Here is a 56036-nt window from a genome sequence, read left to right as displayed (position 1 = left end):
GCGCAGCGCGGACTGCAGCGCGTCCAGGCTGCGGCCCTCCAGGGCTTCGCCCCGGCCGAGTTCGTAGTAGGTCGCCGCGATCGCGTCGCCCTGGCCGCGCGGGTCGGCGATGTGGTCGACGAAGAGGGTGAGGGCCTGCACGACGCCGGCCCTGAGGTGCGCGCGGTACGCGCCGTCGGCCGGCCGCGCGTACTCCGGGACCTGACCGCGCACCTCCGCCTCCACCTCGTCGGCGACGGATTCGAGTCGGGCGCGCAGCAGTCTGGCCAGGTCGGCCGGCACCGGGGAGGCTCCGAAGTCCTCCGGCACGCCGTGCGGGGTGGGGGAAGCCACGGCGGACACTCCTTTCACCCGGAAGCGGCTCACCCGCGGGCCGTTGCCCGTGGGGCGAGGGGGCAGTCCCGTGTTGGACGGACGTCCCCTGCGCTCCGTTCCGTGCCCCGGCGCCGCCGGCGTCACTCCGGCACCCCCAGCGCACGGGCGAGCATCGGCCATGACGCGGTGAACTCCCGCTTCCAGTAGGTCCAGCTGTGTCCTCCTCCCGCGTAGTAGTGGGTGGTGACCGGGATGCCGAGCAGCGCGAGCGTGTCGGTGAAGCCGTGGGCGGAGGGCCACAGGGCGCTCTCCAGCGCCTCGGGCAGCCAGTCGCCGCTGCCGCCCGCCACCCCGCTGCCGCTGGAGACGTACAGGCTGGTGCCGCGCAGCCCCGCGGCCCGGGCGCGCGGGTTGAAGTCGCGCCAGGTGAGGAGGTTCAGCAGGGGGTTGCCCCACAGGGCGAGGGGCAGCAGGTTCTCGCGGGCGACGATGGCGTCCACGATCGGCGGGACGCCCGGCGCGGTGGTGTCGAGGATGCCGCTGTAGGAGGCCGCCGCGGCGAACCGGCCGGGGTGGCGCGCCGCGTGCGCCATCGCACCGTAGCCGCCGGTGGAGACCCCGGCGACGGCCCGCACGCCGGAGGCCCGGTAGTCCCGGGCGAGCAGCGCCGGCACCTCCTCGACCTGGAAGGTCTCGTAGTCGGGACCGCTGCGCCAGTCGGTGGGAATGCCGGTGGGGCCGGCGTCCGGGATCGCCACGATCAGCTCCCGTCCTCGGGTGAAGGACTCGATGTCCGTCTCGCGGGTCCAGGAGGTGTAGTCGTCGTGGGCGCCGTGCAGCAGATACAGGACGGGATAGGTGCGGTCGGGCCGGGCGTCGAAGTCGGACGGGAGGATCAGCCGCAGCGGCGCGCTGCGGCCGAGGGCCGGGGACGCCACGGACACGTCCAGGGTGCGCGGTCCGATCCGGGTCGCCGCCCGGGCCGTCACGCTCCCGGCGGCGCCGAACAGCGCGGTCAGGCCGACGGCCGTCGCGGCTCTGGTGACGGCTCGTCGGGACACTGCGGTGGGGGGCTGGGACATGGCGGCTCCTCGTCGTCCGGTTCAGCGGGTCTCGGCGAGCGCCCGCCGCAGATGGGCGGCGAGCTCGTCGACGTGCGGGGGGTCGAGCAGCGACAGATGGTGGCCCCCGACCGGTACGACCGTCAGCCGCGGGCACACCTCGTCCCAGCCCAGGGCCTCGTCGTCGCGCTCGTAGGCGGGGTCGCGCACGGTGTGCGGGGCGGGCTCGGCGGCCCGGTACAGCACCACCCGCCCCTCGTAGGGCCCCGGACGGTGGGCCTCGCCGGTTCTGAGGTCCAGGTAGGAGGAGCGCTGGTGCTCCAAGGCGGCGGCCGGCACGTCCGCGGCCTCGCGCAGGGCGCGCAGCACGGCGTCGATGCGCTCGCCGTCGTCGTCCGTGGCGACGAGCTCGTCGTAGGGCAGCTCCAGCCGGACCCCGTGGACGTCGGCGACGTGCCGGGCGAAGCCGGTCAGGTGGGCGCGGATCCGGTCGGCCCGGGTCACGCCGGGCAGGGGCAGAGGGCGTACCGAGTCCAGGAGCGCCACCAGCTCCACGTCCCGGCCGGCGGCGGTCAGCTGCCGTGCGGTCTCCTGGGCGAGGAAGCCGCCGAAGGACCAACCGGCCAGCAGACACGGTCCGTCGGGGTGGACCGCGGTGATCGTCTCGGCGTACCGGCGCGCCCTCTCCGGCACCGTGCGGGCCTGCTCGACGCGCTCCAGCCCGTACACCGGCCGGTCGTCCCCGAGCCGGTCGACGAGTGCCCGGTAGACGTCGGTCGTGCCGCCGGCGGCGTGCAGGAGGAAGAGCGGGGCCCGCGCGCCGCCGGCCCGCAGGGTGCGCAGCGGGGAGTCCCTCTCCTCGGCGGGCAGCGCCCGCCGGATGTGCTCGGCGGCCTGCTCGACCGTGCCGGCGCCGAGCAGGGCGCGCAGCGGCAGTTCGATCCCGAACTCGGCTTCGAGGGCGGTGCGGACGCGGACGGCCATGAGGGAGTCGAGCCCCAGGTCGGCCAGGGCGGCGGTGGGCGCTACGCGGGCCGCCGGGTGGCCGGTGACCGCGGCGATGTGATGGCGCAGGCGGCCGGTGGGGGAGGCGTCCTCGGGGGCGGTCGTCGCCACGGCCGGGACGGGCGTCGTCGCCGGGCGGCCGTCGGTCCACCAGTGCCGTCGGCGCCGCCAGCGCGGCGCGGGCAGGTCGATGACGCGGCCCCGCGGCAGCGGCAGCCGTCCGCCGGCCGCGTACAGCGCCCCCACCCGGGTCAGGAACGCGGCGAAGTCGTCGGCGTCGCGGCGCAGTGTGCCCAGGACGAGCGCGCCGGGCGCCGCGCCGGCGATCGCCCCGGTCAGCACCGGGTGGGGCGAGATCTCGACGAAGGCGGTGTGGCCGTCGGCCGCGGCGGCCGCCACGGCCCGGTCCAGGCGCACGGGCCGCCGCAGGTTCGCCGCCCAGTGCGCGGCGTCGAACCGCCCCTCGCCGCGCGGGTCGTCCAGGACGGTGGAGTACACCGGGACGCGCGCCCGCCCGCCCCGGACGTCGGCCAGCGCCGCGGTCAGCTCCGGGAGCAGCGGATCGACCTGGGGGGAGTGCCCGGCGCCGGCGACCCGCAGGGCGCGAGCGGCCCGCCCCCGCTCCCGCAGCGTCCGCACCAGCCGGGCGACCGCCTCCTCCTCGCCGGTGACGACCTGCTGGCCGGGCGCGGAGTGCACGGCGACCTGCACGCCGGGGAACTGCGCCGCCAGGGCGCCGAGTTCGTCGTCGTCGAGGTCGACGACGGCCATGGCCCCGCCGCGCAGCCCGCCGAGCAGCCGGGAACGCACGGCGACCACCCGGGCCGCGTCCGACGCCTCCAGCGCGCCCGCGCACACCGCGGCGGCGACTTCGCCCACCGAGTGCCCGATCACGGCGGCGGGCTCCACGCCCTGGGCGCGCCACAGCTCCGTGAGCGCCAACTGCGTCCCGAACAGCACGGGTTGGGCGACCTCCACGCGGTCCAGATCGGCGCCCGAGGCGAGCAGGTCGTACAGGGACAGACCGCAGTGCGGGGCCAGCGCGACGTCGAGCTTCTCCACGGCCGCGGCGAAGACGGGTTCCTCGGCCAGCAGCCGGCGCCCCATCCCGGCCCACTGGCTGCCGTGCCCGGAGAACACCCACACGGGCCCGCGCCCGACCAGCCGGCGCTCGTCGGCGACGACCCGGGGGTCGGGCCGGTCCTGAGCCAACGCGTCGAGCGCGTCGACGAGTTCCTCCCGGTCGCGGGCGGTGACGGCGACCCGCACCGGGCCGCGGCCGGTCCGCCCGGCGAGGGTGCGCGCCACGTCGGCCGGGTGCGCCGCGCTCCCCTCGGGCGTGCGCAGCCACTCGGCCAGCCGGGCCGCGGTGTCCCGGACGCGGGCGGCGTCGAGGTCGGAGAGGAGATGGAGGCGGGCGGCCGGTTCCTCGGCGGGCGGCGGCGGCAGAACGGCCGGTCGCCGTTCCTCCAGCACCGCGTGGGCGTTGGTGCCGCCGAACCCGAACCCGGACACCCCGGCGGTGGCCGTCCCCCCGTAGCGGGGCCACGGCTCCGGCTCGGTCACCACCCGCAGCCGCCCGTCGTCCAGGGCGCTGCCCCGCGCGCAGTGCAGGGACGGCGGGACGAGGTCGTGGTGCAGCGCGAGCACCGTCTTCACCAGCCCGGCGATGCCCGCGGCGGACTCCAGATGACCGAGGTTGCCCTTGACGGAGCCGAGCAGCAGCGGCTGGTCGGCGTCCCGGCCCGCGCCGAGCACCGCGCCGAGCGCGCCCGCCTCGATCGGGTCGCCCAGCGGGGTGCCGGTGCCGTGCGCCTCGACGTGGTCGATGTGCGCCGGATCCAGCCCGGCACGCGCGTACGCGGTGGCCAGCAGGGCCCGCTGGGCGGCCGGGTTGGGCGCGAGGAGACCGCCCGAGCGGCCGTCGGAGTTGACGGCGGTGGCGCGGATGACGGCGAGGACCCGGTCGCCGTCGCGTTCGGCGTCGGACAGCCGCTTCAGCAGCACGGCCGCACAGCCCTCGCCGCGGCCGATGCCGTCGGCCGCCGCGGAGAACGGCTTGCACCGTCCGTCCGGCGCGAGGGCGCCGGCCCGCCGGAAGGCGACGGTGACGGCGGGGGAGAGCAGCACGTTGACCCCGGCGGCGATCGCCGCGTCGACCTCGCCGGTGCGCAGACTGACGCAGGCCTGGTGCACGGCGACCAGCGACGACGAGCAGGCGGTGTCGACGGCCGTGCTCGGCCCCCGCAGGTCCAGCACGTACGCCACCCGTCCCGCCGTCACGCTCAGCGCCCCGCCGGCTGGCGCCCAGGGGTCCACCGCGGCCGGGTCGGCGCCGGTCAGCGAGCCGTACTCCGGGGCCGAGACGCCCACGAACACGCCGGTCGCCGTGCCGGCGAGGGACGCGGCCGGGACGGACGCGTGGTCGAGGGTCTCGTGGACGACCTCCAGCAGGATCCGCTGCTGCGGGTCCATCACCGCGGCCTCGCGCGGGGTGACGTGGAAGAAGTCCGCGTCGAACCCGGCGATGTCGTCGAGATAACCGCCGTACCGCGGCGCCTCGGCGGGCGGGAACGCGGTGAAGTCGCGCCACCGGTCCTCCGGCACCCGCCGGATCGCGTCCACGCCCCCGTTCAGCAGCCGCCAGTAGTCCGCCGGCCCGTGCACGCCCCCCGGCAGCCGGCAGCCGACCCCGATGACCGCGACGGGCTCGCCGGACGGCCCTCGCTCCGGCGCGGCCGACGCCGCGGCCGGGAGGGCGGCCGGGAGGGCGGCCGGGGAAGCGCTCCCCCCGGCCGCCGCCCCGCACAGGTGCGCCACCAGGGCGTCGCAGGTGGGGGCCTCCCACAGCAGCGTCGCCGGCAGCTCGCGCCCCGTGGCCCGGGAGAGCTCCCCGGCCAGCACCACCGCGTCCCGGGAGGACATGCCGAGGTCCGCCAGCGGCCGGTCCATCGCGACGTCAGCGGCGGGCGTGCCCTGCCAGGAGGCCGCCCGGCCGGCGATCAGCCGGCGCAGCGTCCCCGCGTCGACGGCCGTCATCCGGCCGTCCCCGTCGGATAGGCGCCCGCCAGGTACCGCTCCCGGGCCAGCGTCCGCGACACCTTTCCGCTGGACGTGCGGGGCACGGCGCCCGGCGGCACGAGGACGACGTCGGCGAGCCGCAGCCCGTGCCGGGCGGACACGGCCGCCCGCACCGCGCGCACCAGGGCCGGCACGTCGATCTCGGCGAGGCCCGTGGTGCGCGCGTGCTCCGCCACGACGGCCGCCCGCTCGCCCTCGGGGCCGGGCACGGCGAACGCGGCGAGCCGATCGCGCCGCACGGCGGGATGCGCCTCCTGGACCGTGGCCTCCACGTCCTGCGGATAGTGATTGCGGCCGTCGACGACGATGAGGTCCTTCAGCCGCCCGGTGACGACCAACTGCCCGTCCACCACCGTCCCCAGGTCCCCGGTGCGCAGCCAGCCGCCCGATCCCCGCGCGCCGCCCGCCGGGCCGGTGAGCGTCGCGTCGAAGACGCGGCGGGTCGGACGGCTCTGCTGGTGGTAGCCGCGTCCGACGTTGGGGCCGCGCACCCAGATCTCGCCCACCTCCCCTCCGGGCAGGGCCGTGCGGGACGCCGGGTCGGCGATGCGGACCTGCTGCCCGACCGGGGAGCCGCAGCCGGCCAGCAGCACGGCGTCGGGATCGTCGGGCCGCGCGGGCAGGGCCTTCCCGGCGGCCAGGGCGTCGCGGTCGAACGCGAACCGGCGCAGCGGCTCCCGGGGCCGGGCGGCGCTGACGAAGACGGTGGCCTCGGCGAGCCCGTACGACGGGCAGTGCGTGCGGGGAGCGAGCCCCTGGGCGGCGAAGGCGGCGTGGAAGGCGTCGGCCGTGCCGGGGCGGACCGGCTCACTGCCGTTGATCAGGGCGGCGACCGCGTCCAGCCGCAGCTCCGCCTTCTGGGCGTCGGTGACGGCCGAGGCGCAGTAGTCGTAGGCGAAGTTGGGCGCGGCGCTCACCGCGCCAGGATGGGCGGCGAGCAGCCGCAGCCAGCGTGCGGGCTCGTGCAGGAACGCGGCCGGGTCCATGAGCACCGACAGCAGTCCCCGCACGACCGGGGCGGCGACGCTCAGCACGAGTCCCATGTCGTGGTACAGCGGCAGCCAGCCCACGCAGGTCGCCGGGCCCTCGTCGGGGACGTAGACGGTCAGCGCCTGGTGGGCGTTGGCGACGACGTTGGCGTGGGTGATCTCCACGCCCGCCGGGGTCCGGGTCGAGCCCGAGGTGTACTGCAGGTAGGCGACGGCGGCTGCGTCCGGCGTGACCGGTCGCCGGTCGTCGGCGGCCTCGTCGGGCACCAGGTCGGCGGCGACGACCGTCACCGCGTCGTCCGCGCACAGCCGCCGCACCTCGTCGAGGGCGTCGCTCGTCGTGACGACGACCGCCGGCCGGGCGTCGGCGAGCACGGCCGAGAGCCGGTCGTCGTGCCCGGGCAGACCCGGCGGATACAGCGGCACGGCGACCGTGCCGGCGGCGAGCGCGGCGAGGAACGCGGTGACGTACTGCGTGCCCTGCGGGCACAGCAGCGCGACGCGCGCCCCGGGTCCGGCCTCCTCGGCGAGCCGGGCCGCCAGGGCCCGCACCCGAAGGTCCAGGCGGCGCCAGGTCAGGGTGCGGTGGACGCCCCGCGGGTGCGCGGCGGGGTGGTCGACGAAGGTGAACGCCCGGCGCTCGGGGACGGTCTCGGCCCAGTGCCGCACGTACTCCGGCAGGCTCCGGCAGACGGGCGTGAGCGGGGGGCGGGGGGTGTCCGTCACGGACGGCTCCTCACACGGTCAGAGCGGGATGTTGCCGTGCCGGCGCTCCGGCATCGGGGCGCGCTTGCCGCGCAGCGCGCGCAGGGCGCGACAGACGTGGGCGCGGGTGTCGCGGGGGGCGATGACGGCGTCGACGTATCCGCGCTCGGCGGCGAGATACGGGGTGCCGTGGGTGCTCTCGTACGCGGCGATCAGGCGGGCGCGCAGCGCGTCGGGGTCGTCGGCGGCGGCGAGTTCGCGCCGGTGCAGGACGCCGACGGCGCCCTCGGCGCCCATGACCGCGATCCGGGCCGTGGGCCAGGCGAGGTTGACGTCGGCGCCCAGGTGCTTGGAGCCCATCACCGCGTACCCGCCGCCGTACGCCTTGCGCACCACCACGGTGACCTTGGGGACGGTCGCCTCGGCGTAGGCGTACAGCAGTTTGGCGCCGCGCCGGATGATCCCGCCCTGCTCCTGGCGGACGCCGGAGAGGTAGCCGGGAACGTCGGCGAAGGTCAGCAGCGGGATGCCGAACGCGTCGCAGAACCGCACGAAGCGCGCGGCCTTCTCGGAGGCGTCGATGTCGAGGACCCCGGCCGCGTGCAGCGGCTGGTTGGCGACGACGCCGACCGGAGCGCCCTCGACGAGGGCCAGCGCGCAGACGATGTTGGGCGCGAACAGCTCCTGGATCTCCAAAAGTTCGCCGTCGTCGACGACCGCCCGCAGGACGTCGCGCATGTCGTAGGCCTGCGCGAGCCGGTCCGGCACGATCTCGTCCAGCCGCGCGCCGGGGTCCGCGGCGCCCGCGGCGGCCGGCGCGTACCGCGGGGGCGGCTCCAGGTTGTTGGCGGGCAGGTACGACAGCAGGTCGCGGACGGTGTCGAGGGCGTCCATCTCGTCGGCGGCGAGGAAGTGGGCGTTGCCGTTCACGGTGTTGCTGGCGCGGGCGCCGCCCAGCTCCTCGGCGCTGGTGCGTTCGCCGGTCACCGTCTCGATGACGTCGGGTCCGGTGACGAACATGTGCGAGGCGCCGTCCACCATCACGGTGAAGTCGGTGATGGCCGGCGAGTACGCGGCCCCGCCGGCGCACGGCCCCAGCACGACCGAGATCTGTGGGATCACCCCGGACGCCTGGACGTTGCGGCGCACCAGCTCGGCGTAGAGGGCGAGCGAGGCGACGCCCTCCTGGATGCGGGCGCCTCCGCCGTCGTTGAGCCCGACGACCGGGCAGCCGGTCTTGAGGGCGAGGTCCATCAGGGCGATCGTCTTCTCTCCGAACGCCTCGCCCATGCTGCCGCCGAACACCGTGGAGTCCTGGGCGAACACGCAGACCGGACGTCCGTCGACCGTGCCGTAGCCGGTGACCACGCCGTCGCCGTACGGCCCGCGGGCGCCGTCCCCGGCGGGCCGGCCCCGGACGAACAGGCCGGTCTCGGTGAACGAGCCCACGTCCAGCAGCAGGTTGATCCGCTCGCGTGCGCCGTGCTCGCCGCGTCTGCGCGGTCCGCCCGGAGCCACCGCCCGGGTCCGTCGGCTCTCCAGGCCGGCGAGACGTTCGGCGGTGCCGTCGGGCACGCGCGTCGCGGTCTCCCGCCCCCGGGATGTCGTCGCCTCTGGCGTCACAGCCACCTCCGAAAGTGGCTTCGAATATGGCAGCGGCCGGCGGGAGGGCCGAGAGGATCGCCGCTTCGTGTGCGCGAGATGAGTCTCCCGGGAACCGGGTTCGTCCCTGGGTGACAAGAGCCGTCGACGTCCCGGGAAGGGGGGCGGGCGACGGGGCGGGTGAGGGAGCGGACGAGGTGGTGGGCGAAGGGCGCGCGGTGCCCACCTTGTGCGCTTGCCGAGGTCGGCGTGTGCGCTCTGCGCGCGGTCGGCGAGGTGAACTACGGCGACGGCGACGTCGTCGACGGCCTCATCCGGACCGACGTCTGCGCCGAGCCCGGCGACAGCGGCGGCTCCCTCTTCTCGGGCGGCAGCGCCGTCGGCCTGGACTCGGGCGGCAGCGGTGCCGGCACCTCGGGCGAGGAGACCTTCTTCCAACCGGTGACGGAGACGCTGCCGGCGACGGAGACGCTGCCGGCGACGGGGACGCGGATCGGCTGACAGGCCGGCCGGACACGCCCGGGGCGGGCCCTCACACGGGCCTGCCGCCGCGTGTCACGGCGTGCTCCGCGCGCGGCGCGTCCGCAGGGCGGACATCAGCAGGGTGACGACGACGCCCGCGACCGCCCACGCGGACAGCACCAGCAGGGACGCGGTCATGGCGTTTCCCTCGAAATAGGCGATCGAGCGCGCCGCCCAGGTCCCCGCGCCGGGCGGCAGCGCCGGGCCGATCGCCCTCCAGAACGGCGGGAGCAGCGGGGGCGGCAGGGCGCCGCCCGCGCTCGGGTTGCCCAGGATCACCACGAGCAGGATGACCAGTCCGACGCCGGCGAGCCCGAAGACCCCCTGGAAGGCCAGCGTGGCCGCGCCGACCGCGAAGACGATCAGCGCGCCGAGCCCCCAGTAGGCGGCGAAACCGCCCGGCAGGGCGTCCAGGACCGGTCCGACGATCAGGGCGCCGCCGAGCCCGCCGACGATCCCGACGACGGCCATGGCGAGCAGCCGGATCACCGCGCGCCGCGGGGTCGAGCGGCCGGCGCCCGAGCTGATCACCATGATCGAGGCGCAGAGGTAGCCGCCCACGCACCAGCCGACGGTCAGATAGAAGGACGACAGCCCGTTGGCGTCCTCCTTGTCGGCCGGGATCACGTCCACGGTCCGCAGGGTGCGCCCCTGGGACTTCTCCAGGGTGGTGGTGAGCGTCACCAGGGTGGCGGCCAGCACCTTCCCGCCGCCGGTGGCCACCAGGAGGGTGTCGGCGCCTCGGGCCGGGCCGATGACCAGGGCGCCGTCGATCTTCCGGTCGAGGAGCTGTTTCCGGGCCGTCGCCGCGTCGGCCACCGCGCGCGCGTCCAGGGGGTCGCCGGGCAGCTTCTCCAGCCGGGCCACCGTCTGCCGGGCGGCGGCTCCGGGGGCGACGACCCCGAAGGGCACGTCGCGGGGCCTGGGGTCGTGCAGCGCTCCGACGTAGGAGGCGATGAAGAGCAGATGCAGAGCGACCACGCCGACGACCAGCAGCGTGGCCCGCGGGGTCACGGCGTCCTTCACCTCGTCGAGGAAGGAGCCGCGGGAAGGGCCGCCGGAGGGGCCGCCCGGGGCGTCGGCGCCGGTGCTCTGTGTCATGCCCCCACGGTCCGGGGCGCGGGATGTTTCCGCAGGTGGGGGGCGTCCGAACGGCTGTCGTACACACGTTCGGGATTTGGTCTATGGTGGGGGTGGGAGAGTAGTGAACTGATGTTCGATTCATCGATTCGGGAGGTGCGGATGCCGGGGTTCACGCATCTGCACACCGTCTCCGGGTTCTCACTGCGGTACGGGGCCTCGCACCCGGAGCGGCTGGCCGAGCGCGCCGCGGAGCGGGGCATGGACGCCCTCGCCCTCACCGACCGCGACACCTTGGCGGGCACGGTCCGCTTCGCCAAGGCGTGCGCGAAGGCGGGCGTGCGCCCCCTGTTCGGGGTGGACCTGGCGGTGCAGGCGCCCGAGCGCCCGCAGGGCGACGCGTCCGTGCGGCGGGACCGCCGCCGCACCCCCGTGCGCGGCGGCGCCTTCGTCGACGAGTCCACGCCCCGCGTCACCTTCCTCGCCCGTGACGGCGCCCGGGGCTGGGCCGACCTGTGCCGGCTGGTCACGGCGGCGCACGCGCACCCGGGCCGGGACGGCACGGGTCTGCCGTCGCTGCCCTGGGCCGACAACCACGGCGACGGCCTGACCGTTCTGCTCGGCCCCGCCTCCGACGTCGGCCGGGCGCTCGCCGCGGGCCGTCCGGACCGGGCCGCGCGGCTCCTCGCCCCCTGGCGCGAGGCGTACGGCGACGCCCTGCGCCTGGAGGCCGTCTGGCACGGACGCACCGGCACCGGACCCGGCTCCCTGCGGCTGGCCGCCCGTACCCTCGGCTTCGCCGCCGAACAGCGGATCCGGCCCGTGCTCAGCAACGCCGTCCGGTACGCCGACCCCGGCCAGGGCCCGGTCGCGGACGTCCTGGACGCGGCCCGCCGACTGGTCCCCGTCGACCCCGCCAAGGAGCTGGACTCGGGCGAGGCCTGGCTCAAGGACGCGGGGGCCATGCTCGGGTCGGCGCAGCGGATCGTGGAGGCGGCGGGCTTCCGGCGGGACGTCGCCCACCGGCTGCTGGAGCAGACCCGCGCCGCGGCCGCCGAGTGCCTGGTGGACCCCGAGGACGACCTGGGCATGGGCGCCGTCCACTTCCCCGAGCCGCATCTCGTCGGCGCGGACCGCCGCACCGCCCAGCGGACGCTGGCCTCGCGGGCGGCGGCGGGGATGGTGCTGCGCGGTTACGACCGGTCCGCCGAGGCCCGCTCGTACTGGGAGCGGATGCACGACGAGCTCGACATCATCGCCCACCACGGGTTCGCCTCCTACTTCCTGACGGTCGCTCAGGTCGTGGACGACGTGCGGACGATGGGCATCCGGGTGGCCGCGCGCGGCTCGGGAGCGGGCTCCCTCGTCAACCACCTCCTCGGCATCGCCCACGCCGACCCCCTGGAGCACGGGCTGCTGATGGAGCGCTTCCTGTCGAGGGAGCGGGTCGTGCTGCCCGACATCGACGTCGACGTGGAGTCCGCGCGTCGACTGGAGGTCTACCGCGCGATCATCGGCCGCTTCGGGGCCGAGCGGGTGGCGACGGTCGCGATGCCGGAGACGTACCGCGTCCGTCACGCGATCCGGGACGTCGGCGCGGCCCTGTCCATGGACCCGGCCGAGATCGACCGCGTCGCCAAGTCCTTCCCGCACATCCGGGCCCGGGACGCCCGCGCGGCCCTGGAGGAGCTGCCCGAACTGCGGGCGCTGGCGGGGGAGAAGGAGAGGTACGGGCGGCTGTGGGAGCTGGTGGAGGCCCTCGACGCCCTTCCGCGCGGAGTCGCCATGCACCCGTGCGGGGTGCTCCTGTCCGACGCCTCCCTGCTCTCCCGCACGCCGGTCATGCCGACCAGCGGCGAGGGGTTCCCGATGGCCCAGTTCGACAAGGACGACGTCGAGGACCTCGGGCTGCTCAAGCTGGACGTGCTGGGCGTGCGGATGCAGTCGGCGATGGCGCACGCGGTGGCGGAGGTGGAGCGGGCGACGGGGGAGCGGATCGACCTGGACGCGGTCGAGGAGGGCGACCCGGCGACGTACCGGCTCATCCGGTCCACCGAGACGCTGGGGTGCTTCCAGATCGAGTCGCCGGGCCAGCGGGACCTGGTGGGACGGTTGCAGCCGGCCACCTTCCACGACCTGGTCGTCGACATCTCCCTCTTCCGGCCCGGGCCGGTCGCCGCCGACATGGTGCGGCCGTTCATCGAGGCCCGGCACGGGCGGGCGCCGGTCCGGTTTCCGCACCCGGATCTGGAGGAGCCGCTGCGGGACACCTACGGAGTCGTCGTCTTCCACGAGCAGATCATCGACATCGTCGCGATCATGACCGGCTGCGGGCGGGGCGAGGCGGACCGGGTGCGGCGAGGGCTGTCCGATCCGGAGTCGCAGGGGCGGATCAAGGTGTGGTTCGCGCAGCACGCGGCGGCGCGGGGGTACGACGCAGAAACGATTCAGCGGACCTGGGAGACCGTCGAGGCCTTCGGCTCCTACGGCTTCTGCAAGGCGCACGCGGTCGCCTTCGCCGTCCCGACGTACCAGTCGGCGTGGCTGAAGGCGCACCATCCGGCCGCCTTCTACGCCGGGCTGCTCACCCATGACCCCGGGATGTACCCCAAGCGGCTGCTGCTGGCGGACGCGCGACGGCGCGGGGTGCCGATCCTGCCGCTGGACGTGAACCGGTCGGGCGTCGCCCATCGTATCGAACTGGTGTCTGAATCGACGGATTCCCCGGGGTCTTGGGGACTGCGGCTCGCCCTCTCCGACGTGCACGGCATCAGCGAGGCCGAGGCCGCACGGATCGAGGACGGACAGCCGTACGCCTCGCTGCTGGACTTCTGGGAGCGGGCGCGCCCGAGCCGGCCGCTGGCCGGGCGGCTCGCCCAGGTCGGCGCGCTGGACGCCTTCGGCGCCAACCGCCGTGACCTGCAACTGCACCTGACCGAGCTGCACCGGGGCGCGCGCGGGGCCGGCGGCGGGCAACTCCCCCTGGCGGGCGGGCGGAAGACCGCCCCGGCCGGACTGCCCGACCTGACCTCCGCCGAGCGGCTCAGCGCCGAGCTGGGCGTGCTGTCCATGGACGCCTCACGCCATCTGATGGACGACCACGGCGACTTCCTCGCCGAGCTGGGCGTGGTCTCGGCCCGGCGGCTGCGGGAGGCGCGGCACGGGGAGACCGTGCTGGTCGCGGGTGCCAAGGCGGCCACCCAGACGCCGCCGATCCGGTCCGGCAAACGGGTCGTCTTCAGCACGCTGGACGACGGCACCGGCCTGGTCGACCTGGCCTTCTTCGAGGACTCCCACGACGCCTGCGCCCACACCGTCTTCCACTCCTGGCTGCTGCTGGTGCGCGGGGTGGTGCAGCGGCGCGGCCCGCGCAGCCTCAGCGTGGTGGGATCGGCCGCCTGGAATCTCGCCGACCTGCTGGAGGTGCGCCGGGACGAGGGGCTGGAAGGGGTCGCGGCACGGCTGGCCGCTCCCGGCGGCGCCCCTGACGCGGGCCCCGCCGACGACGGCGACGGCCCGGCGCGCAGCCGGCTCGCCGGTTCCGACGGGCTGCCCGCGCCGGCGGGCTCGGCCGCCCAGGACGCGATGGAACGACGTCGCCTGCGCCTGCCCACGGGGTACGAGATGCACCCCTGGGCCGATCTGCGCCCCGCGGGCGAAGGGCCCGCGGTGGGAAGGAAGTTGTGGCACCAGAGTCCGGGGAGTGCGGGATGACCATCCTCTGCGTACGTTTCCAGCTCCCTCCGGCGCGCGAGGCCGCCCTGCCGGCGCTGCTCGGGTTGCTGGAGGAGTTCACACCGGTCGTCGAGGCGCTGCCGCCGGACGGGGCGCTGGCCGATCTGCGGGGCGCCGAACGGTACTTCGGGCGCAGCGCGGTGGAGCTGGCGTCGGTGATCCGGGTGCGGGCGCTCGCGCTGCACGGCGTCGACTGCGTGATCGGCGCCGGCCCGGGCCCGCTGACGGCGCGCATGGCGCTGCGGGCCGCCCGGCCCGGGGTGACCCGCGCGGTCCCCGAGGGCGAGGTGCACGAGTTCCTCGGCGGGCAGCCCGTCGCCGCGCTGCCCGGCGTCGGCGCGGCGACCGCCCGCACCCTGTGCGAGTACGGCCTCGACACCCTCGGGCGGGTCGCCGCCGCGCCGCTGTCCACGCTGCAGCGCCTGATCGGCGCGAAGGCGGGCCGGGAGCTGCACGAGAAGGCGAACGGCGTCGACCGCGGCCGGGTGGTGCCCAACGGCGTGTCACGGTCGCTGGCCGCCGAGCGCCCCTTCGAGATCGACGAGCTGGACTCCGACCGGCACCGCCGCGCCCTGCTCTCGGCCACCGAGGAGCTGGGCGTCCGGCTGCGCGCCGTGGGGAAGGTCTGCCGCACCCTGACCCTCACCGTGCGCTACGCCGACCGTTCCTCGACCACCCGCAGCCGCACCCTGAAGGAGCCGACCGCGCACTCGGCGGCCCTGACCAGGGCGGCGTACGGGCTGTACGAGGCGCTCGGTCTGCAGCGCGCCCGGGTCCGCGCGGTCGTCCTGCGCGCCGAGGCCCTCGGCCCCGCCGAACAGGCCTCCTACCAGCTCACCTTCGATCCCGTCGACGAGAAGGTCCGCCGTGTCGAGGAGGTCGCCGACCGAGTGCGGGCGAAGTTCGGCCCGGGAGCGGTGAAGCCGGGAACGCTGGCGGCGTGAGGGGCGGCGGGATCAGTTGGCCCACGGGGGAGTGATCCGGGTGCCGTCGGCCAGTTCCGCCTCCAGCCCGATGGACGTGGTGACCCAGGAGAGAGCGGTGTGATCGGTCGGGTTCTCGACGGCCAGGGTCGCCCCCGGGTTGACGATCACCGTGTCGCCCGCCCGGATCCGCTCGGCGCGGCCGTCGAGGGTGAGGATCAGCTCGCCGACGAGCAGATGGAAGATCTCCTCCCGGTTGACGGTGTGCGCGGGCGCCCTGGTGCCGGCGGGGATCTCGCCCCGCCAGGCGCACAGTTCCTTGCTGCCGGTGAGGGGAGTGGCGTACGAGACGAAGCGGGCGCCGTGGATCTCGTGGGTGACGGCCTCCGAGGAGCGGACGACGGGCATGGATGCCTCCTGAGGTGCGAAGTGGTCAAGCAGCTTGACTAATCTTCTCTATGGTCAAGCTGCTTGACCATGTTGTCAAGGATGTTTCAATGCAGCCGTGCAGAACTCCGAAGCTCTCGCCCTGTCCGCCGCCCTGCTCGCCACCGCCGGTGAACTCACCCGGCGCATCGATGACGGCGTCGTCGCCCGCGGCTTCGAGGGGCGGCCCTCCTATGGCTTCGCCTTCACGCGGCTCGCCCGGGGCGGCGCGACGGTCACGGAGCTGGGCGTCCATCTCGGGGTCACCAAGCAGGCGGCGAGCCAGCTCGTCGACGAGCTCGTGCGCAAGGGGTACGTCGAGCGCCTGCCGCACCCCGGGGACGCGCGCGCCCGGCTGATCGTGCTCACCGAGCGCGGCTGGGAGTGCACCCGGGCGGCGGAGGAGGCGGCCGCCGAGGCGGTACGGGCCTGGGCCGATGTACTCGGCGAGGATCAACTGGGCGCTCTGTGCGCCCAATTGACACGTATCGCCCCCAGCGGCCCCATTCGCCCCGTCTGGTGATCGCATATCAGTGGCCGCGGCCGCCCGTGGCTATCACTGGAAGTTTTTACTGACGCGTAACTTCACACTTCACCTACTCGCCCGTAACTTGACGAGTGAACAGCATCCTCGTGATCCGGATCACAGGCGTAAGGCCATCGCACCTCCCGTGAGCCGCAAGGAGATCACCCGATGCTGCCCTGGAAACGCCTGCTCAGACCGTTCGCCGCCCTGCTGCTGGCCGCCGCGGCCGCCACCGTCCCCGCCGCCACCGCCGCCCACGCCGACTCCGCCGCCACCGAGACCGCCGTCGAGACCGCCGCCGACACCACCGTCGAGACCGCCGCCGTCACCGCCTCGGCGAGCGGCTGGAACGACTACCGCTGCAAACCCTCCGCCGCCCACCCGCGCCCCGTCGTCCTCGTGCACGGCACGCTCGGCAACTCGGTCGACAACTGGCTGGCCCTCGCCCCCTACCTCACGGTCCGCGGATACTGCGTCTTCTCCGTCGACTACGGCCAGCTGCCCGGCGTCCCGCTCTTCCACGGCCTCGGCCCCATCGACGCGTCGGCCGGGCAGCTCTCCGCCTTCGTCGACAAGGTGCTCGCCGCGACCGGCGCGGCCGAGGTCGACCTCGTCGGCCACTCCCAGGGCGGCATGATGCCGCGCTACTACCTGAAGTTCCTCGGCGGCGCGGCCAAGGTCGACGCGCTCGTCGGCATCGCCCCCGACAACCACGGCGCAACCCTCAGCGGACTCACCAACCTGCTCCCGTACTTCCCGGGCGCCGAGGACCTGATCACGGCCGCCACCCCCGGCCTCGCCGACCAGATGCCCGGATCGGAGTTCCTCGCCAAGCTCAACGCCGGCGGCGACACCGTCCCCGGCGTCCGCTACACGGTCATCGCCACCAAGTACGACGAGGTGGCGACGCCCTGGCGCAGCCAGTACCTCAGCGGCTCCGGAGTGCGCAACGTCCTGCTGCAGGACCTGTGCCCGCTGGACCTCTCCGAGCACGTGGCGATCGCGCTGTTCGACCGGATCGCCTTCCATGAGGTGGCCAACGCCCTCGACCCGGCCCACGCCACCTCCACCACCTGCGCGTCCGCGCTGAGCTGACCGCGGCCCGCTCTGCAGGATCGTTCCGCCGGGGCCTGTCCGACCTGAGCCGCCGGTCAGGCCCCGGAGTCGTGCGGCCGCCTCAGCGGCCGTGCCGGCCGCCGCCCGCCGCCCGTCTGCGCCCCGACGCGAACACTTGGTGAGGTGGACCGTGAAGGCGCCTTGTGCGGGGCGGTCACCCGGCAAGGAAACCGTGGAAACCCCTGCTGGAGGCGTTCGGTGGCGATCTTTAGGGTGGCCTTAAGGAAGTGCTGAGGCAGGGATCAGGTAGGTAGCGTTCACCGCATGACGAGCGAGGAGATCCGGCCCGCCACGGCGGCCGACGTCCCGGCCGTGAAGGCCGTGACGGACGCGGCGTACACGCACTACATCGAGCGCATCGGACTGGTGCCGCGGCCCATGGAGGCGGACCACGCGGCGAACGTGGCCGCGGGGAAGGTGTTCGTGACCGGCGACCCGGGCGGCGGCGCGGCCGTGGTCGGCCTCGTGGTCGTCGAGGCGTTCGCGGACCACCTGTTCCTCGACAGCGTCGCCGTCCACCCCGACGCCCACGGCAGGGGCGTCGGGCGGCGGCTGCTGCACTTCGTGGACGCACACGCGCGTGCCCTGGGCCTGTCCGAAGTCAGGCTCTTCACGCACGTCATGATGTGGGAGAACCAGAGGATCTATCCGCGGTACGGCTACGAGCTCGTGGAGCGGCGGGCGGACGGGCCGTACGAACGCCTCCACTACCGCAAGCGGCTGGGCTGAGCACGGCGGCGCCCGCGTGCACCGCGCTCGCGGCCGTCAGCCGTCGGGCCACCAGGTGCGGGCGATGTCCTTGCGCACCTCGGGGCGTCCGGCGGGCCGTTCGTCGGCCTCTTCGCGGATCCGGCGGGAGTCCGTCTTCTTCAGGGGCTTCTGCACGGTCGTACGGCGCATGGCTGCCTCCTTCAGGATCTCCCGAGTTCCGCGATCTCACGGAGGTAGACCCTTTCGGGGAGACTTCCTCATCGTCCCCCGGTCTGTCAGTGGCGGGTGTCACGATTCGAGTGTCAGTGGCAGGTGCCACTCTGGGGCACATGAGCGAAAAGAGTGACACAACGACTTCGCAGGGTGTCGACTGGGACGCCGCAGCGGCCGCCTTCGACGAGGAACCCGACCACGGTCTGCGCGACCCCGACGTGCGCGCCGCCTGGGCCGAGCGGCTGCGGACCTGGCTGCCGGAACGCCGCTGCGACCTGCTCGACCTCGGCTGCGGCACCGGCACCCTGTCGCTCCTCGCGGCCGAACAGGGACACCGGGTGACGGGAATCGACCGGTCCCCCGCCATGATCGACCTCGCCCGCGCCAAGCTCGCCGGCCGTGACGCGGCGTTCCTGGTCGGGGACGCGGCGGCGCCGCCCGTGGGCGAGGAGCGCTTCGACGCCCTGCTCGTCCGGCACGTGCTGTGGACCCTGCCCGACCCCGCGCGCGTCCTGCGGCACTGGCGCGGTCTGCTGCGCCCGGGAGGGCGGCTCGTGCTGGTCGAGGGCGTGTGGGGGGCCGTCGCCCCGGTCGGCATACCGGCGGACCGGCTCACCGCCCTGCTGGCCCCCTCGGCCGGGCGGATCCGCGTGGAGCCGCTGTCGCAGGACGCGCGGCTCTGGGGCGGCCCAGTGAGCGACGAGCGGTACGCGGTGGTGGCCATGGTCTGACGCTCGGGCGGGCCGCGGTGGCGGCCCTGGTGTGGCGGACCCGGTGTGGCGGCTGCGGCCGCCGGGTCGGCCGAGCCGACGCCACCGGTGTGATCGCCGCGCCGGGTCGGCCGGGCCGCTTCACGCCAGCAGCGACTCCAGGCCGCCGTCGAGGCGGGCGAGTGCCTCCAGTTCGTCCAGGGCGGCCACCGCGGCGGCGGCGGCCGCCGGGTCCCGCCGCGCGAGCCCGCTCGCGTCGAACTCGTCCTCGTCCAGCCGCCGTACGTCCGTTCCGTCGGCGGAGCGCCACAGGTCCAGGTCGAGGTCCTCCACGACCAGTTCGCCGCCGGACAGCGTGGCCGGCCGGGTGCGTCGCAGTACCAGCCCTTCAACGCGCCCTCCGCGTCGCGGACCTCCTTGACCGCGTACCAGCGCTCGCGCCAGTAGTACTCCGTGAAGACGTCGCCCGCCTCGAACCGGACGAAGCCGAAGTCCCGGACGCCCGCACCGGCCCAGGGCGCGCGCACCGCGATCCGGGCGCCGTCGTCGGACAGCAGCTCGGCCCGGTAACGGATCTTCGTCCGCCCGGCCTTGACCAGGACGACATCCACCGCACGCACCGGTTCAACCGAGTTCGCGGACATAGCGCACCTCCGTCGCGCAGATCTCGTACCCGAACCACCGGTTGATCGCGAGCATCGGCTCGTTGCCCGCGTCGTTGCCCGTGTACGCCTGCGTGTACCCCGCCGCGCGGGCCCGGTGCAGGGAGTCGTTCTTGACGAGCTTGGCCAGACCCCGGCCGCGATGGGCGCGGGCCGTCCCGGTCATGCCCGTGCCGTATCTGCCGGCGTCACCGGTGTGGGCCACGCTGAAGGCGACCGGACGGCCGTCGGCCACGGCGACCGAGGTCAGCTCCGCGTTCAGGTGCGGGTGCTTCCAGTACTCCTCCACCCAGGCCTCGTAGTCCGTGAACTCGGTGGCGACGTCGCCCGGTTCGTCCGAGCCGGCCTCCGCGTCGAGGGCGAACAGCGGGCGCGGGTCGTCGGCGAAGTCGGCGGCGGTGCGCAACTCCACCCCGGGCGGCGGGTCCTGAGGCGGCGGCAGCGCGGCCCCCGCCAGGTCCAGGCGCAGGAAGTGCGCGCTGCGTCCGGCCCGGTAGCCACGCCGCTCGGCGAAGGCGCGGTTGCCCGGCTCGTCCAGCACCCAGGCGAACAGCTTGGTCGCCCCGTGCGCCGCGAGGTGCTCCTCGGCCGCCCGCACCAACCGCGCGCCCGCCCCCAGCCCGGTGCGCGCCGGGTCCACGTACACGTTGAGGGAGCCCTGCCCGGGCTCCGGGCTGTCATGGACGAGGCTCACCTGGGCGGTGCCGACGACCTCGCCGTCCGCCACGGCCACCAGCGTGCGGGCGTGGGCGCCGGGGAGGGAGAGGGAGAGGGAGAGGCCGTGCAGCACGGAGGCCGGGCTGAAGTACACGTAGGGCAGCGCGAGGTGCCGGACCCGGACGAAGCCCTCGATGTCGGCGGGCGCGTCGGGGCGCAGATCGCGCACGATGACGGTCATGTGGACGCACGTTACGGGCGGACGGCTCGGGTGTGCCTCTCCTTTTCCGCGGGTGCGGGACAATCGGCCCCGTGACCTTGAAGATCCATGTCGATGAGGGCGCCGCGCCCTACGAGCAGGTGCGCGCGCAGATCGCCGAGCAGGCCCGGTCCGGAGCGCTGCCGGTGGGCTACCGGCTGCCGACGGTGCGGGGCCTGGCCGAGTCGCTCGGCCTCGCCGCGAACACCGTCGCCAAGGCCTACCGGGCCCTGGAGGCCGACGGCGTGATCGAGACCCGGGGGCGCAACGGGACGTTCGTCGCCGCCTCGGGCCCGGCCGCGCAGCGGGAGGCCGCGGCCGCCGCGGGCGTCTACGCCGAGCGGGCGTTGCGGCTGGGGCTGACCGAGGAAGAGGCCGCGGCCGCCGTACGGGAAGCCCTGCGGGCGGCCTACCAGGCCTGATGGGCCCGCGGGACCAGCCCCGGACGACCCGGCCGGGCGCGATCCGACCGGATGACGCGGCCGCACGCGATCTCGCCCGGACGATCCGGCCGGGCGCGATCCCGCCCGGAGGGCGCGGTCACGCGCGATACGCCCCGGACGACGCGGCCGCACGCGATCCCGGCCGGAGGGCGCGGTCACGCGCGGTACGTCCCGGATGACGCGGGCGCGCGTTCAGTCCCGGGGGACCGGCCGCACGTGATCGGCCGGGGCGGTCAGTCGCGGGTGGCGAGCGCGCGCGGGGTCCGCGTCGGCCTCAGGCCCGCCCGCTCCGCCGTCCTGCCGAACAGCGCCGCGTCGCCCACCGCCGCGCCGCCCGGGTCGTTGTTGAAGTACGCGTAGACGTCGGCGTCGCGCGCCCAGGTCGTCGCGATGCGGTCGACCCAGGTCTCCAGCGCGCGGTGCCCGTAGCGCGGCCACGGCTGGGCGCGCCCCTGGTGGAAGCGGACGTACCCCCAGTCGGCGGTGCGCCACAACGGAGCGACCGGGCGGGACAGGACGTCCGCCCAGCACAGGGCCGCGTCCCTGGACCGCAGCACCTCGCGCACCTCGGCGTTCCACCAGGAGTCGTGCCGCGGCTCCACCGCGACCCGCGTGCCCGTGGGGAAGCAGGCCAGGCAGGCGTCCAGCAGCCCGGGGTCGGCCCGCAGGGTCGGCGGCAGCTGGAGCAGGACGGGGCCCAGACGGGGCCCGAGGCCGGCCGCGTGGGTCATCAGCCGCCGCACCGGCTCCTCGGGGTCGCGCAGCCGCTTGATGTGGGTCAGGTAGCGGCTCGCCTTCACCGTGACGGTGAAGTCCGACGGGACGCGGGCGGCCCAGGACGCGAAGGTCTCCCGCGAGGGCAGCCGGTAGAAGGCGTTGTTGATCTCGACGGTGGCGAAGTGCGCCGTGTACTCCTCCAGCCACCGCCGCACGGGCACGTCCGCGGGGTAGAGCACGCCCTTCCAGTCCTTGTACTGCCAGCCCGACGTACCGACGTACAGCGTCATACCTCCATCAAAACACCTGGGCCGGATCCGCGTGGCCCCCGGCGTTCACAGGTACAGGCCCGCGTCCGTCCCGCCCCGCGGCTCCGGCAGCGAGGTGGGCGAGACGCCCCGGCGCAGCGCGTACAGCTCCGCCAGCGTGGCGCCCTCGCGGCCGACCCCCTCCTTCGTGCCCAGCCAGTCCACGGCCTCCCGGCGGGTCAGCGGGCCGACCTCGATGCGGGCCAGACAGCGGCCGGGGCGCACCACGGCGGGGTGCAGCCGCTCCAGGTCCTCGTTGGTGGTGACCCCGACCAGCACGTTGCGGCCCTGCCCGAGCAGGCCGTCGGTGAGGTTCAGCAGCCGGGACAGGGCCTGCCCCGCGGTGTGCTTGGCCTCCCCGCGGATCAGTTCGTCGCAGTCCTCCAGGAGCAGCAGCCGCCAGCGGCCCTTGCCCGTGCCGTCCTCCTCGCCGATCGCGATGTCCATCAGATAGCCGACGTCGGAGAAGAGGCGTTCGGGGTCCAGGACGCAGTCCACCTGGCACCACTCCCGCCAGGAGCGGGCCAGGGTGCGCAGCGCCGAGGTCTTGCCGGTGCCGGGCGGGCCGTGCAGCAGGAGCAGCCGGCCGGCGATGTCCTGCGGGGTCGTCGTCATCAGGCTGTCCATCGCCTCGGCGACGGGGGCCGTGTAGTTCGCGCGCACCTTGTCCCAGGTGCCCGCGGAGATCTGACGGGTCGTGCGGTGCGGGCCGCGCCGGGGGGAGACGTACCAGAAGCCCATGGTCACGTTCTCGGGCTGGGGCTCGGGCTCGTCCGCCGCGCCCTCGGTCGCCTCGTCGAGCACCTTGGCGGCCAGTTCGGCGGTGGTGGCGGTGACCGTGACGTCGGCGCCGCGGTTCCAGCGCGAGACCAGCAGCGTCCAGCCGTCCCCCTCGGCCAGGGTGGCGCTGCGGTCCTCGTCGCGGGCGACCCGCAGCACACGGGCGTGCGCCGGCAGCAGGGTCGCGCCGGAGCGTACGCGGTCGATGTTCGTGGCGTGCGAGTACGGCTGCTCGCCGGTCGCGAAGCGGCCGAGGAACAGCGCGTCGACGACATCGGACGGCGAGTCGGAGTCGTCGACGGTGAGCCGGATCGGCAGAGCGTCCTGTGGCTGGGCAGACATGCGGCCATGATCGGGCACCCGGCCCCCGTCCGCACCCGGTTTCCGGGGTGCGCTGCTGGGCCGGGAGTGTCGCGCAGGCCCGTTGCGACGGATCCTGCCGACCACCCCTGCCCGTGGTGAACGGCCCGGCGCGCCGCGGTCCTGTGGCCCCTGGTGGCGACGGACGCCCGTGTGCACCGGGGGACTTGGCGGCCCCGAAAGTTTTGGCATGGACACTTCCCCTCAACGCGGCCGGTTGCTACGAAAGTTGTGGCAGAGAACCTGCTAAAGGAGGTTCCATGAGACGTTCCCGACTTGTCGTATTCGTCAGCTCAGTCCTCCTCGCCCTCGGAACCGCCCTCACCGGGGCGGCCTCCGCGCAGGGATCCCAACTCGCCTCCACAGGCGGCTACGTGGCCCTCGGCGACTCCTACTCCTCCGGCGTCGGCGCGGGGAGCTACCTCAGCTCCAGCGGCGACTGCAAGCGCAGCACCAAGGCGTACCCGTACCTCTGGAACGCCGCCCACGCCCCCGCCTCGTTCACCTTCGCGGCTTGTTCGGGAGCCCGTACGGGTGATGTTCTGGCGAGTCAGCTCGGCGGCCTGAGCTCCTCCACCGGCCTCGTCTCGATCACCGTCGGCGGCAATGACGCCGGATTCGCCGACGTCATGACGACCTGTGTCACCAGCTCCGACAGCGGCTGCCTGAGCCGTATCGACACCGCCAGGGCCTACGTCGACTCCACGCTCCCCGGCAAACTCGACGGCGTCTACTCGGCGATCCGCTCCAAGGCGCCCAACGCGCGCGTCGTCGTCATCGGCTATCCCCGCTTCTACCGCCTCGGCGCGCTCTGCCTCGGCCTGTCCGAGACCAAGCGCTCCGCCATCAACGGCGCGGCCGACTACCTCGACGCCGCCGTCGCCCGGCGCGCCGCCGCCCACGGCTTCGTCTTCGGCGACGTGCGCACCCCGTTCGGCGGCCACGAGATCTGCTCCGGCAGCTCCTGGCTGCACAGCCTCGACCTGCTGAACATCGGCGAGTCCTACCACCCGACCGCGTCCGGCCAGTCGGGCGGCTACCTGCCCGTCCTCACCGGCACGGCCTGAGCCCCGCCGCCCGGCTCATTCGGACGGCGAGGACGAGGGGGAGGCCCCGCCCGACGGGGTCTCCGTCTCGCAGGTGACCGAGAACGGCACCGCCTCCGACGTCGCCTTCACCGGGTCGCGCACCTCGACGGCGATGGCGTTGCGGTACGTGCCGCTCTCGGCGTACGTGGACACGGTCACCTTGTCCTGCTTCGACTTCCCGCCGCCCGACGGGAAGTCGAGCGTCTTCCAGGTGTGCCCGGACAGCTCGCCCTCCTGCGACACCCAGCGGTAGGACACCGTCGCGGGCAGCCGTCCCACCGTGATCGTCGCGGTGAAGGCGGGCGCGTCGGCGTCCGGCGGCGGACACGCGCCGGAGTAGTCCGTGTGCGCGCCGGCGACGCTGACCCGGACCGTCTGCTCCGGCGCGGCGGAGGAGGCGCTCTCGCTCGGGCTCTCGCCCGAGCCCGGCGACTCGGCGGCCGTCTCACTGGACTCCTGCCGCGGCGCGGGCGAACTCACCGCCTCGGAAGCGCTGTTCGTGACCCCGCCGGAGCCGCCCTGGTGGCCGCCGTCGTGATTCAGCAGCCCGTACGTCAGCCCGGCGACCGCCAGCGCCAGCACCGCCGCCCCCGCGACGAGGAGCAGGCCGGCGCGCCGGCCCCGGTCCGGTTCCGCCGAGGAGGCGGTCGTCCCGGGGGAGCCCGCCGGGACGGTCGTCCAGGGCGGGGGCGCGGCGGAGGCGGGCGGCTCGTGCCGGAAGGGTTCGGCCGGGGTCTGCGCCGTCGGCGGATACGGCGCCCCGCGGACGGCGTCCGCACGGGTGCCGCCCGCTCCGTAGGGCGTGCCCCCGGCGGCGACGAGCCGCAGGTCCCGCTCGGCCCGGTCGGCGGGCAGCCGTTCGGCCGGATCCTTGCGCAACAGCCCGTCGATCACCGGTGCGAGCGGTCCGGCCCGGCGCGGCGGCGGCAGCTCCTCGTCGACGATCGCCCGCAGCGTGCTCAGCGGAGTGTCGTGCCGGAACGGGGAGTTGCCCTCGACCGCCGCGTAGAGCAGCACGCCCAGGGACCACAGGTCCGACTCGGGCCCCGGCGTACGCCCCAGCGCGCGCTCCGGCGCGAGGAACTCGGGGGAGCCGATGACCTCGCCGGTCATGGTCAGCGCCGAGGTGCCCTCGACGGTCGCGATGCCGAAGTCGGTGAGGACCACCCGGCCGTCGTTCGACATCAGCACGTTCGCCGGCTTGACGTCCCGGTGCAGCACCCCCGCCTCGTGCGCGGCCCGCAGTGCGGCCAGCACCTCGGCGCCGATGTGCGCGGCCCGCGCAGGGTCGAGCGGACCCTCCGCGTCGAGCAGTTCGGCGAGGGAGATCCCGTGCACGATCTCCATGACGATCCACGGCCGCCCGTCCTGGGTCGCCACGTCGTACACGGTGACGACGTTCCGGTTCGCGACCCGGGCCGCGGCCCACGCCTCGCGCTCCAGCCGGGCGTACAGGCGCTCGACGTCGGAGGCGGCCAGCCCATGCGGCGCGCGCACCTCCTTGACGGCGACCTCACGGTGCAGCACCTCGTCACGGGCCCGCCACACCGTGCCCATGCCGCCCTCGCCGAGCGGGGTCAGCAGACGGTAGCGACCCGCGATCAGACGTTCACTGCCCGGTTCTTCGAACACCGCGCCCCCATTTCGCTCTTCGCATCCGGGCGAAAACCTCCGCAACCCCACCAACGTAGCTCAGCCCAGTACGGATGCGGCCCCCTTGAGCACCAGTCCGGCGCCGAGGGCCACCACGAGGAAGGCGGACCACAGGGGCAGGTTGCGGCGCACCAGCGTCACGGCCGGGTGGCCGGTCCAGCGCGGCTGCCGGTCCAGCAGGCGGGTGGCGCCCGCGCCGAGCCGCACGACGGCGAACCCGGCGGCGGTCAGGGTCAGCGCGAGGCCGACGCCGTACGCGACGACGAGCAGCAGTCCGAACCAGGCCTGCCCGAGCGCGGCCGCGCCGACCAGCACGACCACCGCCGAGGGACTGGGCACCATGCCGCCGGCGAACCCGAGCAGGAGCGTGCCGCGCAGGGTGGGGGCGACGGCATGGCTGTGGGTGTGGCCGCCGTGGGTGTGCGTGTGCCCGTGCTCGTGCCCTTGCTCGTCTTCGCGGGGACGCTCGTGGTCGTGGTCGTGGTCGTGGTCGTGACCGGGCTCGTGGGCGTCGCCGTGGTCGTGATGGGCATGCGTGTGCGCGGTGGTGGCCCCGACGAGGGCGAGTTGACGGTCCGCGGTCTTCGCGGGCTTCGGGGGGTGGGAGTGCGCGCCCTGCGGGTGCGGGTGCGGGTGCGGGTGCGGGTGCGGATGGGGGTGGGGATGCGGATGGGTGTGTCCGTGTGCGGCGCCCGCGCCGCCGCGGCCGCGCCAGGCGCGACGGGCGAGGGTCGCGCCCGCGAAGAGCACCAGCGCGCCGCTCGCCAGCCCCAGCCAGGCGATCACCGAGGGCGCCGCGGCCGAACCGGCGGTGACGAGGAGACCCAGGGCGACGACGCCGAGCGTGTGGGTGACGGTGACCGACGCGGCGAGCGGGAGGACGTCCTTCATCCGCGCCCGGCCGCCCCGGGCGGCCGCCGTCGCGGCCATGATGGTCTTGCCGTGGCCGGGGGCGACCGCGTGCAGCGCGCCGAGACCGACGGCGATCACCAGGGCCAGCGCGGCGAACCCGAGGGTGAGGTGCTGACGGGCGACCAGGTCGTCCAGGGCCCGGGTCCAGCGGTCGGCGCCACGCGGCAGCACCGACGCGGCCGGCGCGTCCCGGTGCTCCTCGACGAGCGCGGCGCCGCCCGGCCGCACCCGCAGGGACGCGGTCGCGGTGTCCGCCGGGGAGGAGAGCAACTCCTTGGGGTAGCTGGTCAGTTCGCCCGACACCGACTTCTCCGGGACGTCGGAGGCGGTCAGCGTCATCCGGTCGCCGCGCGCGGTGATCTCCCGCCAGCCGGGTCCGGAGGAGACGCCCGCGCTGTGGAAGCCGACGGACACGGCGCCCCCGTCGGCGCCGTCGGGCAGCGGGGCGGTCAGCCGGCACGCGACGCGCAGGGTGTCGAGCCCCGCCTGACCGGGCCGTACGGACGCCTTGGCAGCGCCCGCCGTGAGGGTCACGGCACGGCCGTCGACGGTGAGCCTGCTGCCGGAGGCGGCCGTGGCGCAGCGCTCCTTCGCCCAGGCGTCGATCCCGAGCCGCTCGATGTCGGGCTTGGCCTGGGTCGCCGGGATCTCGGCGAGGTCCTCGACGTGGTCGACCCGCAGCTGTCCCGGGGCGGCCACGAGACCGTCGTAGCGGTTGACGGTGAAGTTGCCCAGGGGGTGCGCGCTCGCGCCGGCGGAAGGAACCAGCACGAGCGCGCAGCCGGCCGTGAGCACGGCCGCGCAGGAGGCGAACAGCCGACGGGCGCTCACTTGCCCGCCTCCGGCGTCTTGAGCGCCGCGCGGGCCTGCCGGGCACCCAGCGGTGAGAAGCCGGGGTTCAGCTTCAGCGCGGCGGCCAGGTGGGTGCGGGCGTCGGCGGGATGTCCGGCGGCCTTCTCGATCACGCCGCGGTGGTAGAGGAAGGCCGCGTTGCGGAAGCCGGTGGCCGTGGCCTGGCGGGCGTAGGGGAGGGCCTCGGCGTCCTTGCCGTTGACGTGCAGGGCCCAGGCCAGGGCGTCCGCCGTGTGCACGGTGTGCCGGCGGGACCAGTCGTCGCGGGCCGCCCGCAGGGCCGTCGCCCGGTCGCCGTGGTCGGCGGCGGCGAGCGCGGTGTCCAGGTCGGCGTTGACGCCGTTGGCGCGGGCGATCGCCGTCCACGCGTCGACGAGCGTGTACTGCTCCTCGGCCTTCTCCTTGTCGCCCGCACGCCCCCGGGCCTCGTACAGCTCGCCGAGCTCCACCAGAGGTCCGGGCAGCGGATAGCGGGCGACGATCAGCTCCAGTCCTTCGACGGCCTCCGCCTGCCGGCCGCTCGCCGCCTGGGCGCGGGCGCGGCCCTCCAGCGCGGGGAGGTAGTTCTCGTCGGCGGCGAGGGCGCGGGCGTAGTGGGTGAGGGCCGTGGCGTAGTCGCCCTGGTTCCAGGCGAGCTGGCCGAGCTGGGCGGCGACGTAGGCGATGTCTCCGGGCGAGGTGGACGCGGCGAGCGCGCGCTCCAGGACCCGGCGGGCGGTGGCGACGTCGCCGCGCAGTTCGTGGACGTAGGCGTAGCGGGTGAACACCGGGACCCCGGGCCGCCTCAGGTCCGCGAGCTTGACGGCGGCCTCGGCGTCGTCGTAGCGGCCCAGCTCGACGAGGGCGTCGATACGGGAGCAGAGGGCCCGTTCGTTGTAGGGGTTCTGCCGCAGGGCCCGGTCCGCCAGCAGCAGGGCGTCGGCGAAGTCGTGCCGCGCGGCGGCGAGGGCGGCCCGGCCGGCCAGCGCCTGGTCGTTGTCGGAGCGCAGGGAGAGGGACCGCTTCAGGGCCTGCTCGGCCTGCGGATAGCGGGACGGGTCCCCCTTGGTGCGGGCCTGCTCGACGTAGGCCAGCCCGAGGGTGGCCCACCCGCCGAAGTCCCTGGGCTGGGCGCGCAGATGGGCTTGCAGGGCGGTGATGCTCGCGTCGAGGTCGCCGCCGGCGAGCAGACCGGGGGAGACTGCGGCGGCGGTCGCCACGGGCGTGTCCCGTCCCTCGCGCGCCGCTCCGAGCGCGATCACCCCGGCGGTCAGCGCCACGGCCAGCATCGCGGCGCAGGCGGTGAGTTGGGCGGCCCGCCAGCGACGGCCCGCCGCCCCCGCCCGCCGCACGGCGGCGACCCGGTCGTCGGCGCCGGCCTCGACCGCGGCCTCCGCCTCGCCTGCCGCGTCACGTGCGTCGGCGTCCGCGTCGGTCCCGTCGTGCTCGGTCCCGTCATGTCCGGTTCGGTCGTGTCCGGTCCCGTCGTGTCCGGTCTCGTCGTGCTCGGTTCCGTCACGGTCGGCTCCCGCGGCGGTGGGGGAGGCGGCGCGGGCGTCCGTGTCGGCCTCGGCGAGGGGGACCGCGCCGGCTTCCGTGCCCGCGCCGGCGTCCGTCCCGGCATCGGTGCCGGCGTCGGCGGCGCGGGGCTCGTCGCCCGTCACGGTCCGCGTGCCGGAGGCCTCCGTGCCGGAGGTCTCCGTGTCGGAGTCCGGTGCGCCGGTGACCGGCCGGCCGGTGACCGGCGCCGGTCGGGCACAGGCCGGTCGGGTGGGCTCCGGTTCGCCGTCGTTCGTCCGCGGGGACATGCCCTCTCCTAGGTCGCCTGAGGTGGTTCTGTGTGCTCGCGTGAGGCGGCGCGGCCCGCGCCGTGGGGGATGAGTACGCGGGCCGCGCCAGTCGGTGGGGCAGGGCCGGGGAGCGCAGGATTCTCCCCGGCCCGCTCAGTGGGAGGGCCTAGTAGGCCCGCCGCCGCCCCCGCCACCACATCAGGCCGCCGCCGATGAGGAGGATGCCCGCCGCGCCGGCGCCCGCGGAGGACGCGATCAGCGTGGTGTTGTCCGCGGAGCCCGTGAGGGCGTCACCGAGCTGGCTCTTGACGTCGGCGCCGCTCTTGGCGGTCGCGCCGCGCGACCCCTCGGTCGGCAGGGCGATGTAGGGGAAGTACTTCTCGAAGCTCTTGTCGTTCTTGTCGACCGCGTCGCCCAGGTCGTTCTTGGAGCCGACCAGCTCGCCCTCGACGACCTGGAGCGAGGCGTCGATCACGTCGTCGGTGAGGCGACGGCCGTTCGGGAAGCCCGCGTTGTCGCCGTCCAGGACGCCGAGCCGCTTGGGGCTGGCGGTCGGCTTGATCGAGGTGTTGAGGCGCAGCTCCTCCGACGGCGTCACGTAAGGGGGCTGGTTGAGGCCCTTGACGCCCTTGAGGAACACGTCGACGAGGTCGTTGCGCGGCTCGGCCGGCGCCTTGATCTTGTAGATCGCCTCGATGAGCTTGGGCAGCTCGGGGTTGGTGACGTTCTTCAGGAACTGGCCGTCGTCCTTGGGCTTGGACGCGTTGAACTTGTCCTTGTCCTTGATCGGGTTGACGACCTCGTTGACCAGCGGGTTGCCCAGCCGCGAGACCTGCGTGTAGTAGCCCTCGGCGTTCTGGCGCTGGGTGGTCGACCAGACGCCGACGACCGGCTGGTGCTTCGACTCGGCGATCAGGTCGTTCGGCACCTGGAGGGCGATCGTGTTGACGTTGTAGCCCTTGAGGGTGTCGTTGCCGACCTCGGAGAGGTCGCCGCCGTACAGCAGATCGAAGACGCGCAGGTCGGCGAAGAACGGGTCGTCGGCCTGGCCGGCGAACGTCTTGGAGCCGTTGGACAGCTTGTAGATCGCCTGGTCGCGCAGCTTCGAGTACTTCGGCATCGAGGCCTTGCCCACGTTGGACGGGGCCACCGGCACGTCGTCCGCGAGCTTGGTCTCGTGCTCGACCTTCCCCTTCTTGAGCTTGATCAGCTCCAGGTCGTAGGACTGCGTGACGTTCAGGTCGGGGTCATACAGGCTGTCGACCACGCCGGTGTTGTAGAGGAACGACTTCCGGTTCTTGACGTTCGTCTTGAAGGTGTAGCGGAAGATCAGGTCTTCCTTGGCGTCGCCGTTGTTGTCGATGCGGACGTCGTACTGGGCGTCCTCGGCGAACTGGTAGAAGTTCGGGCCTCCGCCGGGCTCCTCGAAGGGGATGACGTTCGCGATGATGGTCGTCGTGTCCGGATGGTCCGGGCTGACGAACGCGTAGAGGTCCGTGTTGTCGTACTGCGGGGTCCCCGAGATGAGAGGAGCCTCCCGGTGGCTGGAGGCGTAGGCGGCCCCCGGGGCCAGCGCGGCCGCGCCGGCGGCTGCGAGCCCCCCGGCGGCCAACGCACCGCATATGAGGGTCGCGACGCTCCTGCGTCCGTTGCCGCTCCTGGAGAAAGCTGTCATGCCGTCCGTCCTCTGTGCCAAGTTGCCTGACGGACAGTGATACGGAGCGGAGGGCGGGTTCGGATTGGTCCGGAGCAAAAAACTTTTTCTTTCCTGCTCACCCGCGTTTTCGCCTCTTCGATCCGTACCCATCCACCGGAGGTGTGTTCGTTTGCGGATGCCTGGTGTGACGGGGCGGCCCGGGTGCGGCGGTCGCAGGGAGGGGGACGGCATGGAGGCGGACGAGCTTCTGGTGCTGGTGGCGGGGGGCGACCAGCGGGCGTTCGAACGGCTCTACGCCCTCGTCTCCGGGCCGGTGTTCGGACTCGTGCGCCGGGTCGTGCGCGATCCCGCGCAGTCGGAGGAGGTCGCCCAGGAGGTGCTTCTGGAGGCCTGGCGTTCCGCCGGCCGCTTCGACCCGAACCGCGGCAGCGCGCTCTCCTGGATCCTCACCCTCGCCCACCGCCGGGCCGTCGACCGGGTGCGCAGCGCCCGGGCGGCCGTCGACCGCGAGCAGCGCGAGGCCTCGCGCTATCACGATCCCGCCTTCGACCAGGTGGCCGAGGAGGTCGAAGCGGGTCTGGAGCGCCAGTTGGTCCGCCGCTGCCTCAACCGGCTGACGGCCCTTCAGCGCCAGTCCGTCACCCTCGCCTACTACGACGGCTACACGTACCGTGAGGTGGCCGACCGGCTCTCGCTGCCGCTCGGCACGGTCAAGACACGGATGCGTGACGGGCTCACGCGGCTGCGCGACTGCCTGGGAGGCGCCGCATGAGTCTGCTCGGCCTGTTCCGCCGCGAGGACCCGCACTCGCTGGCCGCCCCCTACGCGCTCGACGCGCTCGACGCCGACGAGCGGCGCCGTTTCGAAAGACACCTCAAGGGCTGTGTCCGCTGCGCCGCCGACGTGCGGACGCTGGCCGAGGACGCCGTCCGGCTCGCCTGGTCGGCGGCCGCCCCGCCGCCGGCCGCGATGCGCGAGCGGGTGCTGGCCGCCGTGCAGCGCACCCCGCAGGAGGCGTCGCGCGCGCCGGTGCGGGGGCATGCGCCGCAGCTGCCCCCGCACGTCTGGGGCACGCAGCCACCGCCGGGACGCTCCCGTACGCCCCGCGCGCGCCGCCCGCTGTTCGTGCCGCTGGCGACGGCCACCGCCGCCGCGGCTCTCGTGGTCGCCTCCCTCTTCGCCGTCCAGGCCGGCCGCGCCCAGGACCGGCTGAGCGCCGAGCGCGCCCAGGCACGTGAGATCGCCCACGTTCTCGCAGCCCCGGACGCCCGGGCGGGCAACGGGAAGGACGCCGAGGGCCGCAGTATCGGAGTGATCGCTTCCGCTTCGGAGGGCCAGGCGATCGTCACCTTGAGCGGATACGGTGCGTTGCCCACCGGACAGGTGCATCAACTGTGGGTCATGCGCCCCGGCGCACAACCGCGCTCCCTGGGGATCTTCGCGGCCGACACGCCCTTGGTCGCCGACGGTCTCGACAAGGCGGCGGCGTCACTCGCTGTGACCGTCGAGCCGGACGGTGGATCGCCACAGCCCACTACTCAGCCCGTTGTCCAACTCACCCTGAAATCGGTCGGATTCGGAGAGTGATCGGGGAGGGGTCGTCAACCCCCTTACGGGGAAGGTGAATCAGGTGAGCTCGATACATGTGTGCCTCGACGGGGCGATAGGGTTACCCTGCCCGGGCCGGGTGGACTCGTACGGGTGGGGAGTGACATGGAACAGATAGCGATGCACAGCAGGGCGCGGGTCCCTGCGATCACCTGCGGGAGCAGTGCGACCAGTTCGCGCCTGGACCGCCATCTCTCGGTGCTGGGAGGTCCCGCCATACCGCAGCGGGAGACGGTCGAGGCGACCTCTCTGATGCGGGAGCTGACGGCGCGTGAGCCCGTGCGCGACCCCGGTTCCAGGACGACGCGGGCCCGGGTCAGCCGCGTCTCACTCTTCGCGCCCCTGCGCCGACTGCGCCGCTCGATCTTCGGCGGGAACAAGCACTGACCGGCCGGCCCGTCCTCACCTGCTGAGTCCCGCGCTCAGGCGGCCACACCGTCCCGGCGCAGCGCTGCGATCTCCTCGTCCGTCATCCCCACGGCACGCAGCAGCGCTTCGGTGTGCTCGCCGAGCGCGGGCACGTCCCCCATCGGCGCCTCCGCCCCGCCCGGCAGCGTGATCGGGGGCAGCAGCGCCCGCAGCGGTCCGACCGGCGTCCCCACCTCCCGCCATCGCGCGCGGGCCGCGAGCTGCGGATGCCCGGCCAGTTCGTGCAGGTCCCGCAGGCGCGCGCACGCGATGCCCGCCTCCTCCAGCCGGGCCAGCGCGTCGTCCGTGCCCAGCGCGCCCAGCGCCTGCGCCACCAGGGCGTCCGTGTGCTCCCGGTTCGTCACCCGTGCCGCGTTCGTCGCATACGCCGGATCCGTGCCCAACCCCGCCTGTCCGAGGACCTGTTCGGCCAGTCGCCGCCACTCCCGGTCGTTCTGCACCGACAGCAGCACCTGTCCGCCGTCGGCCGTGGCATAGGCGTCGTAGGGCGCGATCACCGCGTGCGCGAGGCCGGTGCGCGCCGGGGCCGTGCCGCCGTGGATCGTGTGGTGCAGAGGGTGGCCCATCCACTCGGCGAGCGCCTCCAGCATCGACACCTCCACCGGGCCGCCCCGCCCGGTCGTGCCCCGCCGCACCAGCGCCGCCAGCACGCCGGAGAAGGCGTACATGGCCGCCGCGATGTCCGCCGCGGGGATGCCCGCCTTCACCGGCTGTCCGGGCGTCCCGGTCACCGACACCAGCCCGGCCTCGCACTGCACGAGCATGTCGTAGGCCCGCTTGCCGGCGTAGGGGCCGCTCGGCCCGTACCCGGAGATGTCCACGGCGACCAGCCGCGGATGCGTCGCGCACAGGGTGGCCGCGTCCAGGCCCAGCCGGGCCGCCGCGCCCTGCGCGAGGTTCTGCACGAACACGTCGGCGCCGGCGATCAGCCGGCGTACGACGTCCAGCCCGCGCGGATCCTTCAGGTCCAGCGCGACGGACTCCTTGCCGCGGTTGCACCACACGAAGTGGGAGGCGAGGCCGGCGGCGGCGGTGTCGTAGCCGCGCGCGAAGTCGCCGCCGTCGATCCGCTCCACCTTGATCACCCGGGCCCCCAGGTCGGCGAGCTGCCGGGTCGCGAACGGCGCCGCGACGGCCTGCTCCACGGCGACGACGGTGAGCCCCTCCAGGGGCAGCGGCTGAGGCGGGGACGAGGGCGCGGGCGCCTGGTCGACCGGATCCACGGAGTCCATGGGGTGGAGCCTAGATCAGGGCGAACTGGCCCTCCGGGCCCTCCTCGTGGTGGTCCAGGACCGTGGCCGGAAGCCGTGCCCACCGCGGGACCGGCAGGACGCCCGCCGCGCGCAGCTCCGCCGCCGTGACCGGGTCGGCCGTCGTCAGCTCGGCCCGCCGGGCGGCGGTCTCCGCCAGCAGCGTCAACACCGTGATCAGCTCCAGGAGTTCGGAGGTCCACGTCTGCTGCCAGGTCGCGGGGCGGATCGCCGCCAGCGGGCCGGCCCCGGTCGCCGGCGCGGTCCGTGCCGCGAACCACTGCTCCAGCACCCGGACGCCGCCCGTCTCGAAGTCCCAGGCCTCGGGCGGGACGGGGGACACCCTGCCCTCGTCCAGGTGCAGGCTCTCCTCGTCGCGGTCGTAGTGCAGGGTGAGGGGGCGGGCGGGGAGCGGCGCGCGGACGTAGGGGCGGCGGCCGCCGGGCAGCCTGGGGCGCTCGCCGTCCCGCCGCAGCAGCCACAGGGCGCGGTGGCCGGACTCGACGCCGCGCGCCCACACTTCCGGGTCCCGGGTGAGTGGCACGGTGAGGTCGGGGCGGACGGCGGTCAGGGTCCACGCCAGGAAGTCCACCGGATCGGGGGAGTGGCCGAGCCGGCGCAGCAGGTCCGGCAGCCCCGGCGCGAGGTTGGGCTCGGCGCCGCCCGGCCGCCGGTACAGCGGGCGGACGCGGCCCGGGCGCAGCAGGGGCAGGCGGGAGGTCGCCAGCAGCGGCAGGCGCGGCGAGTCGGGCAGGTCGACGGCGAAGATCTGCGCGTCGTCCGCCACCCGCCACAACTCCGGGCGGGCCGCGTCGATGAGGCGCTGATCGGGGATCAGCCACTGCTCGTCGAAGGGCGCCGCAAGCACCCGGACGGGCTCGGGGCAGGGGCCGTCGGCGCGGGCCAGCTTCCGTGTGCCGCCGACGAGGCCGGGCAGCTGTCCGACCGCCGAGTGCAGGGTGCGCGAGCGCGTCGGCTCGAACAGGGCCTCGCGGTCGGCGCCTTCGGCCCGGAGCAGGGCGTTCCAGCGGGCCTTCAGGGACGCCGGGTCGGGCGCCGCCGGCCACGCCCGGCCGAGCCGCGGCGGTGCGACGGACCACGGCATGAGGTCCGCCAGCGACGGAGCGTCGTCGTGCGTCACGCCGGGCATCGTACGACGCCTCGCGGGCGGCGCGTCACGTCGCGTCGAGCGTGACCGTGAACGAGAAGCGGTCGCCCCGGTAGTGGATGACGGCCGCGTCGAGGACCCGGCCGGAGGCGTCATGGGTGACTCCGGTGTAGTGCAGGATCGGGCTCAGCAGCGGGACCCGGAGCAGCCGGGCCGTCTCGGGGTCCGCCAGCCGCGCCTCGACGGTGTCCGTGATCCGGCCGATGTCCGCGCCGACGACGTCGCGCAGCACCTTCGTCATGGGCCAGCGGAGCAGGTCGTCGGGGTCGATGCGGGCGGCCAGTTCGGGGCGGACGTAGTTGCGGGCGTGGTTGGTGGGCTCGCCCGTCTCCTCGTCGCTCCTGAGACGGTGGTAGGCCGCCACCTCGGTCAGGTCCGGGAAGTGCTCGGCGACCTCGGCCGGGACGGCCGTGCGGCCGTGGTCCAGGAGCTCGGTCGTCATGCCGGACTGCTGGGCCACGATCGCGTCGACCGAGCCCAGCAGCCGCACCGGGGCCCCGCGCCGCGCGGTCGGCTCGATGAACGTGCCCCGGCGGCGGTGCCGGGTGATCAGCCCCTCGTCCTCCAGTTCCTTCAGCGCCTGCCGCATGGTCAGCACGCTCACCCCGTAGTGCCCGGCCAGCTGCTCCTCGGTGGGCAGCCGGAGCGGGTCGCGGGGCGAGCGGCCGAGTATCGAGGCGCGCAGCGACTGCGACACCTGGTACCAGAGCGGCAGCTTCCGGGTGAGGACGATCGAGTCCGGGGCGAAGGAGGTCACGGGTTATCCGTACCGGTCGGCACCGTTCAGTGCAATGTGTCGCCCGCGGGCCGGAAGTGGCGTTCGAGGCCCTGCCAGACGTCGTCGTAGCGCTGTTGCAGATGGTCCGCGCGGGCCGCCTGCGGGGTCAGGACGAGCGGCCAGCGCGTCTCGAACATGAACGCCAGCCCGTCGTCGATCTTCTGCGGCCTCAGTTCGGCGGCGCTCGCCCGGTCGAAGGTCTCCCGGTCCGGGCCGTGCGCCGACATCATGTTGTGCAGCGAACCGCCGCCCGGCACGAAGCCCCCCTTCCCGGCCGTCTTGGCGTCGTAGGCGCCCTCGATCAGGCCCATGTACTCGCTCATCACGTTGCGGTGGAAGTACGGCGGCCGGAAGGTGTCCTCGCCGACCAGCCAGCGCGGGGCGAAGACCACGAAGTCGACGCCGGCCACGCCGGGGGTGTCCGAGGGCGAGGTCAGCACGGTGAAGATCGACGGGTCGGGGTGGTCGTAGGAGACGCTCCCGATGACGTTGAAGCGGCGCAGGTCGTAGACGTAGGGCGCCAGGTTGCCGTGCCAGGCCACGACGTCGAGCGGGGAGTGGTCGTAGGTGGCGCTCCACAGGTGGCCGCAGAACTTGTTGACCACCTCCACCGGTCCCTCGACGTCCTCGTACGCGGCGACGGGCGCCCGGAAGTCCCGGGGGTTGGCCAGTCCGTTGGCGCCGATCGGTCCGAGGTCGGGGAGGCGGAAGGGCGCGCCGTAGTTCTCGCACACGTAGCCGCGGGCCGAGGCGTCCAGGAGGTCGACGCGGAAGCGGACCCCGCGCGGGATCACCGCCGTCTCGCCGGGCTCGACACGCAGCAGCCCGAGCTCCGTGCGCAGCAGCAGCCCGCCCCGCTCGGGGACGATCAGCAGTTCGCCGTCGGCGTCGCCGAAGACCCGGTCCATGGAGGCGTCCGCGTGGTACAGGTGCACGGCCATGCCGGTGCGCTGAGCCGCGTCGCCGTTGCCGCCGAGGGTCCACAGGCCGGCGAGGAAGTCGGTGCCGGCGGGCGGCTCGGGCAGCGGGTCCCAGCGCAGCCGGTTGGGGTCGGGCACCGTCTGGCCGAACGGACCGGTGCGGATCGCGCCGTCGCCGGAGCGGGTGAACGCCGGGTGCGCGGCCGAGGGACGGATCCGGTACAGCCACGAGCGGCGGTTGTGGGCGCGCGGCTCGGTGAACGCCGTGCCGCTGAGCTGCTCCGCGTACAGACCGAGGGGCGCGCGCTGGGGGGAGTTGCGGCCGTCCGGCAGGGCGCCGGAGACGGCCTCGGAGGCGTGCTCGTTGCCGAACCCGGAGAGATAGGTCAGCCCCTCGGCCGTCTTGCGTGCGTCCCCGCTGCTCATCATGGCTCCCTTGCCGACTGATTCCTATGCATCACCGTAGGATTGCGTTTTCCCGGACGCAAGAGGTCCGCTTCTCCTCCTCTGGGAGGACGATCACCGCACGGCCAGAACCAGACTTCAGGGGGATCCGCGTGCCGGACCGGTGCTCTAACGTCCTGAGCATGTCGTGGACGCGCACTCTCCCCGCCGCGCTCGCGGTCTGTGTCCTGTTGCTGACCGGATCCGTGGGCTGCGGCTCCAGCGGTACGCGGGACGGGGAGGACGCGGACTCCCCCTCGCCCGTGGGCAAGGTCCTGGACCACACCGACGACGACGGGCGCCACTACCGCGAGGTGGCGAAGAAGGGGGCGCCCGAGGTGGGCGTGGAGGTCCAGCCGGACGCCCACGGCGGCTGGGACGCGCGGGTGAAGCTGACGCGTTTCCGTCTCTCGCCGGCGGGAGCGCCGCAGAAAGCGGTCACCGGCCGCGGGATCGCCCGGCTCTACGTCGACGGTCAGCAGGTCGCCGACCTGCGCAGCCCCTCGTACCGCATTCCGGCCGGCTATCTCCCGCACGGCACGCACGAGGTCACCGTCCGGCTGTACGCGGACGACGCGACGGTGTGGGCGGTGGAGGGCAAGCCGGTGGAGGCCATGGCGGACGTCACGGCCTCGGAGCAGTCGCCCGCCGCGTCCCCGCCCGGACCACCGCCCTCCTGAGTGCATCAGGCACCTTTCTCCGTACCCAGGGGCGAGGTTCACCTGGACGCGGCGGAAAGGCATCATGAAGCCCGTGCCCCAAGCGACATCGCTCCGTCGTGCGCCCGTGCAGCGGCGCAGTGCCGAACGGCTGACCCGGATCCTCGACGCCTGCGCCGGCCTGCTGGACGAGGTCGGCTACGACGCCCTCACCACCCGGGCCGTGGCCGAACGCGCCGGCGTGCCCATCGGCTCGGTCTACCGCTTCTTCGGCAACAAGCGGCAAATGGCCGACGCGCTCGCGCAGCGCAACCTGGAGCGTTACGCGGAGCGCGTGACCGAGCGTCTGCGGGAGGCCGGCCGGGGCGACTGGCGGGCCGCCATGGACGCCGTGCTCGACGAGTACCTGGCCATGAAGCGCACCGCGCCCGGCTTCTCCCTCGTCGACTTCGGCAACCAGATCCCGGTCGGCGCCCGGCACGCCGAGCCCAACCACCGCGTCGCCGACCGCCTCACCGACCTGCTTGCCGACTATCTCGTCCGCACCCCCGACGACGATCTGCGGCGCACCTTCCTGATCGCCGTCGAGACCGCCGACACCCTCGTCCAGCTGGCCTTCCGGGTGGATCCGCAGGGCGACCCCAGGGTGATCGACGAGATTCGCGAGCTGCTGCGCGCCTATCTGGCGCGGACCCTGGACTGACGCTCGCGGCCCGCCCCCTCCCCCCAGGCCATACCGGTCGGTATGCTCACCCGGGACAAGGCACTGCCGCCCCCAGGAGGACCCGTGTCCCGCACCGCCCTGCGAATCTGCCCGTTGTGCGAGGCCACCTGCGGGCTCACGCTCACCATCGAGGGGACGAAGGTCACCGGCGCCCGCGGCGACCGGGAGGACGTCTTCAGCAAGGGCTTCATCTGCCCCAAGGGCGCCTCCTTCGGCGCCGTCGACGGCGACCCCGACCGGCTGCGGACACCGCTGGTGCGCCGCGACGGGGAGCTGCGCGAGGCCACCTGGGAGGAGGCCTTCGACGCCGTCGCCGTCGGCATCCGGCCGGTCGTCGAGCGGTACGGGGCGAACTCCGTCGGCGTCGTCCTCGGCAACCCCAACGTGCACACCATGGCCGGCGCGCTCTACCCGCCCGTGCTGATCGCCGGCCTCGGCACCCGCAGCCTGTTCACCGCCTCCACGGTCGACCAGATGCCCAAGCACGTCTCCAGCGGCCTGCTCTTCGGCGACGCGGGCGCGATCCCCGTGCCGGACCTCGACCACACCGACCACCTGCTGCTCATCGGCGCCAACCCGCTGGAGTCCAACGGCAGTCTGTGCACCGCCGCCGACTTCCCCGGCAAGCTCAAGGCGCTCAAGGCCCGCGGCGGCGCCCTCACCGTCATCGACCCGCGCCGCACCCGCACCGCCCGGCTCGCCGACCGGCACATCCCGATCCGGCCGGGCACGGACGCCCTGCTGCTCGCCGCCATGACCCAGGTGCTGTTCGAGGAGTCCCTCGTCGACCTGGGCGAGTCGGCCCCGCACGTCGAAGGCCTCGACGAACTCGCCGAGGCGATACGGGAGTTCACCCCCGAGGCGGTCGCCGGCGCCTGTGACGTGGACGCCGCGCTGATCCGCGCCCTGGCCCGCGAACTCGCCGCCGCCCCCGCCGCCGCCGTCTACGGCCGCATCGGCAGCTGCACGGTCCCCTACGGCACCCTCGCCAGCTGGCTCGTCGACGTCCTCAACATCCTCACCGGCAACCTGGACCGGCCCGGCGGCGCGCTCTTCCCGCAGGCCGCCACCGACCGCACCCCCCGCCCGGCCGGACCCGGGCACGGATTCCGGCTCGCGCGCTGGCACTCCCGGGTGAGCCGGCACCCCGAGGCCAAGGGCGAGCTGCCGCTCTCCGCGCTCGCCGAGGAGATCGACACCGCCACCGACGAGGGCGAGCCGATCCGGGCGCTCATCGCGGTGGCCGCCAACCCGGTCCTGTCCGCGCCGGACGGCGACCGGCTCGACAAGGCGCTCGACGCCCTCGACTTCATGGTCAGCGTGGACCCCTACCTCAACGAGACCTCGCGCCACGCCGACGTCGTGCTGCCCCCGCCGCCGCCCTCGCAGAGCCCGCACCACGACTTCGCCTTCAACGCCCTCGCCGTGCGCAACCAGGTCCGCTACACCCGCCCGGCCGTCCCGCTGGAGCCCGGCCGGATGGCCGAGACCGAGATCCTCGCCCGGCTGACCCTGGCCGCCACCGGCATGCACGGCGCCGACCCCGGCGCCGTCGACGACCTGGTCGTCGGACAGACCCTCGGCAAGGCGGTCGAGGAGCCGCACTCGCCCGTGCACGGCCGCGACCCGCGCGAACTCGCCCGGCAGCTCACCGGCGACACCGGCCCCGAGCGCCGCCTCGACATGATGCTGCGCCTCGGCCCCTACGGCGACGGCTTCGGCGCCCGCCCGGACGGACTGAACCTGACCCGGCTGCTCGCCGCGCCGCACGGCATCGACCTCGGGCCGCTGCGCCCGCGCCTGCCCCAGCCGCTGAAGACCCGCAGCGGCCGCGTCGAACTGCTGCCGCGCCCGATCGCCGACGACCTCCCGCGCCTGCGGGAGGGCATGCGCCGCAGCACGGACGGACTCGTCCTCGTCGGCCGGCGGCACCTGCGGTCCAACAACAGCTGGATGCACAACGTCCCCGCCCTCACCGGCGGCACCAACCGCTGCACCCTGCACATCCACCCCGAGGACGCCGAGCGGCTCGGCGTGCGCGACGGCGAGCCGGTGCGGGTGAAGGGCGCCGGCGGCGAGGTGACGGCGCCGGCCGAGATCACCGACGGGGTGCGACGGGGCGTCGTCAGCCTGCCGCACGGCTGGGGCCACGACCGTCCCGGCACCCGCCTGAGCCACGCCTCCACGGACCCCGGCGTGAACGTCAACCAGCTTCTCGACGGCACTCTGCTGGACCCCCTGTCGGGCAACGCCGTCCTCAACGGAGTGCCGGTGGAACTCGCCGCCGTGTCGGCACCGTGACCTGAACAAAGCTGTGACCTGGACTTTTGCGCTTATTGCTCGCAGGTCAACGTCTTGTTAACACCGTTTGAACGGACCTAACGTCGACCCACCGCCGACCCCCAGGTGGGATGTTCAAGGGCGAACGTTAGGTATCCATTCATGCTCACCATCCTCGGCTTCGCCATGATCGCGACCTTCCTGGTCCTGATCATGCTGAAGAAGATGTCGCCGATCGCGGCGCTCGTGCTGATCCCGGCGCTCTTCTGCGTCTTCGTCGGAAAGGGCGCCAAGCTCGGCGACTACGTCCTCGACGGCGTCACCAGCCTCGCCCCGACCGCGGCGATGCTCATGTTCGCCATCGTCTACTTCGGTGTGATGATCGATGTCGGCCTCTTCGACCCGATCGTCCGGGGCATCCTGAGGTTCTGCAAGGCCGACCCGCTCCGCATCGTCATCGGCACGGCGCTGCTCGCCGCGATCGTCTCCCTCGACGGCGACGGCTCCACCACCTTCATGATCACCGTCTCGGCGATGTACCCGCTGTACAAGCGCCTGAAGATGAGCCTGGTCGTGATGACCGGCGTCGCGGCCATGGCCAACGGCGTGATGAACACCCTGCCCTGGGGCGGCCCGACCGCCCGTGCGGCCACCGCGCTCAAGGTCGACGCCGGCGACATCTTCGTGCCGATGATCCCCGCCCTGGCCGTGGGCCTGCTCTTCGTCTTCGTCCTCTCCTACGTCCTCGGCCGCCGCGAGCGCACCCGGCTCGGCGTGCTGACGCTGGACGAGGTCCTGGTGGAGGGACACGTCCACGAGAAGGAGAAGGCCGAGCAGACGGAGACCGTCCTCGTGGGCGCCGGTGGCTCCGGCCCGGCCGGGACCGCCGGGCCGGCCGCGGGCTCCGGCCCGGCCGTCGCCCTCGGCGACGACGACGCGAGCGAGGACGGCTTCCCGGGTCTCGACCCGCACCGGGCCACCCTGCGCCCCCGGCTGTACTGGTTCAACGCGCTGCTCACGGTCGTGCTGCTCACCGCCATGATCATGGAGTGGCTGCCCATCCCGGTGCTGTTCCTGCTCGGCGCCGCGCTCGCCCTGACCGTCAACTTCCCGCACATCCCCGACCAGAGGGCCCGGCTCGCCGCCCACGCCGACAACGTCCTCAACGTCTCCGGCATGGTCTTCGCCGCCGCCGTCTTCACCGGCGTCCTGCAGGGCACCGGCATGGTCGAGCACATGGCCACCTGGATGGTGGACGTCATCCCCGCGGGCATGGGTCCGCACATGGCGCTCGTCACCGGCGTACTGAGCCTGCCGCTCACCTACTTCATGTCCAACGACGGCTTCTACTTCGGCGTCCTGCCGGTGCTCGCCGAGGCCGGCGCGGCCCACGGCGTCACGCCGCTGGAGATGGCCCGCGCCTCGCTCGTCGGCCAGCCCCTGCACATGTCGAGCCCCCTCGTCCCGGCCGTCTACGTCCTCGTCGGCATGGCCAAGGTCGAGTTCGGCGACCACACCCGGTTCGTGGTGAAGTGGGCCGCCTGCACCTGCCTGGCGATCCTCGGCGCGGGCGTCCTGTTCGGGATCATCTGATCCGCCCGTGGAGGAACGCATGAGGCCCGGTGGGAACCGCGGCTGGCTGCTCCGTCTCGTCATCGCCTTCGGCTTCGCGCAGGGGGCGGTGTCGATGGCCCGGCCCGCCGTCTCCTACCGGGCCCTCGCGCTGGGCGCGGACGAGCGGGCGATCGGCGTCATCGCGGGCGTGTACGCCCTGTTGCCGCTCTTCGCCGCCGTGCCGCTGGGCCGGCGCACCGACCACGGCCGCTGCGCGCCCCTGCTGACCGTCGGCGTGGTGCTGATATCCGGCGGCTGCGCGCTGAGCGGTGTGGCGGGCTCGCTGTGGTCGACGGCCCTGTGGAGCGGAGTGATGGGACTGGGCCACCTCTGCTTCGTCATCGGGGCCCAGTCGCTGGTGGCACGTCAGTCCGCGCCGCACGAACAGGACCGCAACTTCGGCCACTTCACCATCGGCGCCTCCCTCGGACAGCTCGTCGGCCCGGTCGCCGCGGGAGCGCTGATCGGCGGCGACGACATGGCGGACAGCAGCGCCCTGGCCCTGCTCGTCGCGGGCGCGGGCGCTGCGACGGCGTTCACCTCGCTGTGGCGCATCGAGCACCGCGAGAGGGCGCCCGACGCCGGTGGCGGGGCGGGCGGTCGCGTGTCCGTCGGTCGCATCCTGCACACGCGGGGCGTCCCGGCCGGCATCCTGATCAGCCTCTCCGTGCTGTCCGCGACCGACGTTCTGACCGCGTACCTGCCGGTGGTCGGCGAGCACCGGGGCATCGCGCCGACCGTGGTCGGCGTTCTGCTCAGCGTCCGCGCGGCGGCGTCCATCGCGTGCCGGCTCGTCCTCACCCCCCTGCTGCGACTGCTCGGCCGGACGGCGCTGCTCTGCGTGACGTGTCTGCTGGCGGCCCTGCTGTGCGCCGGGATCGCGCTGCCGGCGCCGGTGTGGGCGCTGGGCGCGATCCTCGCCGCGCTCGGGTTCTGTCTCGGGGTCGGCCAGCCGCTGTCCATGACGACGGTGGTCCAGGCCGCGCCGGACGGCGCCCGCTCCACCGCCCTCGCCCTGCGCCTCACCGGCAACCGGCTCGGTCAGGTCGCCGCGCCCGCCGCCGCGGGTCTGGTGGCCGGGGTCGCGGGCGTGGCCGCGCCGTTCGTGATGGTGGGGGCGCTGTTGCTGCTGTCGTCGGGGGTGGCCGTGCGGTCGTCCGGCGGTCCGCGGGACGGCGAGGGAAGGAAGGCGGACGCGTCCGGTCGCCGGTCCGGGGCTCGGTTGCGCCGGTCGAGCGATGTCTGACGGCGCGTCGGGCGGCGCTCCCACACTCGGGGACGCCGATGTGAAAGAGAGTCAGGTGCAAGAGCGATTTATATGAAAATCGTCCTGACTCGGAGGAATGCGCATGTCCAGCTCGACGCTCCCGCCCGCCTTCGGCACCCGCCTCGGCGCCACGGCCCTCACGGTGCTCGCCGCGGCGGGCTTCACCTGCCTCGCGGCGCCGTCCGCCACGGCCGTAGGGGAGGCCGGCGACATCAGGATCCACCGTGAGCAGGTCCCCCCCGGCGTCTCCAAGGACGACCCGGTGGCCTGCCGGTTCTACCTCGACGCCGCCAACTTCGGAGAGCTGCCGGCCGTCGGCTACACCATCAAGGCGCGGCCCCCGGCCGCCGACACCGCCACCGTCACCGGCACCATCACCCTGACCGACGGCGCCGGGCACACCGACACCCTGGGGCTGGCCGAGGGGTCCTACACGCTCCAATGGACCCTCCCCGCCGCCGCCCCCGGCGTCCCGCCGGCCCCCTCGCCCAAGGTGAAGGTCTTCAAGATCAGCTGCCCCGAGGGCCAGCGCGGCGGCAACGAGGGCCCCAACCGGCCGATCACCGACGACGGTCGCGAGGTCGCGGCCCAGAACGGCCCGGGCGGCCCGGGCGGCGGCGGTGGTCAGGGCGGCAACGGCCAGAGCGGCAACGGCCAGAGCGGCAACGGGCAGGGCGGCGGCAACTGGAGCGGTGAGAAGGGCAGCGGCCCGGCGGGCGGCGTCCACGCCGGCGGCGGCGGTCTCGCCGACGCCTCCCGGTCCTTCACCCCGCTGGCGGGCGCGGCGGCCGTCGGCCTGGTCGCCCTCGGCGGCGTCGCCTACTTCCGCCTGACCCGCCGGCGCAACCATGGTGCCGCGTAGGCGCGTACGCAGGCCGTGGTACCGCAGGCGTGCCTTCCGCCTCACCAGGACGGCCGTGCTCACGGTCGTCCTGGTGACGGTCGGAGTCCGGTGCGGGGGGCACGACGGCCCGGGCGCACCGGCCCGGGCGGGCCAGGCGGCCTCCGGCGCCGCGGCCGCCCCGGCTCCCGGAGGCGGGGGGGAAGAGGACCGGACGGAGGGGAAGAAGGGGTCCGAGCGGTCCGAGCCGCCCGAACGGCCCGAGCCCCCGCCCCGCCCGCTGCCCCGGTCTCCGGCGACCGCCCTGCGCGTGCCCTCCCTGGGCATCGACGCGCCGATCGTCCCGCTCCGGCTCGGCCCCGACCGGCACCTCGGGACGCCGCCGGTCGACGAACCCAAGCTCGTCGGCTGGTACGCGGGCGGCCCGACCCCGGGGGAGCGGGGCACGGCCGTCGTCGTCGGCCATCGCGACACCAAGACCGGCCCCGCGGTTTTCGCGGGCCTCGCGCGCGTCGCCCGCGGCGCCCGGATCGAGGCGCGGCGCGCCGACGGCCGCACCGCCGTCTACACCGTGGACCGGGTGCGGGTCTTCGACAAGGCCACCTTCCCCGACAAGGAGGTGTACGGCCCGAGCAAGCGGCCCGAGCTCAGGGTTCTGACCTGCGGGGGCCTCTTCCACCGCGCGACGGGGTACACCAGCAACGTCGTCGTCTTCGCCCACCTGACCCAGACCCGCTGACCCGGCGCCGGGCCGTGCCCGCCGTCCGCGCCCGGAAGGACCGCGCGCCCGGCGCTGGTGAATCAGCCGGTCCGGTATCTCACCGATCGGACAACGGCGTCCGATCCGGCCCCCTCTCTTCCCCCGGCCGGGCACGGTCCGCCAGCTTCCGTGACGCACAAGCCTCGTCGACCCGCACGGGGCGGACCGGACCGCGGAGCACCAGCGCCCCGGTGAGTCCCCGAGGACACCTGTCATGGGGCGCGAGGTGATCGTCGGGCTGCGTTCGGAGGCCGTCCGCATCGCCACGGCGGCCGGTTCAGCCCGGCCCCGGCCCGGCTGCCCGACCTGGACGAGTGAGCAGACGCATCCCCCGTGTCCCCTGGTGCCGGAAAACTAACGACGCTAGTTTAGGTCGCGGACGACGAGGACCGCCCGGAGGGAACGCGATGAAGGCACACGACGGCATCTACCTCGACGGCGCGTGGCGCCCGGCCGCGGGCCAGGACGTGATCGAGGTCGTCAACCCGGTGGACGAGCAGATCATCGGCCGGGTCCCGGCGGCCGAAGCCGACGACGTCGACGCCGCGGTGCGCGCGGCCCGGGCCGCCCTGCCGGGCTGGGCCGCGACACCGCCGGCCGAACGCGCGGCCCGCCTGACCGCCCTGCGCGACGTCCTGGCGGCCCGCAAGGACGAGATCGCCGAGACCGTCACCGCCGAGCTCGGCTCGCCCCTGGCCTTCTCCCAGGCGGTCCACGCGGCCGTGCCGATCGCGGTCGCGGCCTCCTACGCCGAACTGGCCGCGACCCACGCCTTCGAGGAGAAGGTCGGCAACTCCACCGTCTTCCACGAGCCGGTCGGCGTGGTCGGCGCGATCACCCCCTGGAACTACCCGCTCCACCAGATCGTCGCCAAGGTCGCCCCGGCCCTCGCCGCCGGCTGCACCGTGGTCCTCAAGCCCGCCGAGGACACCCCGCTCACCGCCCAGTTGTTCGCGGAGGCGGTCCACGAGGCGGGCGTACCGGCCGGCGTGTTCAACCTGGTCACCGGCCTCGGTCCGGTCGCCGGGCAGGCCCTGGCCGAACACCCCGGCGTCGACCTGGTCTCCTTCACCGGCTCCACGGCCGTCGGCCGACGGATCGCGGCGACCGCGGGCGCGGCCGTCAAGAAGGTCGCCCTCGAACTCGGCGGCAAGTCCGCCAACGTCATCCTCCCGAGCGCCGACCTCGCCCGGGCCGTCAACGTCGGCGTCGCCAACGTGATGTCCAACTCGGGGCAGACCTGCAGCGCCTGGACCCGGATGCTCGTCCACCGCAGCCAGTACGACGAGGCCCTCCGGCTCGCCGCCGCGGCGGCCGCCAAGTACGCCGACCGCATCGGCCCGCTCGTCAACGCCCAGCAGCGCGAGCGCGTGCGCGGATACATCGAGAAGGGCGTGGCCGAGGGGGCCCGGCTGGTCGCGGGCGGCCTCGAAGCGCCGCGCGAGCAGGGCTGCTTCGTCAGCCCCACGGTCTTCGCCGACGTCACCCCCGAGATGACCGTCGCCCAGGAGGAGATCTTCGGCCCGGTGCTCTGCGTGCTGCGCTACGAGGACGAGGAGGACGCCCTGCGCATCGCCAACGGCACGGTGTACGGTCTCGCCGGCGCCGTGTGGGCCGGCGACGAGGCGGAGGCGGTGGCCTTCGCCCGCAGGATGGAGACCGGCCAGGTCGACATCAACGGCGGCCGCTTCAACCCGCTCGCCCCCTTCGGGGGTTACAAGCAGTCGGGCGTCGGCCGTGAACTCGGCGCGCACGGCCTCGCCGAGTACCTCCAGACCAAGTCCCTCCAGTTCTAAGGGAGTCACCGAACATGGCTGTCCGCGCCGTCGTACTCCCCGCCGTCGGGGCTCCCCTGGAGATCACGGAGATCGACCTTCCCGAGCCGGGCCCCGGCCGGGTCCGCGTCCGGCTCGCCGCCGCCGGGGTCTGCCACTCCGACCTGTCCCTGTCGGACGGCACCATGCGGGTGCCGGTCCCCGCCGTCCTCGGGCACGAGGGCGCCGGCACGATCGTCTCCGTCGGCGAGGGCGTCGAACACCTCGCCCCCGGCGACCGGGTGATCCTCAACTGGGCGCCGTCCTGCGGCGACTGCCACGCCTGCTCGCTGGGCGAGGTCTGGCTGTGCGCCAACGCCCTCGCCGGGACCGCCGAGGTCTACGCCCGCACGACGGACGGCACCGACCTGCACCCCGGTCTGAACGTGGCCGCCTTCGCCGAGGAGACCGTCGTCCCGGCCTCCTGCGCGCTGCCCCTGCCGGACGGCATCCCCCTCACCGACGCGGCCCTCCTCGGCTGCGCCGTCCTCACCGGCTACGGCGCCGTCCACCACTCCGCCAGGGTCCGATCCGGCGAGACGGTCGCCGTCTTCGGGGCCGGCGGGGTCGGCCTCGCCACCCTCCAGGCCGCCCGCATCGCCGGCGCATCGACGATCGTCGCGGTCGACGTCTCCCCGGAGAAGGAGGAGCTGGCCCGGGCGGCCGGCGCCACCGAGTACGTGGTCGCCTCCGAGCGGACCGCCCGCGACGTCCGCGCCCTCACCGGCGGTCAGGGCGTCGACGTGGCCGTCGAGTGCGTGGGCCGCGCGGTCACCATCCGGACGGCCTGGGAGTCGACCAGGCGCGGCGGCCGCACCACGGTCGTCGGCATCGGCGGCAAGGACCAGCAGGTCACGTTCAACGCCCTGGAGCTCTTCCACTGGGGCCGCACCCTCTCCGGCTGCGTCTACGGGAACTCCGACCCGGCGAAGGACCTCCCGGTCCTGGCCGGCCACGTCCGGGCGGGCCGGCTCGATCTGAGCGCCCTGGTCACCGAACGCATCGGTTTGGCGGACATCCCGGCGGCCTTCGACACCATGCTCGCGGGCAAGGGCGGCCGGGCGCTGGTCGTGTTCTGACCCGCGCTCCCCGGGCGGTCAGCCCGCCCGGGGCCCGACCTCCTGCTCCGGCCGAGGCTCCGGCTCCGCAACCCCGGCCGCCCCCGCCGGCGCGTCTCCGACCCCGGCTTCCCCCACCTGCGCCGCGTCTCCGACCCCGGCTTCCCCCACCTGCGCCGCGTCTCCAGCCCGCGCCCCTCCTGCCGCCTGCGCCTGTTCCACCGCCCGCGTCGCGGGCTCCGGCGGTGTGCGGGGCTTCGACCGGGACACGGCCACCCCCGCCAGACACAGGGCCCCACCCGCCAGGGTGAGCGCCCCCGGCACCTCGCCCAGCACCAGCCAGGACATCAGGACGACGAGCGCGGGCACCGCGTACGTGGTCGCCCCCATCCGGCTCGCGGTCGTCCGGGCCAGGGCGTAGGCCCAGGTGGTGAAGGCCAGCGCGGTCGGGAAGACGCCCAGGTAGACCATGTTGAGCGTCGCGGACACCGGCGCGACGGCCGCCTCGTGGACCAGCTGTCCCGCGAACGGCAGACACACCACCGCCCCGATGACGCACCCGGACGCCGTCACCTGCAGAGCGCTCGCCCGCCCCAGGGCCGGCTTCTGGGCCACGACGCCGCCCGCGTAACCGAACGCGGCGAGCAGGCACAGCACCACGCCCAGCACCGACGATCCTCCCTCGCCCGACATCGACAGTCCCACCGCGACCGCGCCCGCGAACGACACCGCCATCCCGGCCAGCAGCCGCGGCGGCATCACGTCCCCGAGCAGCCGCGCGCCGAGCAGGGCGATGAGGATCGGCCCGATGTTGACCACGAGTGCCGCCGTCCCGGCGTCCACCTGCTGCTCGCCCCAGTTGAGGACGACCATGTAGAAGCCGAACCACAGCACGCCCGACACGGCGATCCCGCGCCACGCGGACCTCGGCGGCCACCCCGCGCGCCGTACGGCGCAGATGACCCCCAGCACCACCGCGCCGGAGACCAGCCGGCCCAGTGCCAGCGCCCCCGGCGAGTAGGCGTCGCCCGCGCTGCGGATCGACACGAAGGCGGAGGCCCACAGCACGACGGTCACGGCGGCGGCGCCGGCGGCGAGCAGTTCTGTACGACGTTCGGCGGGCCGGGGAATGCTCATCATGGTCCTCAGGCTAGGGGGGTGGGTGATGCGGGCGCCCATGGATCGGGGGGGCGTGAATCGGGGCGTGAACCGTGGACGCGGATCGTGGACGCGGATCGCGGACCGGGCATCCGACGCGGCAGCTTACGATCACGCTGTTGCTGTTGCTGTTGCTGTTGCTGTTGCTGTTGCTGTTGCTGTCGCCGTCGCCGTCGCCGGCTGCGGCTGCGGCTGCGGCTGGTGCTGCGGCGTCAGCGCAAGGTCGCGGGCTGGATGCCCAGCAGGTCGGCCAGCGCCCGTTCGCCCCGCGCCGTCACCTTCACGGCCCGCTCCGAGCCGATGCGCACGCACCATCCGGCGTCGAGGGCGTGCCGGCACAGGGCCGCACCGGCCGCGCCCGCCAGATGGGGCCGCCGCTCGGTCCAGTCGAGGCAGGCGCGTGCGAGCGGCCGTCGGGTGGCCCGGTCGAGGGCGATGCCGCCGGCCTCGAACCACCGCACGCCCGCCGCGGTCAGCGCGAAGCCCGCGCCCGGCTCGCCGGGGACGGGCCGGGCACCGGCTGCGGCGGACGTCCGACCGCCCGCCGCCGCCGATGCCGGCGCGGGACCGAGCAGGCGGCGCTCGACGAGCGCGTCGGTGAGGGCGATGCCGAGCCGGCCGGCGAGGTGGTCGTAGCAGGTGCGCCCCCGGGCCATCGCCGAACCGGCCGTCGAGGCGCGCAGACCGCGGGGCCCGCGGGCGGGGTCGGGGGAGACCTGGGCGGCGAGTTCCTCCACGAGCTGGGCGACCCGGGCGTCGAAGAGCCGTACGTACCGGTGCCGGCCCTGCCGTTCCTCGGCCACCAGCCCGCCCGCGACGAGCTTGCCCAGGTGCTCGCTCAGCGTCGACGCGGCCACCCCCGCGTGCCGGGCCAGCTCGCCGGCGGTCCATGCCCGTCCGTCGAGCAGGGCCAGCAGGCAGGCGGCCCGTGTCTCGTCGGCGATCAGCGCCGCGAGCGCGGCCAGCCCCGGCGCCCGGACGTCCCGGCGGTTGCCGGCGTATGCGTTGTCCACGTCCCCAGCATGAGCGACGAACACTTCGGCGCCCGCCGAACCGTGCCGGGCCGGTGCGTCCGCCGCCCCGGCCCGCCCCGGATCCCGCGGGATGCCTACCGGGGCAGCTGCTCGAACTGGCCGGCCAGTCCGTCCAGCAGGGCCGCCAGGCCGGTCTCGAACGCCCGCTCGTCGATCTTCTCCTGCTGCTCGGCGAGCAGGTGGGCCTGGCCGAGGTGCGGATAGTCGGCGGGGTCGTAGGCGCTCACGTCGTCGACGAAGCCGCCGGCGAACGAGCCGAGCGCCGAGCCCATGACGAAGTACCGCATCAGCGCGCCGATGGAGGTGGCCTGCGCGGGCGGCCAGCCGGCCCGGACCATCGCGCCGTACACCGCGTCGGCCAGCCGCAGTCCGGCGGGACGCCGGCCGGGGCCCTGGGCGAGCACCGGGACGATGTTCGGGTGGTCGCGCAGGGCGGCACGGTAGGAGACGGCCCAGTCGTGCAGCGCGGTGCGCCACGCGCGGTCGTCCTCGAACATCGACAGGTCGACCTGGGCGCTCACCGAGTCGGCGACCGCCTCCAGGATCTCGTCCTTCGTGCGGAAGTGGTTGTACAGCGAGGGTCCGCTCACCCCCAGTTCGGCGGCGAGCCGACGCGTGGAGACGGCCGCGAGACCCTCCGCGTCCACGAGCGCCCGTGCGGCCTGGACGATCCGGTCGGTGCTGAGAAGGGGCTTGCGCGGTCGGGCCATGGCGCACATAGTAGGGCTGCGCGCTGTAAACTAGCAGTGCTAATTTAAAGACAGACTTCGTCGGTGGGGTGATCTCGTGGTGAACCTGGGGCTCAGCGAGGAGCAGGCGGCCGTGCAGCGGCTCGCCAAGGAGTTCGTCGACCGGGAGATCGCTCCGCACGTCGTCGCCTGGGACCGGGCCGAGGAGGTCGACCGGTCCCTCGTGAAGAAGCTCGGTGAGGTCGGTTTCCTCGGCCTGACCGTCGACGAGGAGTACGGCGGCTCGGGCGGCGACCATCTCGCCTACTGCCTGGTGACCGAGGAGCTGGGCCGCGGGGACTCGTCCGTGCGCGGGATCGTGTCCGTCTCCCTGGGGCTGGTCGCCAAGACGATCGCCGCGTGGGGGAGCGAGGAGCAGAAGCGCCGGTGGCTGCCGGGGCTGACCTCCGGCGCGTACGTGGGCTGCTTCGGCCTGACCGAGCCCGGCACCGGCTCGGACGCCGGCAACCTCACCACGCGCGCGGTCCGCGACGGCGACTCCTACGTCGTCAACGGCGCCAAGACGTTCATCACCAACGGCACCTGGGCCGACGTCGTCCTGCTGTTCGCCCGCTCGACCGACGCCCCGGGCCACAAGGGCGTCTCCGCGTTCCTCGTCCCCACCGACACCCCCGGTCTGACCCGGCGCGCCATCCACGGCAAGCTCGGGCTCCGCGGCCAGGCGACCGCCGAACTGGTTCTGGAGGACGTCCGCATCCCCGCCTCCGCGCTGCTGGCGCCCGAGGGCAAGGGATTCTCCGTCGCCATGTCGGCGCTGGCCAAGGGCCGGATGTCGGTCGCCGCGGGCTGCGTCGGGATCGCGCAGGCCGCCCTGGACGCGGCGGTGCGGTACGCGGGCGAGCGCGAACAGTTCGGCCGGACCATCGCCCACCACCAGCTGATCCAGGAGCTCATCAGCGACATCGCCGTCGACGTCGACGCGGCCCGGCTGCTGACCTGGCGGGTCGCCGACCTGATCGACCGCGGCCTGCCCTTCGCCACCGAGTCCTCCAAGGCCAAGCTCTTCGCCTCGGAGGCCGCCGTGCGCGCCGCGAACAACGCGCTGCAGGTCTTCGGCGGCTACGGCTACATCGACGAGTACCCGGCGGGCAAGCTGTTGCGCGACGCCCGGGTGATGACCCTCTACGAGGGCACGAGTCAGATCCAGAAACTGGTCATCGGACGGTCGCTGACGGGGGTCTCGGCGTTCTGAGTACGTCCTGAGTACCCGGACGGATGTGGCGCGGGCCCTGCCTCGGCGAGGCTGGCGGCATGAGCGACACACCGGTCAAGCAGAACACCGCCGCCTTCTACGGCCAGGCGGTCGCGTCCTTCGCCGTGGCCATGGCGGCGACCGCCATCGGTATCTTCCGGTTGCACGCCGACGCCTGGGTACGCGGCTTCCTCGCGATCGCCGTCCTGTATCTCGTCACGTCCGCCTTCACCCTGGCCAAGGTGATCCGCGACAAGCAGGACGCCGCGGCCCGGGTGTACAGCCCCTTCGAGAAGCTCTGAGCGGGCACTCTAAGCGAGCGCTCAGTTTCGGCTGTATGGTGTAGCTCCTGCAGCGAGAGGGGCGAACCAGCGATGAGTGCGGCGGAGGAGACGGCCGGCGGCGAGATCGAGCCGTGGGAAGAGGTCACCCCTGACGCGGCCCGGCGACTGCTGGTGGCCGCGGTGGAGGCCTTCGCCGAGCGCGGCTACCACGCGACGACGACCCGCGACATCGCGGGCCGCGCGGGCATGAGCCCGGCCGCCCTCTACATCCACTACAAGACCAAGGAAGAGCTGCTCCACCGCATCAGCCGGATCGGCCACGACCGCGCGCTGGACATCCTGCGCACGGCGGCCGCCGGCGAGGGCGACGCCACCCGCCGCCTCGCCGAGGCCGTGAGCTCCTTCGTCCGCTGGCACGCCGGGCGGCGCACCACGGCACGGGTCGTCCAGTACGAACTGGACGCGCTCGGCCCCGAGGCCCGCGCCGAGATCCTCGACCTGCGCCGCCAGGTCGACGCCGAAGTGCGCGGGATCATCGAGGACGGCGTGGCCACGGGCGAGTTCGACGTGCCGGACGTGCACGGGACGACCCTCGCGGTGCTGTCCCTCTGCATCGACGTGGCCCGCTGGTTCAAGGTCGGCGGGCCGCGCACGCCCGACGAGGTCGGCGCGCTGTACGCCGACCTCGTGCTGCGGATGGTGGGCGCGGCGAAGTAGCCGCACCGCGCCCGCCCCCGCGGGTCAGAGGCGGCCCCGGGTCACAGGTAGTACCGGGACACCGACTCCGCCACGCACACCGGCTTGTCCCCGCCCTCGCGCTCCACGGTGAAGGCGACGGCGACCTGGACGCCGCCGGGGACGTCCTCCACGCCGGTGATCGTCGCGGTGGCGCGCAGTCGCGAGCCGACCGGGACCGGCGCCGGGAAACGGACCTTGTTGGTCCCGTAGTTGACGCCCATCTTCACGTTCTCGACCTTGATCAGCTGCGGGCCGAAGAGCGGCAGCAGGGAGAGGGTGAGGTAGCCGTGCGCGATGGTCGTCCCGAAGGGGCCGGCGGCGGCCTTCTCCGGGTCGACGTGGATCCACTGGTGGTCGCCGGTGGCCTCCGCGAAGAGGTCGATGCGCTTCTGGTCGACGTCCAGCCAGTCGGTGTGACCCAACTGCTCGCCCACCGCCGCCTTCAGATCGTCGGCGGACGTGAAGATCCTCGGCTCTGCCATGTCTGCGGCCCTCTCGCGTCACTAGCTGCCCATGTCACCGTGCCATAGGTCTAAGCGACTGCTTAGCATGGTCCGCCGCCGAGCCGATGTCAACGGACCCGGCGACGAGCCGCTGGGTAGGGTGCGAGGGATGCCGCAGATTCCCGAGAAGGTCCACGAACTCACGGTCGGTCAGCTCGCCGCGCGCAGCGGCGCCGCCGTCTCCGCCCTGCACTTCTACGAGTCCAAGGGCCTGATCAGCAGCCGCCGCACGGCCGGCAACCAACGCCGTTACCACCGTGACGCGCTGCGCCGCGTCGCGTTCGTCCGCGCGGCGCAGCGGGTCGGGATCCCCCTGGCCACGATCCGCGAGGCCCTGGCCGAGCTCCCCGAGGAGCGGACCCCGACCCGGGAGGACTGGGCCCGCCTCTCCCGGGCGTGGCGCGCGGAGCTGGACGAGCGGATCAAGCAGCTCAACCGGCTGAGGGACCACCTCACCGACTGCATCGGCTGCGGCTGTCTGTCCCTGGCGACCTGCGTCCTGTCGAACCCCGACGACGTCTTCGGCCGGCGGGCCTCCGGCTCGCGGCTGCTGGTGGAGCAGGGGGGAGCCGGAGACCGCGCGTGCGGGGACCGCTGAGCCGCGTCACTCGTACTCGGTGCCGCCCTTGCGGGTCAGATACGCCCCGCTGACCGCCTTGGCGATCGCCCTGCCCCCGGTCACCGGGCTGTGGCGCTCGACGGCCGGCCGGATCACCACCCCCTCGCGCAGGTGCAGCCCGCGTCCCGAGACCGTCTCCCGGCCGGTGGCGATCTCCAGGATCCGCTCACTGTCGTACGGGCCCTCGAACAGGCGCGGGACGAGGGGCAGTTCGCCCGCCAGGAGCTGCGCCGCGTCCAGCCAGCGGACCGTGCCGTCGAGGTCGGCGCAGACGTCGAACACCGCGTACCCGAGGGTGTCGCGCCGCCCGTCCGCGCCGTACGTCAGGTCCTGCACGCCGGCTCCGTAGACCTCCCCGAAGACGCCGATCCGGCGGGCGCCGAGCCGGTCGGCGAGGCGGGCCGCCGCCTCGGGGACGCCGTGGCCGCGCACGGCACGCCAGTACAGGTTGCGCGGATCCTCGGTCAGGGCGAGGGACTTCGCGCCGAAGCCCTTCGAGGAGACGTACACCCGCTTCTCGTCGGCCGCGTACGTCAGCAGGCAGGCGGAGCCGTGCAGTTTCTCGGTCACCACGACGGGCTCGCCCGGCTCGAAGATGCCGGGATAGCGCTGGATGTTCTCGATGTCGACCCACGGCAGCAGGTCCGGCGCGGCCTCGACGTCGCCGTTCATCGTCGGCGGGACGGGCGGCACCCACTTGACGATGCCGAGTCGCTCCGCGAAGTCGGTGCCCTCGGCCGCCGCGCGCGCCAGGTCGACGCCGGCCAGCGCCTCGGGCCGGCACACGATCCCCTGCGACAGCTCGCCCCGCAGCCGCACGGCCTTGACCCGGTCCGACGCGCTGCCCGCCAGCCGCCCGGTCAGTCCGAGCTCCTCGACCAGCGCCGCGGGAAGCACCGACTGCTCGGGGATGTACAGGGCCGCCTCGCCGGTGCGGTAGGCGCCCTTGGCCACCACGGCCCGGTACAACCCGACCTGGGCCAGTTCGAGGGCGTCGGCGTTGGGGTGTTCGTGGACGGTCAGCACTTCGGCGGTGACGCGCAGCGTCGACATCGGTGGCTCCTCAGGGACTCGATGGGTCCTCAGACGGGTTTCATCGGCCCTACTGTCCCCGCCGGAAATCGGTGGAGCGACCGGATTAGCCGCTGCTAGCGTCAGGTGCGGCCGACGCTGCGGGTCCCGGTCGAGCCATGCCCCTTCACGCACGAGCCGGTCTCCGTCGGACCCCTCAGGCCTGAGACTGCCGCTGCCCGCGCTGCCCGCGCTGCCCGCGCTGCCCGCGCTGCCCGCGCTGCCCGCGCTGCCCGC

At 74.2% G+C, this 56036-nt stretch carries 48 protein-coding genes and 2 pseudogenes (1 of these 50 running past the window's edge); 25 read left to right on the top strand and 25 right to left on the bottom strand.

The genetic code is table 11. The features are described from left to right. The 5 genes from ACFVYK_RS19080 to ACFVYK_RS19060 form a co-directional block, all read right to left on the bottom strand. A protein-coding gene (locus ACFVYK_RS19080; protein ID WP_389775172.1) for a PucR family transcriptional regulator crosses the window boundary here: on the bottom strand, positions 1 to 333 show its start. The gene continues 897 nt to the left of window position 1, outside the view; only the first 333 of its 1230 coding nucleotides appear in the window; it begins with the start codon at positions 331 to 333; the stop codon falls past the left edge of the window. Between the two features lie 122 nt (positions 334 to 455). Then, on the bottom strand, positions 456 to 1397 hold the full coding sequence (locus tag ACFVYK_RS19075; RefSeq protein WP_389775170.1) for an alpha/beta hydrolase: 942 nt from the start codon (positions 1395 to 1397) through the stop codon (positions 456 to 458). Positions 1398 to 1418: 21 nt separating this feature from the next. Next, positions 1419 to 5420 (bottom strand): acyltransferase domain-containing protein, encoded by a 4002-nt coding sequence (locus ACFVYK_RS19070; RefSeq protein ID WP_389775167.1) that lies wholly within the window; start codon positions 5418 to 5420, stop codon positions 1419 to 1421. Further along, positions 5417 to 7177, bottom strand: a complete 1761-nt coding sequence (locus ACFVYK_RS19065; protein ID WP_389775165.1) for a fatty acyl-AMP ligase — start codon at positions 7175 to 7177, stop codon at positions 5417 to 5419. Before ACFVYK_RS19065 ends, ACFVYK_RS19070 begins: the two co-directional genes overlap by 4 nt. An 18-nt stretch (positions 7178 to 7195) precedes the next feature. Continuing rightward, complete coding sequence (locus ACFVYK_RS19060) at positions 7196 to 8731, bottom strand: acyl-CoA carboxylase subunit beta (protein WP_389775162.1); 1536 nt, start codon at positions 8729 to 8731, stop codon at positions 7196 to 7198. A 303-nt stretch (positions 8732 to 9034) separates the two neighbouring features. On the opposite strand from ACFVYK_RS19060, the pseudogene ACFVYK_RS19055 reads away from it, so the two are divergent. Beyond that, a pseudogene (locus ACFVYK_RS19055) lies at positions 9035 to 9259 on the top strand (trypsin-like serine protease); the annotation flags it as partial. Between the two features lie 54 nt (positions 9260 to 9313). On the opposite strand, the gene ACFVYK_RS19050 reads toward ACFVYK_RS19055, so the two are convergent. Continuing rightward, the gene (locus ACFVYK_RS19050; RefSeq protein ID WP_389775161.1) at positions 9314 to 10381 is read right to left on the bottom strand and encodes a DUF3533 domain-containing protein; all 1068 of its coding nucleotides are present in this window, start codon (positions 10379 to 10381) and stop codon (positions 9314 to 9316) included. Positions 10382 to 10522: 141 nt separating this feature from the next. Here ACFVYK_RS19050 and ACFVYK_RS19045 point away from each other — a divergent pair, with 141 nt between their 5' ends. Together ACFVYK_RS19045 and ACFVYK_RS19040 are read left to right on the top strand one after the other, a co-directional pair. Next, on the top strand, positions 10523 to 14074 hold the full coding sequence (locus tag ACFVYK_RS19045) for a DNA polymerase III subunit alpha (protein ID WP_389775159.1): 3552 nt from the start codon (positions 10523 to 10525) through the stop codon (positions 14072 to 14074). Next, positions 14071 to 15039, top strand: a complete 969-nt coding sequence (locus ACFVYK_RS19040) for a hypothetical protein (RefSeq protein ID WP_389775156.1) — start codon at positions 14071 to 14073, stop codon at positions 15037 to 15039. Before ACFVYK_RS19045 ends, ACFVYK_RS19040 begins: the two co-directional genes overlap by 4 nt. Before the next feature lie 12 nt (positions 15040 to 15051). Here ACFVYK_RS19040 and ACFVYK_RS19035 read toward each other — a convergent pair whose 3' ends face one another. After that, positions 15052 to 15426 carry a cupin domain-containing protein gene (locus tag ACFVYK_RS19035; RefSeq protein WP_389775153.1) on the bottom strand — a complete coding sequence of 125 codons (375 nt, stop codon included), beginning with the start codon at positions 15424 to 15426 and terminating at the stop codon, positions 15052 to 15054. Between the two features lie 97 nt (positions 15427 to 15523). Here ACFVYK_RS19035 and ACFVYK_RS19030 point away from each other — a divergent pair, with 97 nt between their 5' ends. The 3 genes from ACFVYK_RS19030 to ACFVYK_RS19020 all read left to right on the top strand — a co-directional run bounded on the left by ACFVYK_RS19030 (position 15524) and on the right by ACFVYK_RS19020 (position 17815). After that, the gene (locus tag ACFVYK_RS19030; RefSeq protein WP_389775150.1) at positions 15524 to 15967 is read left to right on the top strand and encodes a MarR family winged helix-turn-helix transcriptional regulator; all 444 of its coding nucleotides are present in this window, start codon (positions 15524 to 15526) and stop codon (positions 15965 to 15967) included. A gap of 171 nt (positions 15968 to 16138) precedes the next feature. Beyond that, positions 16139 to 17065, top strand: a complete 927-nt coding sequence (locus ACFVYK_RS19025; protein ID WP_389775147.1) for an esterase/lipase family protein — start codon at positions 16139 to 16141, stop codon at positions 17063 to 17065. Between the two features lie 285 nt (positions 17066 to 17350). Then, positions 17351 to 17815: a GNAT family N-acetyltransferase gene (locus ACFVYK_RS19020; RefSeq protein ID WP_389775145.1), complete on the top strand. Its 465-nt coding sequence runs from the start codon at positions 17351 to 17353 to the stop codon at positions 17813 to 17815. 36 nt (positions 17816 to 17851) lie between these two features. On the opposite strand, the gene ACFVYK_RS19015 is transcribed toward ACFVYK_RS19020, so the two are convergent. Next, a complete protein-coding gene (locus ACFVYK_RS19015; protein WP_133913577.1) occupies positions 17852 to 17986 on the bottom strand; it encodes a hypothetical protein in 135 nt (44 codons plus the stop codon). Positions 17987 to 18126: 140 nt separating this feature from the next. On the opposite strand from ACFVYK_RS19015, the gene ACFVYK_RS19010 reads away from it, so the two are divergent. Further along, positions 18127 to 18741 carry a class I SAM-dependent methyltransferase gene (locus tag ACFVYK_RS19010; RefSeq protein WP_389775142.1) on the top strand — a complete coding sequence of 205 codons (615 nt, stop codon included), beginning with the start codon at positions 18127 to 18129 and terminating at the stop codon, positions 18739 to 18741. Positions 18742 to 18861: 120 nt separating this feature from the next. Here the strand turns inward: ACFVYK_RS19010 and ACFVYK_RS19005 are convergent. Both ACFVYK_RS19005 and ACFVYK_RS19000 read right to left on the bottom strand, forming a co-directional pair. Next, positions 18862 to 19364, bottom strand: a pseudogene (locus ACFVYK_RS19005) (DUF402 domain-containing protein). Next, on the bottom strand, positions 19345 to 20280 hold the full coding sequence (locus ACFVYK_RS19000; protein ID WP_389775140.1) for a GNAT family N-acetyltransferase: 936 nt from the start codon (positions 20278 to 20280) through the stop codon (positions 19345 to 19347). The pseudogene ACFVYK_RS19005 and the gene ACFVYK_RS19000 overlap by 20 nt, the downstream one beginning before the upstream one ends. Positions 20281 to 20351: 71 nt before the next feature. On the opposite strand from ACFVYK_RS19000, the gene ACFVYK_RS18995 reads away from it, so the two are divergent. Then, on the top strand, positions 20352 to 20720 hold the full coding sequence (locus ACFVYK_RS18995; RefSeq protein WP_389775137.1) for a GntR family transcriptional regulator: 369 nt from the start codon (positions 20352 to 20354) through the stop codon (positions 20718 to 20720). Positions 20721 to 20974: 254 nt separating this feature from the next. On the opposite strand, the gene ACFVYK_RS18990 is transcribed toward ACFVYK_RS18995, so the two are convergent. Beyond that, positions 20975 to 21748: a DUF72 domain-containing protein gene (locus ACFVYK_RS18990; RefSeq protein WP_389775134.1), complete on the bottom strand. Its 774-nt coding sequence runs from the start codon at positions 21746 to 21748 to the stop codon at positions 20975 to 20977. Between the two features lie 45 nt (positions 21749 to 21793). Next, positions 21794 to 22888, bottom strand: a complete 1095-nt coding sequence (locus tag ACFVYK_RS18985; RefSeq protein WP_389775131.1) for a DUF5925 domain-containing protein — start codon at positions 22886 to 22888, stop codon at positions 21794 to 21796. A gap of 278 nt (positions 22889 to 23166) precedes the next feature. Between ACFVYK_RS18985 and ACFVYK_RS18980 the strand changes: the two genes are divergently transcribed. After that, the gene (locus ACFVYK_RS18980; protein ID WP_389775128.1) at positions 23167 to 23973 is read left to right on the top strand and encodes an SGNH/GDSL hydrolase family protein; all 807 of its coding nucleotides are present in this window, start codon (positions 23167 to 23169) and stop codon (positions 23971 to 23973) included. A 15-nt stretch (positions 23974 to 23988) separates the two neighbouring features. Here the strand turns inward: ACFVYK_RS18980 and ACFVYK_RS18975 are convergent, their stop codons facing one another. The 4 genes from ACFVYK_RS18975 to ACFVYK_RS18960 form a co-directional block, all read right to left on the bottom strand. Next, positions 23989 to 25626, bottom strand: a complete 1638-nt coding sequence (locus ACFVYK_RS18975; protein ID WP_389775125.1) for a serine/threonine-protein kinase — start codon at positions 25624 to 25626, stop codon at positions 23989 to 23991. Between the two features lie 60 nt (positions 25627 to 25686). Beyond that, positions 25687 to 27390, bottom strand: a complete 1704-nt coding sequence (locus tag ACFVYK_RS18970) for a nickel transporter (RefSeq protein ID WP_389775122.1) — start codon at positions 27388 to 27390, stop codon at positions 25687 to 25689. Then, a complete protein-coding gene (locus tag ACFVYK_RS18965; protein ID WP_389775119.1) occupies positions 27387 to 29198 on the bottom strand; it encodes a tetratricopeptide repeat protein in 1812 nt (603 codons plus the stop codon). The genes ACFVYK_RS18970 and ACFVYK_RS18965 overlap by 4 nt, the downstream gene beginning before the upstream one ends. Before the next feature lie 148 nt (positions 29199 to 29346). Then, positions 29347 to 30855, bottom strand: coding sequence for a DUF4331 domain-containing protein (locus ACFVYK_RS18960; protein ID WP_389775116.1), 1509 nt, complete (start codon positions 30853 to 30855; stop codon positions 29347 to 29349). A 211-nt stretch (positions 30856 to 31066) separates the two neighbouring features. On the opposite strand from ACFVYK_RS18960, the gene ACFVYK_RS18955 reads away from it, so the two are divergent. The 3 genes from ACFVYK_RS18955 to ACFVYK_RS18945 all read left to right on the top strand — a co-directional run bounded on the left by ACFVYK_RS18955 (position 31067) and on the right by ACFVYK_RS18945 (position 32832). Next, entirely contained in the window at positions 31067 to 31609 is a 543-nt protein-coding gene (locus ACFVYK_RS18955; RefSeq protein ID WP_256907449.1) for a sigma-70 family RNA polymerase sigma factor, read from the top strand. Beyond that, the gene (locus ACFVYK_RS18950) at positions 31606 to 32424 is read left to right on the top strand and encodes an anti-sigma factor domain-containing protein (protein ID WP_389775113.1); all 819 of its coding nucleotides are present in this window, start codon (positions 31606 to 31608) and stop codon (positions 32422 to 32424) included. The genes ACFVYK_RS18955 and ACFVYK_RS18950 overlap by 4 nt, the downstream gene beginning before the upstream one ends. Positions 32425 to 32550: 126 nt before the next feature. Beyond that, on the top strand, positions 32551 to 32832 hold the full coding sequence (locus ACFVYK_RS18945) for a hypothetical protein (RefSeq protein ID WP_389775111.1): 282 nt from the start codon (positions 32551 to 32553) through the stop codon (positions 32830 to 32832). Between the two features lie 35 nt (positions 32833 to 32867). Here ACFVYK_RS18945 and ACFVYK_RS18940 read toward each other — a convergent pair whose 3' ends face one another. Genes ACFVYK_RS18940 through hmgA form a run of 4 tightly spaced genes read right to left on the bottom strand, consistent with a single transcriptional unit; the run spans position 32868 to position 37416 of the window. Then, a complete protein-coding gene (locus ACFVYK_RS18940) occupies positions 32868 to 34106 on the bottom strand; it encodes a CaiB/BaiF CoA transferase family protein (RefSeq protein ID WP_389775109.1) in 1239 nt (412 codons plus the stop codon). A gap of 10 nt (positions 34107 to 34116) precedes the next feature. Further along, positions 34117 to 35274 (bottom strand): type ISP restriction/modification enzyme, encoded by a 1158-nt coding sequence (locus ACFVYK_RS18935; RefSeq protein ID WP_389775106.1) that lies wholly within the window; start codon positions 35272 to 35274, stop codon positions 34117 to 34119. A 25-nt stretch (positions 35275 to 35299) separates the two neighbouring features. Further along, positions 35300 to 36049: a GntR family transcriptional regulator gene (locus tag ACFVYK_RS18930; RefSeq protein WP_389775104.1), complete on the bottom strand. Its 750-nt coding sequence runs from the start codon at positions 36047 to 36049 to the stop codon at positions 35300 to 35302. A gap of 26 nt (positions 36050 to 36075) precedes the next feature. Next, positions 36076 to 37416 carry a homogentisate 1,2-dioxygenase gene (hmgA, locus tag ACFVYK_RS18925; protein WP_389775103.1) on the bottom strand — a complete coding sequence of 447 codons (1341 nt, stop codon included), beginning with the start codon at positions 37414 to 37416 and terminating at the stop codon, positions 36076 to 36078. 161 nt (positions 37417 to 37577) lie between these two features. Here hmgA and ACFVYK_RS18920 point away from each other — a divergent pair, with 161 nt between their 5' ends. From ACFVYK_RS18920 to ACFVYK_RS18880, 9 genes are all read left to right on the top strand, one after another. Next, complete coding sequence (locus ACFVYK_RS18920) at positions 37578 to 38114, top strand: hypothetical protein (protein WP_389775100.1); 537 nt, start codon at positions 37578 to 37580, stop codon at positions 38112 to 38114. 64 nt (positions 38115 to 38178) lie between these two features. Further along, positions 38179 to 38796 carry a TetR family transcriptional regulator gene (locus tag ACFVYK_RS18915; RefSeq protein WP_389775097.1) on the top strand — a complete coding sequence of 206 codons (618 nt, stop codon included), beginning with the start codon at positions 38179 to 38181 and terminating at the stop codon, positions 38794 to 38796. A gap of 84 nt (positions 38797 to 38880) precedes the next feature. Further along, positions 38881 to 41118 (top strand): molybdopterin oxidoreductase family protein, encoded by a 2238-nt coding sequence (locus ACFVYK_RS18910; protein ID WP_389775095.1) that lies wholly within the window; start codon positions 38881 to 38883, stop codon positions 41116 to 41118. A 141-nt stretch (positions 41119 to 41259) separates the two neighbouring features. Beyond that, the gene (locus ACFVYK_RS18905; protein ID WP_389775092.1) at positions 41260 to 42690 is read left to right on the top strand and encodes a CitMHS family transporter; all 1431 of its coding nucleotides are present in this window, start codon (positions 41260 to 41262) and stop codon (positions 42688 to 42690) included. 19 nt (positions 42691 to 42709) lie between these two features. Next, on the top strand, positions 42710 to 43957 hold the full coding sequence (locus ACFVYK_RS18900) for an MFS transporter (RefSeq protein ID WP_389775089.1): 1248 nt from the start codon (positions 42710 to 42712) through the stop codon (positions 43955 to 43957). A 103-nt stretch (positions 43958 to 44060) separates the two neighbouring features. After that, positions 44061 to 44840, top strand: a complete 780-nt coding sequence (locus tag ACFVYK_RS18895) for a hypothetical protein (protein WP_389775086.1) — start codon at positions 44061 to 44063, stop codon at positions 44838 to 44840. Further along, positions 44827 to 45558, top strand: a complete 732-nt coding sequence (locus tag ACFVYK_RS18890) for a class F sortase (protein ID WP_389775083.1) — start codon at positions 44827 to 44829, stop codon at positions 45556 to 45558. The genes ACFVYK_RS18895 and ACFVYK_RS18890 overlap by 14 nt, the downstream gene beginning before the upstream one ends. A gap of 428 nt (positions 45559 to 45986) precedes the next feature. Further along, positions 45987 to 47375: an aldehyde dehydrogenase family protein gene (locus ACFVYK_RS18885; protein ID WP_389775081.1), complete on the top strand. Its 1389-nt coding sequence runs from the start codon at positions 45987 to 45989 to the stop codon at positions 47373 to 47375. 14 nt (positions 47376 to 47389) lie between these two features. Beyond that, entirely contained in the window at positions 47390 to 48472 is a 1083-nt protein-coding gene (locus tag ACFVYK_RS18880) for a Zn-dependent alcohol dehydrogenase (protein ID WP_389775078.1), read from the top strand. 18 nt (positions 48473 to 48490) lie between these two features. Here ACFVYK_RS18880 and ACFVYK_RS18875 read toward each other — a convergent pair whose 3' ends face one another. The 3 genes from ACFVYK_RS18875 to ACFVYK_RS18865 all read right to left on the bottom strand — a co-directional run bounded on the left by ACFVYK_RS18875 (position 48491) and on the right by ACFVYK_RS18865 (position 51353). Beyond that, positions 48491 to 49588 (bottom strand): DMT family transporter, encoded by a 1098-nt coding sequence (locus ACFVYK_RS18875; RefSeq protein WP_389775216.1) that lies wholly within the window; start codon positions 49586 to 49588, stop codon positions 48491 to 48493. 233 nt (positions 49589 to 49821) lie between these two features. Beyond that, positions 49822 to 50622 carry an ArsR/SmtB family transcription factor gene (locus ACFVYK_RS18870; protein ID WP_389775075.1) on the bottom strand — a complete coding sequence of 267 codons (801 nt, stop codon included), beginning with the start codon at positions 50620 to 50622 and terminating at the stop codon, positions 49822 to 49824. Between the two features lie 95 nt (positions 50623 to 50717). Continuing rightward, positions 50718 to 51353, bottom strand: a complete 636-nt coding sequence (locus tag ACFVYK_RS18865; RefSeq protein WP_389775072.1) for a TetR/AcrR family transcriptional regulator — start codon at positions 51351 to 51353, stop codon at positions 50718 to 50720. 79 nt (positions 51354 to 51432) lie between these two features. Here ACFVYK_RS18865 and ACFVYK_RS18860 point away from each other — a divergent pair, with 79 nt between their 5' ends. The 3 genes from ACFVYK_RS18860 (at position 51433) to ACFVYK_RS18850 (ending at position 53585) form a co-directional block, all read left to right on the top strand. Continuing rightward, complete coding sequence (locus ACFVYK_RS18860; RefSeq protein ID WP_389775214.1) at positions 51433 to 52584, top strand: acyl-CoA dehydrogenase family protein; 1152 nt, start codon at positions 51433 to 51435, stop codon at positions 52582 to 52584. Between the two features lie 59 nt (positions 52585 to 52643). Beyond that, the gene (locus ACFVYK_RS18855) at positions 52644 to 52886 is read left to right on the top strand and encodes a YiaA/YiaB family inner membrane protein (RefSeq protein ID WP_389775069.1); all 243 of its coding nucleotides are present in this window, start codon (positions 52644 to 52646) and stop codon (positions 52884 to 52886) included. 72 nt (positions 52887 to 52958) lie between these two features. Continuing rightward, entirely contained in the window at positions 52959 to 53585 is a 627-nt protein-coding gene (locus tag ACFVYK_RS18850) for a TetR/AcrR family transcriptional regulator (RefSeq protein ID WP_389775066.1), read from the top strand. A gap of 41 nt (positions 53586 to 53626) precedes the next feature. Here ACFVYK_RS18850 and ACFVYK_RS18845 read toward each other — a convergent pair whose 3' ends face one another. Continuing rightward, a complete protein-coding gene (locus ACFVYK_RS18845; RefSeq protein ID WP_389775064.1) occupies positions 53627 to 54088 on the bottom strand; it encodes a MaoC family dehydratase in 462 nt (153 codons plus the stop codon). Positions 54089 to 54218: 130 nt separating this feature from the next. On the opposite strand from ACFVYK_RS18845, the gene soxR reads away from it, so the two are divergent. Further along, complete coding sequence (gene soxR / locus ACFVYK_RS18840; RefSeq protein WP_389775061.1) at positions 54219 to 54707, top strand: redox-sensitive transcriptional activator SoxR; 489 nt, start codon at positions 54219 to 54221, stop codon at positions 54705 to 54707. A gap of 6 nt (positions 54708 to 54713) precedes the next feature. On the opposite strand, the gene ACFVYK_RS18835 is transcribed toward soxR, so the two are convergent. Next, positions 54714 to 55781 (bottom strand): RNA ligase (ATP), encoded by a 1068-nt coding sequence (locus tag ACFVYK_RS18835; protein ID WP_389775059.1) that lies wholly within the window; start codon positions 55779 to 55781, stop codon positions 54714 to 54716. Positions 55782 to 56036: the final 255 nt, after the last annotated feature.

The organism is Streptomyces sp. NPDC058291 (assembly GCF_042880855.1).
GTDB lineage: Bacteria > Actinomycetota > Actinomycetes > Streptomycetales > Streptomycetaceae > Streptomyces.
This window is presented reverse-complemented; position numbering and strand designations above follow the sequence as displayed.

Bases quoted from the DNA above. Each gene is read 5' to 3' on its own strand.
- ACFVYK_RS19075 (WP_389775170.1), bottom strand. From the start codon at position 1,397: ATGTCCCAGCCCCCCACCGCAGTGTCCCGACGAGCCGTCACCAGAGCC.
- ACFVYK_RS19070 (WP_389775167.1), bottom strand. From the start codon at position 5,420: ATGACGGCCGTCGACGCGGGGACGCTGCGCCGGCTGATCGCCGGCCGG.
- ACFVYK_RS19050 (WP_389775161.1), bottom strand. From the start codon at position 10,381: ATGACACAGAGCACCGGCGCCGACGCCCCGGGCGGCCCCTCCGGCGGC.
- ACFVYK_RS19045 (WP_389775159.1), top strand. From the start codon at position 10,523: ATGCCGGGGTTCACGCATCTGCACACCGTCTCCGGGTTCTCACTGCGG.
- ACFVYK_RS19040 (WP_389775156.1), top strand. From the start codon at position 14,071: ATGACCATCCTCTGCGTACGTTTCCAGCTCCCTCCGGCGCGCGAGGCC.
- ACFVYK_RS19035 (WP_389775153.1), bottom strand. From the start codon at position 15,426: ATGCCCGTCGTCCGCTCCTCGGAGGCCGTCACCCACGAGATCCACGGC.
- ACFVYK_RS19025 (WP_389775147.1), top strand. From the start codon at position 16,139: ATGCTGCCCTGGAAACGCCTGCTCAGACCGTTCGCCGCCCTGCTGCTG.
- ACFVYK_RS19020 (WP_389775145.1), top strand. From the start codon at position 17,351: ATGACGAGCGAGGAGATCCGGCCCGCCACGGCGGCCGACGTCCCGGCC.
- ACFVYK_RS19015 (WP_133913577.1), bottom strand. From the start codon at position 17,986: ATGCGCCGTACGACCGTGCAGAAGCCCCTGAAGAAGACGGACTCCCGC.
- ACFVYK_RS19010 (WP_389775142.1), top strand. From the start codon at position 18,127: ATGAGCGAAAAGAGTGACACAACGACTTCGCAGGGTGTCGACTGGGAC.
- ACFVYK_RS19000 (WP_389775140.1), bottom strand. From the start codon at position 20,280: ATGACCGTCATCGTGCGCGATCTGCGCCCCGACGCGCCCGCCGACATC.
- ACFVYK_RS18990 (WP_389775134.1), bottom strand. From the start codon at position 21,748: ATGACGCTGTACGTCGGTACGTCGGGCTGGCAGTACAAGGACTGGAAG.
- ACFVYK_RS18985 (WP_389775131.1), bottom strand. From the start codon at position 22,888: ATGTCTGCCCAGCCACAGGACGCTCTGCCGATCCGGCTCACCGTCGAC.
- ACFVYK_RS18980 (WP_389775128.1), top strand. From the start codon at position 23,167: ATGAGACGTTCCCGACTTGTCGTATTCGTCAGCTCAGTCCTCCTCGCC.
- ACFVYK_RS18965 (WP_389775119.1), bottom strand. From the start codon at position 29,198: ATGTCCCCGCGGACGAACGACGGCGAACCGGAGCCCACCCGACCGGCC.
- ACFVYK_RS18960 (WP_389775116.1), bottom strand. From the start codon at position 30,855: ATGACAGCTTTCTCCAGGAGCGGCAACGGACGCAGGAGCGTCGCGACC.
- ACFVYK_RS18955 (WP_256907449.1), top strand. From the start codon at position 31,067: ATGGAGGCGGACGAGCTTCTGGTGCTGGTGGCGGGGGGCGACCAGCGG.
- ACFVYK_RS18950 (WP_389775113.1), top strand. From the start codon at position 31,606: ATGAGTCTGCTCGGCCTGTTCCGCCGCGAGGACCCGCACTCGCTGGCC.
- ACFVYK_RS18945 (WP_389775111.1), top strand. From the start codon at position 32,551: ATGGAACAGATAGCGATGCACAGCAGGGCGCGGGTCCCTGCGATCACC.
- ACFVYK_RS18940 (WP_389775109.1), bottom strand. From the start codon at position 34,106: ATGGACTCCGTGGATCCGGTCGACCAGGCGCCCGCGCCCTCGTCCCCG.
- ACFVYK_RS18935 (WP_389775106.1), bottom strand. From the start codon at position 35,274: ATGCCCGGCGTGACGCACGACGACGCTCCGTCGCTGGCGGACCTCATG.
- hmgA (WP_389775103.1), bottom strand. From the start codon at position 37,416: ATGAGCAGCGGGGACGCACGCAAGACGGCCGAGGGGCTGACCTATCTC.
- ACFVYK_RS18920 (WP_389775100.1), top strand. From the start codon at position 37,578: ATGTCGTGGACGCGCACTCTCCCCGCCGCGCTCGCGGTCTGTGTCCTG.
- ACFVYK_RS18915 (WP_389775097.1), top strand. From the start codon at position 38,179: ATGAAGCCCGTGCCCCAAGCGACATCGCTCCGTCGTGCGCCCGTGCAG.
- ACFVYK_RS18905 (WP_389775092.1), top strand. From the start codon at position 41,260: ATGCTCACCATCCTCGGCTTCGCCATGATCGCGACCTTCCTGGTCCTG.
- ACFVYK_RS18900 (WP_389775089.1), top strand. From the start codon at position 42,710: ATGAGGCCCGGTGGGAACCGCGGCTGGCTGCTCCGTCTCGTCATCGCC.
- ACFVYK_RS18895 (WP_389775086.1), top strand. From the start codon at position 44,061: ATGTCCAGCTCGACGCTCCCGCCCGCCTTCGGCACCCGCCTCGGCGCC.
- ACFVYK_RS18890 (WP_389775083.1), top strand. From the start codon at position 44,827: ATGGTGCCGCGTAGGCGCGTACGCAGGCCGTGGTACCGCAGGCGTGCC.
- ACFVYK_RS18885 (WP_389775081.1), top strand. From the start codon at position 45,987: ATGAAGGCACACGACGGCATCTACCTCGACGGCGCGTGGCGCCCGGCC.
- ACFVYK_RS18880 (WP_389775078.1), top strand. From the start codon at position 47,390: ATGGCTGTCCGCGCCGTCGTACTCCCCGCCGTCGGGGCTCCCCTGGAG.
- ACFVYK_RS18875 (WP_389775216.1), bottom strand. From the start codon at position 49,588: ATGAGCATTCCCCGGCCCGCCGAACGTCGTACAGAACTGCTCGCCGCC.
- ACFVYK_RS18865 (WP_389775072.1), bottom strand. From the start codon at position 51,353: ATGGCCCGACCGCGCAAGCCCCTTCTCAGCACCGACCGGATCGTCCAG.
- ACFVYK_RS18855 (WP_389775069.1), top strand. From the start codon at position 52,644: ATGAGCGACACACCGGTCAAGCAGAACACCGCCGCCTTCTACGGCCAG.
- ACFVYK_RS18850 (WP_389775066.1), top strand. From the start codon at position 52,959: ATGAGTGCGGCGGAGGAGACGGCCGGCGGCGAGATCGAGCCGTGGGAA.
- ACFVYK_RS18845 (WP_389775064.1), bottom strand. From the start codon at position 54,088: ATGGCAGAGCCGAGGATCTTCACGTCCGCCGACGATCTGAAGGCGGCG.
- soxR (WP_389775061.1), top strand. From the start codon at position 54,219: ATGCCGCAGATTCCCGAGAAGGTCCACGAACTCACGGTCGGTCAGCTC.
- ACFVYK_RS18835 (WP_389775059.1), bottom strand. From the start codon at position 55,781: ATGTCGACGCTGCGCGTCACCGCCGAAGTGCTGACCGTCCACGAACAC.